Annotated in this window: 56 protein-coding genes (2 of these 56 cut by a window edge); 36 read left to right on the forward strand and 20 right to left on the reverse strand. The window is 73.3% G+C overall.

Annotated features, from left to right (window positions below):
• A protein-coding gene (locus tag IEY98_RS05640; protein WP_189209173.1) for a molybdopterin-dependent oxidoreductase crosses the window boundary here: on the reverse strand, positions 1–1700 show its 5' portion. The gene continues 403 nt to the left of window position 1, outside the view; only the first 1700 of its 2103 coding nucleotides appear in the window; it begins with the start codon at positions 1698–1700; the stop codon falls past the left edge of the window.
• A 68-nt stretch (positions 1701–1768) separates the two neighbouring features.
• On the opposite strand from IEY98_RS05640, the gene IEY98_RS05645 reads away from it, so the two are divergent.
• Positions 1769–2881 carry a glycoside hydrolase family 76 protein gene (locus IEY98_RS05645; protein WP_189209174.1) on the forward strand — a complete coding sequence of 371 codons (1113 nt, stop codon included), beginning with the start codon at positions 1769–1771 and terminating at the stop codon, positions 2879–2881.
• Entirely contained in the window at positions 2878–3612 is a 735-nt protein-coding gene (locus IEY98_RS05650; protein WP_189209175.1) for an SDR family oxidoreductase, read from the forward strand. Before IEY98_RS05645 ends, IEY98_RS05650 begins: the two co-directional genes overlap by 4 nt.
• Here the strand turns inward: IEY98_RS05650 and IEY98_RS05655 are convergent.
• From IEY98_RS05655 to IEY98_RS05665, 3 genes are all read right to left on the reverse strand, one after another.
• Complete coding sequence (locus tag IEY98_RS05655) at positions 3598–3981, reverse strand: ATP-binding protein (RefSeq protein WP_189209176.1); 384 nt, start codon at positions 3979–3981, stop codon at positions 3598–3600. The genes IEY98_RS05650 and IEY98_RS05655 overlap by 15 nt on opposite strands.
• Positions 3982–4066: 85 nt before the next feature.
• On the reverse strand, positions 4067–4513 hold the full coding sequence (locus tag IEY98_RS05660) for an RICIN domain-containing protein (protein WP_189209177.1): 447 nt from the start codon (positions 4511–4513) through the stop codon (positions 4067–4069).
• A gap of 52 nt (positions 4514–4565) precedes the next feature.
• Positions 4566–5564 carry a LacI family DNA-binding transcriptional regulator gene (locus IEY98_RS05665; RefSeq protein WP_189210075.1) on the reverse strand — a complete coding sequence of 333 codons (999 nt, stop codon included), beginning with the start codon at positions 5562–5564 and terminating at the stop codon, positions 4566–4568.
• 75 nt (positions 5565–5639) lie between these two features.
• On the opposite strand from IEY98_RS05665, the gene IEY98_RS05670 reads away from it, so the two are divergent.
• Entirely contained in the window at positions 5640–6239 is a 600-nt protein-coding gene (locus tag IEY98_RS05670; RefSeq protein ID WP_189209178.1) for a nucleoside/nucleotide kinase family protein, read from the forward strand.
• Here the strand turns inward: IEY98_RS05670 and IEY98_RS05675 are convergent.
• Entirely contained in the window at positions 6229–6870 is a 642-nt protein-coding gene (locus tag IEY98_RS05675; protein WP_189209179.1) for a DedA family protein, read from the reverse strand. The two genes, IEY98_RS05670 and IEY98_RS05675, sit on opposite strands and share 11 nt — an antisense overlap.
• Before the next feature lie 20 nt (positions 6871–6890).
• The gene (locus IEY98_RS05680; protein ID WP_189209180.1) at positions 6891–7220 is read right to left on the reverse strand and encodes a DUF6191 domain-containing protein; all 330 of its coding nucleotides are present in this window, start codon (positions 7218–7220) and stop codon (positions 6891–6893) included.
• 74 nt (positions 7221–7294) lie between these two features.
• On the opposite strand from IEY98_RS05680, the gene IEY98_RS05685 reads away from it, so the two are divergent.
• Both IEY98_RS05685 and IEY98_RS05690 read left to right on the forward strand, forming a co-directional pair.
• The gene (locus IEY98_RS05685) at positions 7295–7855 is read left to right on the forward strand and encodes an ABC transporter ATP-binding protein (protein WP_229786611.1); all 561 of its coding nucleotides are present in this window, start codon (positions 7295–7297) and stop codon (positions 7853–7855) included.
• A complete protein-coding gene (locus IEY98_RS05690) occupies positions 7852–8985 on the forward strand; it encodes a hypothetical protein (RefSeq protein ID WP_189209181.1) in 1134 nt (377 codons plus the stop codon). The genes IEY98_RS05685 and IEY98_RS05690 overlap by 4 nt, the downstream gene beginning before the upstream one ends.
• On the opposite strand, the gene IEY98_RS05695 is transcribed toward IEY98_RS05690, so the two are convergent.
• The 3 genes from IEY98_RS05695 to IEY98_RS05705 all read right to left on the reverse strand — a co-directional run bounded on the left by IEY98_RS05695 (position 8978) and on the right by IEY98_RS05705 (position 12277).
• Positions 8978–9469, reverse strand: a complete 492-nt coding sequence (locus tag IEY98_RS05695; protein ID WP_189209182.1) for an FBP domain-containing protein — start codon at positions 9467–9469, stop codon at positions 8978–8980. The two genes, IEY98_RS05690 and IEY98_RS05695, sit on opposite strands and share 8 nt — an antisense overlap.
• 42 nt (positions 9470–9511) lie before the next feature.
• The gene (locus IEY98_RS05700; protein ID WP_189209183.1) at positions 9512–11242 is read right to left on the reverse strand and encodes an MDR family MFS transporter; all 1731 of its coding nucleotides are present in this window, start codon (positions 11240–11242) and stop codon (positions 9512–9514) included.
• Positions 11243–11320: 78 nt separating this feature from the next.
• Positions 11321–12277 carry an alpha/beta hydrolase gene (locus IEY98_RS05705; RefSeq protein ID WP_189209184.1) on the reverse strand — a complete coding sequence of 319 codons (957 nt, stop codon included), beginning with the start codon at positions 12275–12277 and terminating at the stop codon, positions 11321–11323.
• 114 nt (positions 12278–12391) lie between these two features.
• Here IEY98_RS05705 and IEY98_RS05710 point away from each other — a divergent pair, with 114 nt between their 5' ends.
• Entirely contained in the window at positions 12392–13801 is a 1410-nt protein-coding gene (locus tag IEY98_RS05710; protein ID WP_189209185.1) for an FAD-binding oxidoreductase, read from the forward strand.
• On the opposite strand, the gene IEY98_RS05715 is transcribed toward IEY98_RS05710, so the two are convergent.
• Genes IEY98_RS05715 through IEY98_RS05725 form a run of 3 tightly spaced genes read right to left on the reverse strand, consistent with a single transcriptional unit; the run spans position 13761 to position 15066 of the window.
• Positions 13761–14405 (reverse strand): DedA family protein, encoded by a 645-nt coding sequence (locus IEY98_RS05715; protein ID WP_189209186.1) that lies wholly within the window; start codon positions 14403–14405, stop codon positions 13761–13763. The genes IEY98_RS05710 and IEY98_RS05715 overlap by 41 nt on opposite strands.
• A 28-nt stretch (positions 14406–14433) precedes the next feature.
• Positions 14434–14784, reverse strand: coding sequence for a VOC family protein (locus IEY98_RS05720; RefSeq protein WP_189209187.1), 351 nt, complete (start codon positions 14782–14784; stop codon positions 14434–14436).
• 45 nt (positions 14785–14829) lie between these two features.
• On the reverse strand, positions 14830–15066 hold the full coding sequence (locus IEY98_RS05725) for a hypothetical protein (protein ID WP_189209188.1): 237 nt from the start codon (positions 15064–15066) through the stop codon (positions 14830–14832).
• Between the two features lie 164 nt (positions 15067–15230).
• On the opposite strand from IEY98_RS05725, the gene dnaK reads away from it, so the two are divergent.
• From dnaK to IEY98_RS05745, 4 genes are read left to right on the forward strand one after another with little or no spacing between them, the layout of a single operon-like run.
• Positions 15231–17063: a molecular chaperone DnaK gene (gene dnaK / locus IEY98_RS05730; protein ID WP_189209189.1), complete on the forward strand. Its 1833-nt coding sequence runs from the start codon at positions 15231–15233 to the stop codon at positions 17061–17063.
• Positions 17060–17737: a nucleotide exchange factor GrpE gene (gene grpE, locus IEY98_RS05735; RefSeq protein ID WP_189209190.1), complete on the forward strand. Its 678-nt coding sequence runs from the start codon at positions 17060–17062 to the stop codon at positions 17735–17737. Before dnaK ends, grpE begins: the two co-directional genes overlap by 4 nt.
• A gap of 20 nt (positions 17738–17757) precedes the next feature.
• Positions 17758–18915 carry a molecular chaperone DnaJ gene (gene dnaJ / locus IEY98_RS05740; protein WP_189209191.1) on the forward strand — a complete coding sequence of 386 codons (1158 nt, stop codon included), beginning with the start codon at positions 17758–17760 and terminating at the stop codon, positions 18913–18915.
• Positions 18916–18918: 3 nt separating this feature from the next.
• Positions 18919–19344, forward strand: a complete 426-nt coding sequence (locus IEY98_RS05745; protein WP_189209192.1) for a heat shock protein transcriptional repressor HspR — start codon at positions 18919–18921, stop codon at positions 19342–19344.
• 275 nt (positions 19345–19619) lie between these two features.
• Here IEY98_RS05745 and IEY98_RS05750 read toward each other — a convergent pair whose 3' ends face one another.
• The gene (locus tag IEY98_RS05750) at positions 19620–20792 is read right to left on the reverse strand and encodes a globin domain-containing protein (RefSeq protein ID WP_373292328.1); all 1173 of its coding nucleotides are present in this window, start codon (positions 20790–20792) and stop codon (positions 19620–19622) included.
• A 212-nt stretch (positions 20793–21004) separates the two neighbouring features.
• Here IEY98_RS05750 and IEY98_RS05755 point away from each other — a divergent pair, with 212 nt between their 5' ends.
• The 5 genes from IEY98_RS05755 to IEY98_RS05775 all read left to right on the forward strand — a co-directional run bounded on the left by IEY98_RS05755 (position 21005) and on the right by IEY98_RS05775 (position 27794).
• Positions 21005–21517, forward strand: a complete 513-nt coding sequence (locus IEY98_RS05755; RefSeq protein WP_229786612.1) for a MarR family winged helix-turn-helix transcriptional regulator — start codon at positions 21005–21007, stop codon at positions 21515–21517.
• Positions 21518–21767: 250 nt separating this feature from the next.
• Positions 21768–24362, forward strand: a complete 2595-nt coding sequence (gene clpB, locus IEY98_RS05760) for an ATP-dependent chaperone ClpB (protein WP_189209193.1) — start codon at positions 21768–21770, stop codon at positions 24360–24362.
• Between the two features lie 151 nt (positions 24363–24513).
• The gene (locus IEY98_RS05765; protein WP_189209194.1) at positions 24514–24723 is read left to right on the forward strand and encodes a hypothetical protein; all 210 of its coding nucleotides are present in this window, start codon (positions 24514–24516) and stop codon (positions 24721–24723) included.
• A gap of 33 nt (positions 24724–24756) precedes the next feature.
• The gene (locus IEY98_RS05770) at positions 24757–27345 is read left to right on the forward strand and encodes a CHAT domain-containing protein (RefSeq protein ID WP_189209195.1); all 2589 of its coding nucleotides are present in this window, start codon (positions 24757–24759) and stop codon (positions 27343–27345) included.
• 95 nt (positions 27346–27440) lie between these two features.
• Positions 27441–27794 (forward strand): hypothetical protein, encoded by a 354-nt coding sequence (locus IEY98_RS05775; RefSeq protein WP_189209196.1) that lies wholly within the window; start codon positions 27441–27443, stop codon positions 27792–27794.
• Between the two features lie 64 nt (positions 27795–27858).
• On the opposite strand, the gene IEY98_RS05780 is transcribed toward IEY98_RS05775, so the two are convergent.
• From IEY98_RS05780 to IEY98_RS05790, 3 genes are all read right to left on the reverse strand, one after another.
• The gene (locus IEY98_RS05780) at positions 27859–28446 is read right to left on the reverse strand and encodes a TetR/AcrR family transcriptional regulator (RefSeq protein WP_189209197.1); all 588 of its coding nucleotides are present in this window, start codon (positions 28444–28446) and stop codon (positions 27859–27861) included.
• Positions 28443–29255, reverse strand: a complete 813-nt coding sequence (locus IEY98_RS05785) for a DUF4097 family beta strand repeat-containing protein (protein ID WP_189209198.1) — start codon at positions 29253–29255, stop codon at positions 28443–28445. The genes IEY98_RS05780 and IEY98_RS05785 overlap by 4 nt, the downstream gene beginning before the upstream one ends.
• A 247-nt stretch (positions 29256–29502) precedes the next feature.
• Entirely contained in the window at positions 29503–30069 is a 567-nt protein-coding gene (locus IEY98_RS05790; RefSeq protein WP_189209199.1) for a TetR/AcrR family transcriptional regulator, read from the reverse strand.
• A 170-nt stretch (positions 30070–30239) separates the two neighbouring features.
• Between IEY98_RS05790 and IEY98_RS05795 the strand changes: the two genes are divergently transcribed.
• The 11 genes from IEY98_RS05795 (at position 30240) to IEY98_RS05845 (ending at position 45205) form a co-directional block, all read left to right on the forward strand.
• Complete coding sequence (locus IEY98_RS05795; RefSeq protein WP_189209200.1) at positions 30240–32501, forward strand: (Fe-S)-binding protein; 2262 nt, start codon at positions 30240–30242, stop codon at positions 32499–32501.
• A 199-nt stretch (positions 32502–32700) separates the two neighbouring features.
• On the forward strand, positions 32701–33282 hold the full coding sequence (locus tag IEY98_RS05800; protein ID WP_229786614.1) for a DUF4232 domain-containing protein: 582 nt from the start codon (positions 32701–32703) through the stop codon (positions 33280–33282).
• A gap of 58 nt (positions 33283–33340) precedes the next feature.
• Entirely contained in the window at positions 33341–34519 is a 1179-nt protein-coding gene (locus IEY98_RS05805; protein ID WP_189209202.1) for an MFS transporter, read from the forward strand.
• 310 nt (positions 34520–34829) lie between these two features.
• Positions 34830–36215: a GH1 family beta-glucosidase gene (locus tag IEY98_RS05810; protein ID WP_189209203.1), complete on the forward strand. Its 1386-nt coding sequence runs from the start codon at positions 34830–34832 to the stop codon at positions 36213–36215.
• Between the two features lie 27 nt (positions 36216–36242).
• Positions 36243–37376, forward strand: coding sequence for a radical SAM protein (locus IEY98_RS05815; protein WP_229786616.1), 1134 nt, complete (start codon positions 36243–36245; stop codon positions 37374–37376).
• Positions 37377–37394: 18 nt separating this feature from the next.
• Positions 37395–38897, forward strand: coding sequence for a flavin-containing monooxygenase (locus IEY98_RS05820; RefSeq protein WP_189209204.1), 1503 nt, complete (start codon positions 37395–37397; stop codon positions 38895–38897).
• A complete protein-coding gene (locus IEY98_RS05825) occupies positions 38894–40927 on the forward strand; it encodes an MFS transporter (protein WP_189209205.1) in 2034 nt (677 codons plus the stop codon). Before IEY98_RS05820 ends, IEY98_RS05825 begins: the two co-directional genes overlap by 4 nt.
• Positions 40908–41618 (forward strand): PIG-L deacetylase family protein, encoded by a 711-nt coding sequence (locus IEY98_RS05830; RefSeq protein ID WP_189209206.1) that lies wholly within the window; start codon positions 40908–40910, stop codon positions 41616–41618. The genes IEY98_RS05825 and IEY98_RS05830 overlap by 20 nt, the downstream gene beginning before the upstream one ends.
• Entirely contained in the window at positions 41615–44119 is a 2505-nt protein-coding gene (locus tag IEY98_RS05835; protein WP_189209207.1) for a glycoside hydrolase family 3 protein, read from the forward strand. Before IEY98_RS05830 ends, IEY98_RS05835 begins: the two co-directional genes overlap by 4 nt.
• Positions 44120–44139: 20 nt before the next feature.
• Positions 44140–45000, forward strand: a complete 861-nt coding sequence (locus IEY98_RS05840; protein WP_189209208.1) for a helix-turn-helix domain-containing protein — start codon at positions 44140–44142, stop codon at positions 44998–45000.
• On the forward strand, positions 44987–45205 hold the full coding sequence (locus tag IEY98_RS05845) for a DUF397 domain-containing protein (protein ID WP_189209209.1): 219 nt from the start codon (positions 44987–44989) through the stop codon (positions 45203–45205). Before IEY98_RS05840 ends, IEY98_RS05845 begins: the two co-directional genes overlap by 14 nt.
• Here IEY98_RS05845 and IEY98_RS05850 read toward each other — a convergent pair.
• Complete coding sequence (locus IEY98_RS05850; RefSeq protein ID WP_189209210.1) at positions 45177–45719, reverse strand: type VII secretion system-associated protein; 543 nt, start codon at positions 45717–45719, stop codon at positions 45177–45179. The genes IEY98_RS05845 and IEY98_RS05850 overlap by 29 nt on opposite strands.
• Positions 45720–45885: 166 nt before the next feature.
• Between IEY98_RS05850 and IEY98_RS05855 the strand changes: the two genes are divergently transcribed.
• The 4 genes from IEY98_RS05855 to IEY98_RS05870 are packed head-to-tail and all read left to right on the forward strand — an operon-like array spanning position 45886 to position 48668.
• On the forward strand, positions 45886–46257 hold the full coding sequence (locus tag IEY98_RS05855) for a hypothetical protein (protein WP_189209211.1): 372 nt from the start codon (positions 45886–45888) through the stop codon (positions 46255–46257).
• Positions 46258–46276: 19 nt separating this feature from the next.
• Complete coding sequence (locus tag IEY98_RS05860) at positions 46277–47533, forward strand: PPE domain-containing protein (RefSeq protein WP_189209212.1); 1257 nt, start codon at positions 46277–46279, stop codon at positions 47531–47533.
• Entirely contained in the window at positions 47530–48309 is a 780-nt protein-coding gene (locus IEY98_RS05865) for an ESX secretion-associated protein EspG (RefSeq protein WP_229786617.1), read from the forward strand. Before IEY98_RS05860 ends, IEY98_RS05865 begins: the two co-directional genes overlap by 4 nt.
• A complete protein-coding gene (locus tag IEY98_RS05870; protein ID WP_229786621.1) occupies positions 48306–48668 on the forward strand; it encodes a sterol carrier family protein in 363 nt (120 codons plus the stop codon). The genes IEY98_RS05865 and IEY98_RS05870 overlap by 4 nt, the downstream gene beginning before the upstream one ends.
• Here IEY98_RS05870 and IEY98_RS05875 read toward each other — a convergent pair.
• Positions 48665–49315: a TVP38/TMEM64 family protein gene (locus tag IEY98_RS05875; RefSeq protein WP_189209213.1), complete on the reverse strand. Its 651-nt coding sequence runs from the start codon at positions 49313–49315 to the stop codon at positions 48665–48667. The genes IEY98_RS05870 and IEY98_RS05875 overlap by 4 nt on opposite strands.
• Positions 49316–49435: 120 nt before the next feature.
• Between IEY98_RS05875 and purF the strand changes: the two genes are divergently transcribed.
• The 5 genes from purF to arfB all read left to right on the forward strand — a co-directional run bounded on the left by purF (position 49436) and on the right by arfB (position 53956).
• Complete coding sequence (purF, locus tag IEY98_RS05880) at positions 49436–50971, forward strand: amidophosphoribosyltransferase (RefSeq protein ID WP_189209214.1); 1536 nt, start codon at positions 49436–49438, stop codon at positions 50969–50971.
• Between the two features lie 17 nt (positions 50972–50988).
• A complete protein-coding gene (gene purM / locus IEY98_RS05885; protein ID WP_189209215.1) occupies positions 50989–52065 on the forward strand; it encodes a phosphoribosylformylglycinamidine cyclo-ligase in 1077 nt (358 codons plus the stop codon).
• A 51-nt stretch (positions 52066–52116) separates the two neighbouring features.
• On the forward strand, positions 52117–52611 hold the full coding sequence (locus IEY98_RS05890; protein WP_189209216.1) for a SigE family RNA polymerase sigma factor: 495 nt from the start codon (positions 52117–52119) through the stop codon (positions 52609–52611).
• A complete protein-coding gene (locus IEY98_RS05895) occupies positions 52608–53453 on the forward strand; it encodes a hypothetical protein (protein ID WP_189209217.1) in 846 nt (281 codons plus the stop codon). Before IEY98_RS05890 ends, IEY98_RS05895 begins: the two co-directional genes overlap by 4 nt.
• 71 nt (positions 53454–53524) lie before the next feature.
• Positions 53525–53956, forward strand: coding sequence for an alternative ribosome rescue aminoacyl-tRNA hydrolase ArfB (gene arfB, locus IEY98_RS05900; protein ID WP_373292330.1), 432 nt, complete (start codon positions 53525–53527; stop codon positions 53954–53956).
• Here arfB and IEY98_RS05905 read toward each other — a convergent pair.
• The gene (locus IEY98_RS05905) at positions 53949–54608 is read right to left on the reverse strand and encodes a response regulator (protein WP_189209219.1); all 660 of its coding nucleotides are present in this window, start codon (positions 54606–54608) and stop codon (positions 53949–53951) included. The genes arfB and IEY98_RS05905 overlap by 8 nt on opposite strands.
• Positions 54605–56146 carry a sensor histidine kinase gene (locus tag IEY98_RS05910; protein WP_189209220.1) on the reverse strand — a complete coding sequence of 514 codons (1542 nt, stop codon included), beginning with the start codon at positions 56144–56146 and terminating at the stop codon, positions 54605–54607. The genes IEY98_RS05905 and IEY98_RS05910 overlap by 4 nt, the downstream gene beginning before the upstream one ends.
• A 142-nt stretch (positions 56147–56288) precedes the next feature.
• On the opposite strand from IEY98_RS05910, the gene IEY98_RS05915 reads away from it, so the two are divergent.
• A protein-coding gene (locus IEY98_RS05915) for a Bug family tripartite tricarboxylate transporter substrate binding protein (RefSeq protein ID WP_229786622.1) crosses the window boundary here: on the forward strand, positions 56289–56448 show its beginning. The gene runs 824 nt beyond the window's last position; 160 of the gene's 984 nt are visible here — the first part of the coding sequence; its start codon is at positions 56289–56291; its stop codon lies off the right edge, out of view.

Here is a 56448-nt window from a genome sequence, read left to right on the forward strand (position 1 = left end):
AGTTCGGCCAGCAGGCGGGGGACGTCTGCGGTCAGGGCGGGCGGGGCCAGTTCGATCCGGCCGCTCTCGGTCGCCAGCACCTCGGGGACGCGCGGCTTCAGCGGGCCGAAGTCGATGCCGTGCGGGTGGGCCCGCAGGTCCGCCAGCCGCACGTCATAAGGACCCGCCCTCAGCATCATGTCCACCAGGCGGGCCGGGCCCCGGCCCTCGGCCACCGGGACGCCGAAGCGGGACGCGACCTGGGCCGCCACGACGTCGTCCAGCGCGTCCACATCGGACATCCCCACCACCGCCCCGGTCATGCGCAGCAACGTCTCCCACTCCTGGGGCAGCGGCGTCTCCAGCACGGCGTCGCTCCAGTTCGCCACGTTGCGGACCGCGAACTGGTACAGGGCGATGTCGTAGTGCGGGCGCTCCAGCGGCGACGTCCCCGGCAGGATCACATCCGCGTGCCGGGTCGTCTCGTTCACGTAGATGTCCAGCGACACCATGAAGTCCAGCCCGCGCAGCGCCTCCGCCAGCCGGTCGGCGTTCGGGGTGCTCACGCACGGATTGCCGGACAGCGTGACCAGCGCGCGCACGCCGCCCGCCTCGATCTCGTCGGCGAGGGTGGCCGCCGGGAGTTCGCCCATCACCTCGGGCAGCCCGCGCACCCGGCTGTGCCAGCGGCCGTGCCGGAACGGCCTGCGGCCGCGCCCCGCGTTCGCCTGGCCCGCCGCGGCGAGCGGGAACATCGCGCCGCCGGGACGGTCCAGGTTGCCGGTCAGCACGTTGAGGACGTCGACCAGCCAGCTCGCCAGCGAGCCGAACCGCTGGGCCGTGGTGCCGATCCGGCCGTACACCGCCGCGGTCGGGGCCGCCGCCAGGTCGGCCGCCAGCCCGCGGATCGCCTCGGCCGACAACCCCGTCGCGGGCGCGACGGCCTCCGGGCTGAACGGGACCGCCAGCGCCCGCACCGCGTCAACCCCGGCCACGTGCGGCGCCAACGCGCCCAGCTTCACCAGATCTTCGGCGAACAGCACATGCACCAGAGCGAACAGCAGCAGCGCGTCCGTCCCCGGCCGGATCGCCAGGTGCTGGTCCGCCGACTCCGCCGTCCGCGACCGCATGGGGTCCACGACCACGACCCGCCCGCCCCGCGCCCGGATCGCCCGGAGCCGCCCCCGGGTGTCGGGGGAGGTCATCAGGCTCCCGTTGGACACCAGCGGGTTGGCGCCGAGCAGCAGCAGGAAGTCCGTCCGGTCGAGGTCGGGCACCGGCACGCTCATCGGGTCGCCGAACAGGTAGCCAGCGGCGAACTGCTTGGGCGCCTGGTCCACCGAGCTCGCCGAGTACACGTTCTTCGTGTCCAACGCCTTGATCAACGCTCGCGCGTACAGCGACGTCGACAGGTTGTGCACGCCCGGGTTGCCGAGGTACACCGCCGCCGCGTCACCCCTCGGCAGCCGGGCCGCGATCTCGGCGAACGCCTCGTCCCACGCCACCTCGACGAACCGCCCGCCCCGCTTCACCAGCGGCGCGCGCACCCGGTCGGGATCGCCGTGCAGCGACCCGATCGACGCGCCCTTCGGGCACAGGTAGCCCCGGGAGAAGACGTCCAGCGCGTCGCCGCGCACCGACGTCACCGCGCCGTCGTCGACGGTGACCGACAGGCCGCAGGTCGCCTCGCACAGCGGGCACGTGACGTGGTGGGTCGGCATTGATCCAGCCTGGCACGATCGGGCCCCCGCGCGGCATCCGGAACGATCCAGTGGCCACCATGGGAGGCATGACCCGGGGCGCGCGACGCACGGAGGGCGCGGCCGAGCGCTCGCCGGGGCTGTGGGCCGCCCGCGCCGGGGTCGCCGAGCGGGCGATCCGCGGCCGCCACCTCCGCCGCCTGTGGGGCCTGCCCGGCACCCGGCTCGGCGTGGTCCGCAGGCCCGCCCGCCTCGCCGACCGGCTCTTCGCGCGCTGGCACTACTGGTGGCAGGCGCACCTGCTCGACTGCCTGATCGACGCCCACGAGCGCGCCCCGGCCGCCGAGCGCGTCGAGGTGATCGGCAGGCTCATCCGCGGGGTGCACCTGCGCAACCTCCGGCAGTGGACCAACGACTACTACGACGACATCGCCTGGCTCGGCCTCGCCCTGCACCGCGCCCGCGACCTCGTCGACACCCGGCCCGCGCTCGCCGAGATCACCGCGCGGCTGCGCGATGGCTGGACCGAGCACGGCGGCGGCGGGATCTGGTGGCGGCGCGGGGACACCTTCAAGAACGTCCCCGCCAACGGCCCCGCCGCGATCCTGCTCGCCCGCGCCCGGGTCGAGCGGGCCGACCGGCAGCGCGCCCGCGCCATGGCCGAGTGGATGGAGCGGTCCCTGCGCGACCCCGGCACCGGGCTGATGTGGGACGGCCTGCACGTCGCCGAGGACGGCGGCGTCCGCGACGTCGTCACCACGACCTACACCTACTGCCAGGGCGTGTACCTGGGCGCCTGCGTCGAGTTGGCCGGGCACGAGCCCGCCGGGCCGTGGGTCGGGCGGGCCGCGCGGACCGTGCGCGCCGTCGAGGCAGGCCTAGCGCCCGACGGCGTGCTGCGCGGGCACGACGGCGGCGACGGCGGCCTGTTCACCGGCATCCTCACCCGCTACCTCGCCGACGCCGCGATCCGGCTGCCCGCCGCCGAGGGCGAGACCGCCGCCCGGCTGGTGACGGCCAGCGCGGAGGCGCTGTGGGACAACCGGGGCGCGCTGCCCGGCGGCCCGCTGTTCGGACCGGAGTTCGCCCGCCCCGCCGACCTCGCGGGCGGCCCCGAGCACGACCTGTCCGTGCAGCTGTCGGGCTGGATGGCGCTGGAGGCCGCCGCCCGGCTGGAGGGCCGTGCCAGCATGGCGGGGTGAGCGTTCTGGTGGTGACCGGCGGGAGCCGGGGAATCGGGGCCGCGGTCTGCCGCCGCGCGCCCCACGACGTGGTCGTCAACTACACCGAGGACCGGGCCGCGGCCGAGGCCGTGGTCGCCGAGGTCGAGGCCTCCGGCAGGCGCGCGCTGGCCGTGCGGGCCGACGTGTCCGCCGAGGACGACGTCGCCGCGCTGTTCGACGCGGCGGCCGAACTCGGCCCGCTGACCGGGCTGGTCGCCAACGCGGGCGTGACCGGCGGCCGGGGCCGGGTGGACGAGGTGCCCGCCGCCGCGATGCGCGCGGTGCTCGACGTCAACGTGCTGGGCACCTTCCTGTGCCTGCAGGCCGCCGTGCGGCGGATGTCCACACGGCACGGTGGCGCGGGCGGATCGATCGTCGCCGTCTCCAGCACCGCGGCCAAGCGCGGGTCACCCGGCGAGTGGGCGCACTACGCCGCGTCGAAGGCGGCGATCGAGACGCTGGCCTACGGGCTGGCCCTGGAGGTCGCCACCGAGGGCGTCCGGGTCAACACCGTCGCGCCCGGCACCGTCCACACCGGCCTGCACGCGGCCGCCGGCGACCCGGACCGGCCCGCGCGCCTGGCCGCGACCCGCATCCCGATGGGCCGGGCGGGCGAGCCGGACGAGATCGCCGCGGCCGTGCTCTGGCTGCTCGGGCCGGAAGCGTCCTTTGTGACCGGCGCCGTGCTGCCGGTGTCAGGCGGTTTCTAGCCGGAAGTACGCCGTCAGGGTGGTCAGGTCGTCGCTGTGGGCGATGTCGTAGTGCTCGGTGATGGCCTCGACCATGCCCAGGCCGTGGCCGCGCAGCGTGCCCAGGCCGGTCTCCGGGTCGCGCCAGCGCCCGTCGTCGGTGACGGTGGCGACGACGCGCGCCGGGTGGATCGTCGCGGTGACCGTGATCGACGTCGGCGCGTGCGCCACGGCCTCCGCGGTGGCCTCGGTGACGGCCAGCACGATGTCGCAGGCGGACAGTTCGGCGACGCCGTGATCGATCAGCCACCGGGTGAGCGCGCGACGGGCCGTGTCGGCGGCGTCGGCGGTGATCGTCAAGGCCAGGGTCGGCAGGTCCTGTCCGGTCATGGCGGACACCGGCGCTCCCATCCGGGCCCGCTCCCGCGGCGGGCCCGAAGGGAGCGTCGTGGGAGCGGCGCGGGGTGTTACCGGATCACTCCAGGGGCTCCAGCTGCCACAGGTCCGCCTGCTCGGTGGTGCTCTGGACGGTCTGCACGGTGTGCACCGCCGCGTTGTCGCCGACGGGGACCACGCTGAGCGCCAGGCGCTCGGGCGCGGAGAGGATGGTGAAGTCACCGGCCTCGGTCTGCTCCACCGTCCAGAACTGGCTCGGGTCGCCGCACTCGCCGAGGGTGCCGTCGTGCGCGACGCAGTCCAGGACATGGCGGATGAGCAGCGCGGGCTCGTCCGCGCCCGCCGGGACGACGTCCCAGGTGGTCGCGTTGCCGCCGCAGTCGGCCAGTTCCACCTTGTCCGCGCCGATGGCGAGGCACTGGCCGGTGAGCACGGAGATGATGGTGTAGCGGTCGGCGGGCACGTCCGCGGCCGCCACCGCGGGGAACGCGACGAGCGCCGCGACCGCGCCGGTGATGGTTTTCATGGACCCTGCCTACTGGGCGGCGGCGGTCGGTGCCCGGGCGAGATCGGGCGAATCACCCGTCCGCGTGACAGCCGCAGGAGCCGCGGTGGACCAGCGTCGGGGGCAGCAGCACCGTCTCCGGCTCGCGCTCCGGGTCGGCGATGCGGGCGAGCAGCAGCCGCACCGCGGTGCGGCCGATCTCGTCGACCGGGTGGGCCATGGTCGTGATGCCGGGCTCGACGAGCTCGGCCCACTCGACCTCGTCGTGGCCCGCGATGGCGAAGTCGTGGCCGATGCGCATGCCGTGGGCGCGGGCCTCCCGGTACGCGCCGCCGGTCATCGCGCCGTTGCCGGTGATCACCGCCGTCGGGCGCTCGGGCACGGTCAGCAGGCGTCGCAGCGCGAGCACGCCGTCCTCGTGCGTCGCCCCGCCGCCCGCGACGAGGTTGGAGTCCCACCGCAGCCCGGCGCGGCCCAGGCCCAGGCGGTAGCCGAGCGTGCGCTCCTCGCTCGCGCCCACCCAGTCCACGCCGCTGATGAAGCCGATGCGGCGGTGCCCCGCGCCCGCAAGGTGCGACACCAGCGCCGAGGTCGACTGGATGTTCTCCGGTCCGACCTGGTCGAGCTTGACCCGGTGGGAGACCCGGTCGACCAGCACGGCGGGGATGTTGCTGCGGGCGAGGGCGTCGAGGGTCGCGGTGTCGCCGGGGACGGGGGTCAGCAGCACGCCGTCCACCCGCCGCGCCTGCAGCCTGCGCACGGCGTCGCGCTCGCCGTCGGAGGTGTCGAGGGTGTCGCCGATCAGCACGGTGTAGCCAGCGGCCGTCGCCTCGGCCTCGATGGCGTGGATCAGCTGGGCCAGGTGCGGGTTGGCCAGCAGCGACATCGCCACGCCGATGGACTTGGTGCCGCCGGTGACCAGCGACCGGGCGATGGCGTTGCCGGTGTAGCCGGTGGACTCGATGGCGGCCAGGACCCGGACCCTGGTCGACTCGGCGACCGCTCTCGTCTCGTTGACCACGTGCGAGACGGTGCTGATCGACACCCCGGCGATCCGGGCGACATCCTGCATGGTGGCCACGGCGTGTAATCCTGCTTCCGTTCGCTGCAAACGCTTGCGGACCATACCCCGCCGAGAGTGAGGACCATGGGACCGACCTTCCCCGACCTGGTCGCCCGCGCGTCCGCCCTGACCGACCGGCGCCGCCTGCTCGGCGTCTGCGGCCCGCCGGGCGCGGGCAAGTCGACCCTGGCCGCCCGGCTGGCCGAGGCGCTGGGCGAGCGGGCCGCGCTGGTCGGGATGGACGGCTTCCACCTCGCCCAGCGGGTGCTCGACCGGCTCGGCGCCGCCGAGGTCAAGGGCGCCCCCCACACCTTCGACGCCGACGGCTACGCCGATCTGCTGGCCAGGCTAAAGGCGCGCACCGACAAGATCGTCTACGCCCCGGAGTTCCGCAGGGAGATCGAGGAACCGGTCGCCTGCGCGGTGCCGGTGCCCAGGGACGTGCCGCTGGTGATCACCGAGGGCAACTACCTGCTGCACTGGCCGCGCGTGCGGGCGCTGCTCGACGAGGTCTGGTACGTCGACGTGCCCGACGACGTGCGCCGGGAGCGGCTGTGGCGGCGGCACATGGCCTACGGCCGCACGTCGCTGGAGGCGTGGGAGCGCACGATGGGCTCCGACGAGCGGAACGCGGTCCTGATCGCCGCGGGCCGCGAGCACGCCGACCTCGTGGTCACTCCGTGATGGAGATGGTGTCGACGGGCTTGCGCATCTCCTGGCGGTACTTCCAGATCCCCCACACCGTGCCGCCGACGAAGAACGCGACGCTGCCGATCACCGCGGCCGTCTGCAGCCACGGGACGCGGTCGAGCAGGCCCGCTGCGTAGTAGCCGAGCAGGACAAGCGTCGGCACCCACGCCACCGCGCCGACGGTCGTGGCCAAGGCGAACTTGCGCGCGTCCATCTTCGCCGCGCCCGCGATCAGCGGGGCGAGCGTGCGCACCCAGGGCAGCCAGCGGGCGAGCACGATCGCCAGGAAGCCGCGCCGGTCGAGGAAGTCCCGCGCCTTGGCCAGGTTGGCCGCGTTGAGCACGCGCCCGCCCTTGCGCGTGATGATCGCGTGGCCCGTCTTGGCCCCGATGAGGTAGCCGAGCTGGTTGGCCCCCACCGCGGTCACCGTCGCCGCGATGGACAGCGCCCACGCCTGCCCCTCGGCAGCGTGCTGGGCGAGCACGACCCCGGCCGCGAACAGCAGCGAGTCGCCGGGGAGGAACAGCCCGAAGATGAAGGCGCACTCGACGAACACGAAACCCAGCACGATGGCCCACACCAACAGGGGCCCCGCCGAGTCGAGCACGCCGGTCGCGAGGGTCACGGCCGTAGGGTACGTGTCGCTCACCCGGTCGGGTCTCCCGTCGAGCGCAATTCACCAGCCTTTGTCCCCGGGTTACCGGGCAACACCACCGTCCCCGCGTCGAGATCGACCCCCAGCGGCGGCGGCCCGCCCTGCGCGTCCTCCTCGCGCATCATCGACATGGAGTCGCGGTGGTCGAGCTCCATGCGCTTGGTGCCGTAGAACATGGCCGTGAACTCGTTGACGTAGGTGGCCGTGATCGGGGTGCCCGCCCGCCCGCGCCGTTTCTGCCTGCGCAGCTCGAAGACGCCGAAGGCGACCATGAGCAGCGTGCCGCCGGGCACGGCCCAGGTGAGGACGGTCTCCACCATGACCACTCAACGGTCCCGTCCCGGGCGCGGTTCCGGCGCGGGAACCTGAGAGCGCGCTGAGACGTTGAGCGGCCGTGGCGATTCACGCGAGCGGCCTCGGAGTCCGCTTCGGCGACCGGTGGCTGTTCCGGGGCCTCGACCTCGCCGTCGAGGCAGGCGAGTGCCTGGCGGTGACCGGGGACAACGGGTCGGGGAAGTCGACCCTCCTGCACTGCCTCTACGGCGTCCAGGACCTCACCGAGGGCGTCGTCACCGTCGCCGGGCGCAGGCCCGATGAGCGGGACCGGGAGTTCCGCCGGGCCGTCTCCGTCGTGCTCGACGACTCCGCCCTCTTCGAGGAGTACACGCCCGAGCAGCACCTCCAGCTGCTCGGCCTCGCCGACACCACCGCGCTCCCGGACATCCCCGCCGTCGAGATGTCGGCGGGACAGCGCAGGCGGCTGCTGCTGACCGGGGCGCTGCGCCGCGAGCACAGCGTGCTCCTGCTCGACGAGCCCGAGCGCGCGCTCGACGCGACCGCGCGGGCATGGCTCGCCGACGTCATCGCCGAGGCCAAGGCGTCCGCCGCCGTGGTGATCGCCAGCCACAACGGGCCGCTGGTCGAGCGGGTGGCCGACCGGGTGGTCGAGCTGTGAGCGGGCTGGCCGTCTTCATCGGCGCCGGACTGCTCACCCTGCCCTTCTACCGGGCCGAGCTGCTGCACGAGCGGTTCGTCGGGGCGCACGCCGTGCCCGCGAACGCGCTGACCGCCGTGGTCCTCCTCGCCGTCGCCGTCGCCGTCGTGTCGTTGCTGCGGCGGGACTTCGTCCGCCTGCACCCGGCGCGCCTCACCTGGGACGACACCGGCGACCGCGACCGGATCGTGCACCGGGCGATGGTCCGCGCCTGGGCGCTGCGGTTCGGGATCGTCGCCTACCTCTTCGTCGCGGCGGGGTTCGTGCTCGGGTGGTCGGGCTGGCCAGCGCTGCTGGCCACGACCGTCGCCGCCGCCCTGTACGCCTACGCCGCCGCCCGCCGGGCCCGCAGGGGCGAGCACGCCGTGCCGTTCGGGCTCGCGGCGGCGGGCGCGGCGTTCGTGCCGTCGACCTGGCTGTGGATCATCGCCGGGGTGCTGCTGGCCGCCACGGCCGCGGTGTGGGGTCCGCCCCCGCGGCCGGGGCGCCGGGAGTTGGTGCGCGGCCATCTGGCGCATGTCGCCCGCGCCGTCGCCGCCTCCTTCGGGGACGTCCTCTCGGTGCTGCCGCGGCCCAGGCCGACCCGGGGCAGGCTCGGCACCACGCTCCGGTTCGTCGTCACCGGCATCGCCGCGCGCCGCGGGATGGTCGCCGCCGCCGTGCTGCTCGCCCTGGCGGCCCCGGTCCTGCACGCGGTGTTCCCCGTCGTCGCCCCGGTCTGGTGGGCGGGGCTGGGCGCGTACTTCGCCGTGCTGCCGTTCGCGGGCGGGCTGGCCGAGGTCAGCACCGTCGCCGGGCTCCGGCGCTGGCTGCCCCAGTCCGACACCGAGCTGTGGCTGACCGCGGTCGTCGTGCTCATGGTGGTGGCCGGGCTCTGGCTGGCCGCCGCCGCGCTCGCCGGACTGCCCGCCGCCCCCGCCGCCATCCCCGTCGCGGCGGTGGCCGTCGCCCGCACGGTCAGCAGGCCCGATCTTGACTACTCGCCCGGCCCCACCGCCGACCTCGGCGGCGTCGCCATGCCGGTCAACCTGGTCCGCCAACTCGTCCGCGGCCCGTTCCTGCTGGTCATGGGCCTGGCGGCACTCAGCTGACCCGGTTGAGGAACGCGGTCAGGTTGGCCGTGGTCCGCTCGATCTTCTCCGCCAGCGTCAGCGACTCCCGCAGCCGCGCGCCCGGCCCGGCGTCCTTCTTCCCGCGCAGGTAGAGCGAGCACGCGAGATCGGCGCAGATGTAGATGCCCACGGAGTTGCCCAGCTGCCCCTCGCGCCCGGACTTGCGGGCGGTCATCAGCGAGACGCCGTCCCCGGGATGGGTGGTCAGGCACAGCGAGCACATATTGCGCCGCGGCTGACCGGCCTCCGAGGACGCCAGCCGCAGCGCCACGCCCGTGGGGCCGTCGTCGGACTCGGCGACCAGGTAGGCCCGCTGCGGTGACGCGGGGTCACGCCAGCCGAGGAAGTCCAGGTCGTCCCACGGCCGGGCGGCGAGGTCCGCGGGCAGGGACAGGCGCTTGGCCTCGCCCTTGGTGCAGTTGACGAAGGACGCGCGGATCTCACGCTCTGTCAGGGGGCCCATGCGCCCGAAGCTACGCCCGGCCCCGCGCGCGGAACAATCGGTTTATCCGGGCTGGCTGCGTTGCCGGACCTCGTCGCGGGCATCCTCGACGCGCGGCTCGGCGGGCTTCTCAGTGTGCTTCTCACTGGGCTTCTCGTCAGCCGCCGCCATGGCCGCCGCCTGCGCGGGGCTGTGCATCCGCAGCGGGATCTCCTTGATGAACAGCGACACCACGAACGCCAGCGCCATCACGGCCGCGCCGACCAGGAAGACCAGCTGGATCGACTCGGTGAAGCCCTCCTGGAACGGGCGCGCCAGCCGAGGGTCCACCGCCAGCAGGAACGACGAGTCGTCCAGCACGCCGCCGTGGCCGCCGGTGCTGAGGGCGTCGAACACGGGTGCGTTCGCCGGGTCCGCCCGCACGGCCGGGTCGGCGAGGGCCGCCTGGAACGCCGGGTCCGCCGCGGCCGAGCGGAACGCCCGGCCGATGTTGTCCGCGACCGTGCTGAACAGCAGCGACAGGAACACCGCCACGCCCAGGGTCCCGCCCAGCTGCCGGAAGAACGTCACCGAGGCCGTTGCCACGCCCATGTCGCCGAACGGCACGGAGTTCTGCGCCGCGACGGTCAGCGTCTGCATGCAGTTGCCCAGGCCCAGGCCGAAGACCGCCATGTAGACCAGCGGCTGCCAGATCGGGGTGTCCACGCCGACGGTCCAGAACAGCAGCAGCGCGACGACCGTCAGCGCGGTGCCGATGATCGGGAACAGCTTGTAGTGCCCGGTCTTCGCGGTCAGCCTGCCCGAGGTGATCGACGCCGTCATGATGCCGAGCATCATCGGCAGCATCATCAGACCGGCGTCGGTCGGGCTGTAGCCGCGCACGATCTGCAGGTACTGCGGGATCATCGAGATCCCGCCGAACATGCCCACGCCCAGGATCGCGCCCGCGACGATCGTCATGGCGAAGGTCGAGGTGCCGAACAGCCGCAGCGGGATCAGCGCCTCGTCGCCCATCCGGCGTTCCACCAGCAGGAACGCGATCAGGCCGACGACGCCCAGCACGTAGCAGACGATCGCCACCGGGGAGCCCCAGCCCCACGCGCGGCCCTGCTCGGCGACCAGCAGCAGCGGCACCACGGACAGCGCCAGGAACGCCGCTCCCCAGTAGTCGATGCGGTGCTTGCGCCGCGAGTGCGGCACGTTGAGCACCTTCGCCACCACGATCAGCGCGGCCGCGCCGATCGGCACGTTCACCAGGAACACCCAGCGCCATCCGGTGATGCCCAGGATCTCGTCCTGACCGGCGAAGAACCCGCCGATCACCGGGCCGAGGACGCTGGAGGTGCCGAACACGGCCAGGAAGTAGCCCTGGTACTTGGGCCGCTGCCGGGGCGGGACGAGGTCGGCGATGATCGTCAGGGCCAGCGACATGAGCCCGCCTGCGCCGAGGCCCTGCAGCGCCCGCGCGGCGGCGAGCTGGGCCATCGAGTCCACGACCGTGCAGGCCAGCGAGCCGATGACGAACACGCTGATCGCGGTGGTGAACCACGGCTTGCGCCCGTAGATGTCCGACAGCTTGCCGTACAGCGGCGTGGAGATCGTGGCGGTGATCAGGTACGCCGTCGTGGCCCAGGCCTGCATGCTCAGGCCCTGCAGGTCGTCGGCGATGGTGCGGATCGCCGTGCCGACGATGGTCTGGTCGAGCGCGGCCAGGAACATGCCCAGCATCAGCCCGGACATGACGACCAGGATCTGCCGGTGCGTGGGCCCGGCCACGGACCCGGGCTGGGTCATGCGTCCCTCAGATTCGGTTGGTTGGGCTCAGCAACTACTTGCCGTCCAGCCTTCCGGGATCGGTCCCTGATCGCAAGTTCATGCGGCGGCCGCCACGGTCAACGCGGCACGCACGAACTCGCCGACGTGGCCGATGGCCAGCCTGCCCTCCGGGATCAGCGCGTGGAAGGCCGGGAACACGTGCACCTGGCCCGGCCAGACCTGCAACTCGCAGTGCCCGCCCGCGGCGCGCAGCAGCGCGGCCATCCGCTCGGAGTCGCCCAGCAGGCACTCGGTGTCCCCGACCTGGATCAACATCGGCGGCCAGCGCCGCTTGCTGCCCCGGAAGACCGACAGCCTCGGGTGCGTCAGCGGATGCGGCCCCGCGTACTGCGCGGCGACCTCGCGGGCGCGCGCGGGCGGGATGTAGGGGTCGCGGCACAGCGCGTCGCGCTCATCGAGGCCCGCGCAGGTCAGGTCGAGGAACGGGGAGAACAGCACGGCAGCGCCGGGCATCGGGGCCCGCGCGCGGGTCAGGTCGCCGAGCAGCCCGGCGGCGAGGTGCCCGCCTGCCGAGTCGCCCATGACCACGATCCGGTCCGCGCGGTGGCCCTGGTCGCGCAGCCAGTGGTACGCGGCGAGGACGTCGTCCGCCGCTGCGGGGAACGGGTGCTCGGGCGCCTTGCGGTAGGACAGCAGCAGCACCGGCAGGCCGGTGGCGACGGAGATCATTGCCGCCAGGCGCCGGTGGGTGCGCAGCGAGCCGAGCACGAACCCGCCGCCGTGCAGGTACAGCACGGCGCCGTCCGCGGCGTCGGCGTTCGGCGCGGTGACCCACAGCCCGGTGACCTCGCCGTACCCGTGCGACTCGGAGACCGCGCGCACCCGGGTCCCGCGCGGCAGCGGCGTGACCCCGGTGGCGTCGAAGGCCTCCCTGACCAGCGCCAGGCCCGCGCCGCGCAGGCGGATGCGATCGCCCAGCGGGCGGATCCCGGTCAGCAGGAGCCGCGCCAGTGCCCTGGCCTGCGCGCTGGGCGTCGACGGCACGTCGACCACGGGCCACCTCCCCGACGGCCGAGTCGACGGTGACGACGGCCACATAACCACTGTAGGACAATCAGCCGTCACGGGCCGAGTCACGAATTGCGCAGCGGGCGTTACCGTGGCCCGGTGGACCTGCTGTCGACCCTGCGCGCGGCCGTCGGCGCCGACGCCGTGCTGACCGATCCCGACGTCACCGCTGCGTACCGGCGGGACATGATGCCGCTCGCCCCGTACGGCGAGCCGCTGGCCGTCGTGCTGCCGACGAGCACAGAACAGGTCCAGGCGGTCGTGCGCGCGTGCGCCGAGCACCGGACGCCGATCGTGCCCAGGGGCGCGGGCAGCGGCCTCTCCGGGGCGGCCAACGCCATCGACGGCTGCGTCGTCCTCGCGCTCACCAGGATGAACCGCATCCTGGAGATCGACCCGGACAACCGGCTCGCCGTCGTCGAGCCCGGCGTGGTCAACCTCGACCTGCGCGACGCCGTGGAGAAGCACGGGCTGTTCTATCCGCCCGACCCGTCCTCCTACGACTGGTGCACGATCGGCGGCAACGTCTCCACCAACGCGGGCGGGCTGTGCTGCGTCAAGTACGGCGTCACCACCGACGCGATCCTCGGCCTCGAGGTCGTCCTGGCCGACGGCGAGCTGCTCAGGACCGGCAGGCGCACGGTCAAGGGCGTCGCGGGCTACGACCTGACCAAGCTGTTCATCGGCAGCGAGGGCACGCTCGGCGTGGTCACCCAGGCCACCCTGGCGCTGCGCCCGCTCCCGCAGGCGCCGGGCACCACGGTCGCGGCGTTCCCGTCGATCGTCGCCGCGGGCGCCGCGGTGTCCCGGATCGTGCGCGAGGGCATCGTGCCGTCGCTGATGGAGATCATGGACGCGGCCTCGATCGAGGCCGTCGAGGCGCACCTGAACACCGAGGTGGGCGCTGGCCGGGGCAGCGCGGCGCTGCTGATCTGCCAGTCCGACTCCGGCCGCGAGGCCGCCCGCCGCGAACTGGCCGCCATCGAGCAGGTGTGCGCCGACAGCGGCGCGGACCTCGTGCACACCACCTTCGACCTCGCCGAGGGCCGGATGCTGCTCACCGCGCGCCGGGCGGTCCTGATGGCGCTGGAGGTCTACGGCGCCTGGATGACCGACGACGTCTGCGTGCCGCGCACCCGCATTGCCGAGCTCATCGCCGGGTGCGAGCTGATCAGCGCCGAGGTGGGCCTGCGCATCGCCGTCGTCGGGCACGCGGGCGACGGCAACATGCACCCCACGATCGTCTACGACCCCACGTCCGCCGACGAGTTCGCCCGCGCGCAGCGGGCCTTCGACGACATCCTCGCGCTGGGCCTGAGCCTCGGCGGCACGGTGACCGGCGAGCACGGCATCGGCAAGGTCAAGCGGGAGTGGCTGGCCAACGAGATCGGCCCGGTGGGGCTGCGCACCCACCGGGCCATCAAAGCCGCTCTCGACCCGGGGAACCTCTTCAACCCGGGATCGATGTTCAGTCCTGCACCAGCTGCTTCTTCTCCCGACGCGCCTTGAGCACCTCGATGATGATCGGCAGCACGGACAGGAAGACGATCAGCAGGATCATCAGTTCCAGGTTCTCGTTGACGAACGGGATCTTGCCGAGCGCCGCGCCCAGCAGCGTCACGCCCGTCGCCCACAGCACCGCGCCGATGGCGGAGTAGACGAAGAAGGTCCGCTTGTTCATCCGGCCCACGCCCGCGATGGCGGTGATGAACGTCCGCACGATCGGCACGAACCGGGCCAGCACGATCGCCCGCGCGCCGTACTTCTCGAAGAACGCGTGCGTCTTGTCGACGTGTTCCTGCTTGAAGAAGCGCGAGTCCGGCTTGTTGAACAACGCCGGTCCGGCCTTCTCCCCGATCCAGTAGCCGACGACGTTGCCCGCGAACGCGCAGACCGTCAGCAGCACGCAGATCACCCACAGCGGCGCCGGGATCACGCCGGTCACCGCGAACATGCCCGCGGTGAACAGCAGCGAGTCGCCGGGGAGGAAGAAGCCGATCAGCAGGCCGCACTCGGCGAAGATGATCAGGCAGAGCCCGGGCAGGAGGAAGGGGCCCAAGCCGGTCAGGATGTTCACCGGGTCCAGCCACTCGGGCAGCAAGGCGAGGTTCACCCCCGACAAGGTACAGGTGGGGCCTGTGTCACCAGTGCACTAGGCAGAACGGGTGACCGGCGGGGTCGGCGTAGACGCGGAACCGGTCGCCGCCGCCGTCGAGCCGGGTCGCGCCCAGCGCCAGCGCCAGCTCGCCCGCCCGCGCCAGGTCGTCGACCCGGACGTCGATGTGCATCTGGGCGGACTCCGACGGCCACCCGGGCGGACGCCAGTCCGCCACGCGCTGGAAGGCGACACCGGGACGGTCGGGGGCGTCGCCGATGACCACGAAGTCGGGGCCGTCCTGGACCCGGATCATGCCCAGCAGCTCCTCGTAGAACTCCGCGAGGGCGCGCGGGTCGGGGCAGTCGACGACCAGGCCGTGCCACTTTCCGATCATGGGAGGCATCCTGACAGCGGGGGCGGACAGTTTCCGGCCGTAGGCTCAGACCAGCGTCAACAGGCCCACGACCGCGCCTGCGGCCAGGCCGAGCAGCAGGGCGACGGCCAGCACCCACAGCGCGGGCGTGGACTCCGGGGGCAGCCGCTCGGTGACCTCGACCGGGCGCGGGAACAGGTCGGTGCCCGAGAGCAGCGCGGGCTCGGGCTGGTGCGCCACGGGGGCCTGCGCGGCCTGCGCCCGCAGCGCCTCGGCGAGCAGCCGCTCGGGGTCGTCGGTCACGTCGGCGACGGTAGCACCGGTGACGCCGCTCACCCCGGGAACGATCCGGCGGGCCCGCGCGTTGAGTCGGCAGGAAGCTTGAGTGGAGGCGACTCAACTACCCAGGCTGATGCCGGTAGACTCAACTTCGCTACAGCAACCCAGTGAATGCATGGAGGAAACCAATGGCGCGAGCGGTCGGCATCGACCTGGGGACGACCAACTCCGTCGTCGCCGTCCTCGAGGGCGGTGAACCGACGGTTATCGCCAACTCGGAGGGCTCCCGGACCACCCCGTCGATCGTGGCCTTCGCCAAGAACGGGGAGGTGCTGGTCGGCCAGCCCGCCAAGAACCAGGCGGTCACGAACGTCGACCGGACCATCCGTTCGGTGAAGCGGCACATCGGCACCGACTGGAAGACCGAGATCGACGGCAAGCCCTACACCGCGCAGGAGATCAGCGCCCGCGTGCTGATGAAGCTCAAGCGCGACGCCGAGGCCTACCTCGGTGAGACGATCACCGACGCGGTCATCACCGTGCCCGCCTACTTCGAGGACGCCCAGCGGCAGGCCACCAAGGAGGCCGGGCAGATCGCGGGCCTCAACGTGCTGCGGATCGTGAACGAGCCGACCGCGGCGGCGCTGGCCTACGGCCTGGACAAGGGCGCCAAGGAGCAGACCATCCTGGTCTTCGACCTCGGCGGCGGCACCTTCGACGTCTCGCTGCTGGAGATCGGCGACGGCGTCGTCGAGGTCCGCGCGACCTCCGGCGACAACCACCTCGGCGGCGACGACTGGGACCAGCGCATCGTCGACTGGCTGGTCGAGAAGTTCCGCCAGAGCAGCGGCATCGACCTGACCAAGGACAAGATGGCCCTGCAGCGCATCCGCGAGGCCGCCGAGAAGGCCAAGATCGAGCTGTCCAGCTCGAACAGCGCGGGCATCAACCTGCCCTACATCACCGTCGACGCGGACAAGAACCCGCTGTTCCTCGACGAGACGCTCTCCCGCGCCGAGTTCCAGCGGATCACCTCCGACCTGCTGGACCGCACCCGGGCGCCGTTCAACAACGTCATCAAGGACGCGGGCATCTCCGTCGGCGACATCGACCACGTGGTGCTGGTCGGCGGCTCGACCCGCATGCCCGCCGTCGCCGAGCTCGTCAAGGAGCTGACCGGCGGCCGCGAGCCGAACAAGGGCGTGAACCCCGACGAGGTCGTCGCGGTCGGCGCCGCGCTGCAGGCCGGCGTGCTCAAGGGCGAGGTCAAGGACGTCCTGCTGCTCGACGTGACCCCGCTGTCGCTGGGCATCGAGACCAAGGGCGGGGTGTTCACCAAGCTCATCGAGCGCAACACCACGATCCCGACCAAGCGCTCGGAGATCTTCTCCACCGCCGACGACAACCAGACCACGGTCGGCATCCAGGTCTACCAGGGCGAGCGCGAGTTCGCCCAGGACAACAAGAAGCTCGGCACCTTCGACCTGACCGGGCTGCCCCCGGCCCCGCGCGGCGTGCCGCAGATCGAGGTCACCTTCGACATCGACGCCAACGGCATCGTGCACGTCTCCGCAAAGGACATGGGCACCGGCAAGGTCCAGTCGATGACCATCACCGGCGGCTCCGCGCTGCCGAAGGAGGACATCGACCGGATGGTCCGCGACGCCGAGGCGCACGCGGAGGAGGACAAGAAGCGCCGCGAGGAGGCCGAGGTCCGCAACCAGGCCGAGTCGCTGGTCTACCAGACCGAGAAGTTCGTCAAGGACAACGACGACAAGATCCCGGCCGACGCCAAGGAGAAGGTCCAGGCCGCGATCAAGGAGGCCAACGACGCCCTGGCGGGCACGGACATCGCCGCCATCAAGGCCGCGATGGAGAAGCTGGCCACCGAGTCGCAGACGATGGGTTCGGCGCTGTACGCCAACACCCAGGCCCAGGGCGGCGAGAGCGCCGACGCGGGCCAGGCCAAGGCCGACGACGACGTCGTCGACGCCGAGATCGTGGACGAGGACAAGAAGTGAGCGATAACCACGACGAGCACGGCGGCGAGGAGCCCCGGGTCGTGGTGCGCGATCGCCGCCGGATCGACCCGGAGACCGGGCAGGTCCGTCCGGCAGCGGCCGACGCGGACGCCGCGTCGGCCGCGGACCCCGGCGAGGGCGCGATCGAGGGCACCATCGAGTTCCCGCCCGAGGCTGAGACCCCCGACGCGGACAGCGCGGGCTTCGACCCGGCCGCCGAGCTGAAGACGCAGCTGGACGAGCGCACGGCCGATCTGCAGCGGTTGCAGGCCGAGTACGCCAACTACCGCAAGCGGGTCGACCGCGACCGCGAGGTGGTGGTCGCGGGCGCGAAGGCGCAGGTGGTCATCGAGCTGCTCGGCGTGCTCGACGACATCGAGCGCGCCGACGCGCACGGCGACCTGACCGGCGCGTTCAAGGCGGTGGCCGACAAGCTGTCGGCGACGCTGCAGCGCGCGGGCCTGGAGCCGTTCGGGCACGAGGGCGAGCCGTTCGACCCGGCGGTGCACGAGGCCGTCCAGCACGCGACCTCGCCGGACGTCGACGGGCCGACGGTCACCGGCGTGCTGCGCCGGGGCTACCGCTTCGGCGACCGGGTGGTGCGCGCGGCCATGGTCGCCGTCACCGACGCCGAGGCGGGCTCCGCGCCCGCTGGCGAATTCACCGAAGGCTGAACGGAAGGAGGGGGCGTCCGGTGAGCGCCAGGGACTGGATCGACAAGGACTTCTACCGCGAACTGGGCGTCTCCTCCGACGCCAGTGACGCCGACATCAAGAAGGCGTACCGCAAGCTCGCCCGCGAGCTGCACCCGGACGCCAACCCGGGCAACACCGACGCCGAGGCCCGCTTCAAGGCGGTGTCCGAGGCGTACGGGGTGGTCGGCGACCCGGAGAAGCGCAAGCAGTACGACGAGGCCCGCAGCCTCTTCGGCGGCGGGTTCCGCCCGGGCGGCTTCGGCGGCGCGGGCGGCAACTTCGACTTCTCCGACATCTTCAGCCAGCAGCAGGGGTCGGCGGGCGGCGGCTTCGGCGGCCTCGGCGACCTCTTCGGCAACCTGTTCAGCAGGCGCGGCGGCGGGCCCAGCAGGCCCAGGCGCGGCGCGGACGTGGAGACCGAGGTGCGCATCGACTTCGTCGAGGCGGTCCGCGGCGCCACCGTCCCGCTGCGGCTGACCAGCCCCGCCACCTGCGAGACCTGCCACGGCTCCGGCGCGCGGCCGGGTAGCACGCCCCAGGTGTGCGCCACCTGCGGCGGCGCGGGCCTGGTGAACCGCAGCCAGGGCGCGTTCGCCTTCAGCGAGCCGTGCCGGGACTGCCGGGGCAAGGGCACCGTGGTCACCGACCCGTGCCCGGACTGCGGCGGCGAGGGCGTGGCCACCCGGACCCGCCCGCTGACCGTCCGCATCCCGGCCGGGGTGGAGGACGAGCAGCGCATCCGGCTGGCGGGCCAGGGCGAGCCCGGCCAGCACGGCGCCCAGGCGGGCGACCTGTACGTGCGCGTGCACGTCACCCCGCACCCGGTCTTCGGCCGCAACGGCGACGACCTGACGCTGAAGGTCCCGGTGACCTTCCCGGAACTGGCGCTGGGCACCACGCTGACCGTGCCGACCCTGGACTCCACCGTGAGCCTGCGGGTCGCGCCCGGCACCACGTCCGGCCGCGTGCTCCGCGTGCGCGGCAAGGGCGTCGCCCGGCGCGACGGCCGTGTCGGTGATCTCCTCGTCACCCTCCAGGTCGCCGTCCCGGCCACACTGGACGACGACGCCCGCGCCGCCCTCGAGGCCTACGCGGCGGCGACGGCCGACCACGACCCCCGACCGGACCTCACCGCACTGGTGGAGAAGGCGAGGTAGCCCGTGAACCCCCTGCCCCCCGGAACCGACGAGGACACCCCGTTCTTCGTCATCTCGGTGGCCGCCCAGCTCTCCGGCCTGCACGCCCAGACGCTGCGCAGCTACGACCGCCAGGGCCTGGTGTCCCCCGGCCGCACCCCCGGCGGCGGCCGCCGCTACTCCCTGCGCGACATCGCCCTGCTGCGCGAGGTCCAGCGCCTCTCCCAGGAGGAGGGCGTCAACCTGGCGGGCATCAAGCGCATCATCGACCTGGAGAACGAGGTCGACCGCCTCCAGGGCGTCGTGCAGGCCCTGACGGAGGAACTGGCCGCGGTGCGCGCGGCGGCCGAACAGGCCGCGGCCGCCATCCACCGCTCCTACCGCCACGACCTGGTCCCCGTCCGCCAACAGACCGCCCTCGTCGTCTGGCGCCCGGAGCGGAAGCGCTAGCCGCACCCCCGGAAGCGGCGACGCGCTTAACAAGAACCCAACATCATCTGCAACCGCGAGGGGCTGAGGGCTGTCGGCGCAGCGGCGCCCCGGCGATGAGCGGCCGGGGCGTCGCGTCCGTCCGCGATCTGCCGCGCGCTTGCGCGCCGATGACGGTCCGCGCGGGTTGTCGAGCGGGAGTCGGGCCCGCTGATCCCGTCGACTTAGGACAGACGAACCGGTCGCGCCTCGTCGGGTGAACGCCTTGCTCGTCCTCGCGGGCGGCGCCAGCCGGGTCAGTCGAGGGTGAACGGGTCGTAGACGATGCGGTCGAGGGGGGTGCCTGCGATGAGCATGCGGGAGACCGTCGCGCGGATCATCGGGGGGGAGCCCGCGATCAGCACCTCGCGGTCGTCCCACGCGCCGTAGCCGGTCACCACGTCGGCGAGGGTGCCGTGTTCCAGGCCGGGGACCCACTCCTCGCACACGCCGACGACGCTCAGCCACGGGTTGGCGGCGGCGATGTCCTGCAGCAGCGGCAGGTCGTAGAGGTCTTCGGGGGTGCGCCCGCCGACGAACAGGTGCACGGCCGGGTTCTCGCCCCACCGCGCCAGGTCCTCGACGATGGCGCGCATCGGCGCGACGCCGGTGCCGCCCGCCACCATCAGCACGTCCGAGTCGGCCGTGCGGTCGACGGCGATGCGGCCCATCGGCGGGCCGATGCGCCACTGGTCGCCCTCGGCGGCGTGGGCGACGAGCGCGCGGCTCACCCAGCCGCCCTCGACCCCGCGCACGTGGAACTCGATGACGCCGTCCTCGCGCGGGGCGTTGGCCGGGGTCAGGTACCGCCACAGCCGGGGGCGCTGCGGGACCTCGACGCTGACGTACTGCCCCGGCAGGTAGGGGATCGGCCGCTCCGGGCGCACCCACACCCTGGCCAGGTCCCACGCCAGGCGCTGGTGGTCGACGACCTCGGCGCGCCAGACCGCGGGGCCGGTGTCCGCGGCCGCCGCGTCGATCATCACCCGGGCGATGATCGTGTACGCCTCGGCCCACGCCCGCTCGATGTCGTCGGTCCAGTGCGGGCCCGCGTACTTCTTCACCGCGGCGATCAGCGCCATGCCGACGGCCTCGAAGTGGTCGGTGGCGACCCCGAACTTGCGGTGGTCGCGGCCGAGCTGGCGCAGGTACGGCACCAGGTCGTCCGGCCGGTCGACCAGCTGCACGACGTGCACCAGCGCGCGCAGCAGGCGGGAGCGCTGCACCTGCATGTTCGCCGGGAACATCTCCCGGGTCGCCGGCGCGATCGAGAACAGCATGGCGTAGAAGAACTGGCCGACCTGGTCGATGTGCGGCTCGACCACCGCGAAGCTCTCCCGCACGTGGCGCACCATCGTGACCACCGCGGTGGGGGACTCCGGGTGGCGCCGCAGGGACGGGATCGGGCTGAGCACGGGGTTGGCTGTCATGGTCGGGGTGCTGACTCCACCTCTCGGGCGCCTACCAGCGTGACACCACGCTACTCGAGCAATGATCCCCCGACGGTGTGGACAGTAGACCCATTCCGGGCCGCGCGCCCGTGGCCGCGCGGCGCCGATCCCGATCTCCCTCACCGATCGTCACGCGGTCAGCCGGGGCGCGGCGGCGTCCGGGTGAGCGGGCTCGCGGACGAGGGACGGGCATGACACCGTTTGCGCGTGTTCTCCGATCCTTCCCCAGCCGGAACCGCGCGCCCGAGCGGGGCGTCGCGGTGATGGTCGACGACGACCGGCTGCGGGCCGCGCAGGACCTGGAGCGGGAGCTGTCGAAACTCTTCGGCCGCGCCCGGAGCCTGTCGCTGACCCTGGCCGCCCGGGTGCACCCCGACCTGGACAGCGCCTCCTACGCCCTGCTGCTGCACCTCGGCGACACCGGACCGGTGCGCGCCGCCGAGGTCGTGGAGCGGACGGGGCTGGACAAGTCGACGGTCAGCAGGCAGATCGCCCGGCTGGTGGACCTGGAGCTGGCCGAGCGGGTGGCCGACCCGTCGGACGGGCGGGCGCGGCTGGTGCGGCTCACCGCGTCCGGGGCGGAGCGGCTGGCCAAGGTCCGCGCGGACCGCAGACGGCGGCTGCGCGAGCGGGTCGCGCAGTGGCCGACGGCCGACCTCCGCGAGTTCGCCCGGCTGCTGGCCAGGCTCAACAGCGATTTGTGAACGCCCGTGCCGGGTATGGCACCTGCCTGGCGGATACCTGGACCGCGGTTGTCCCCAGAGCTGTGGACAACTTCCTGGGATTTGTGGACAACCCGGATGAGCGTGTGGACAACCGGGTTGCGACATGTGGGTGAGGCGGTGGACAAACGCTCGCGGCGCACGTCACACCGGGCAGAATCAGGTTGAGCGGAACTGACTCAACTTTCCTGACGTTGAGTCAGGTGAGACGACCGCAGCATTGAGGTGGGAGATGGACGAGTTCAACCCGACGACCAAGACCCAGGCCGCCATCAGCGCGGCGGCGCAGGCCGCGGCGGCCGAGGGCAACCCCGACATCGCGCCCGCGCACCTGCTCGGCGCGCTGCTCGCCCAGCCCGACGGCCTGGCGGGCCCGCTGCTGACCGCGGTCGGCGCCGACCCGGAGGTCGTCCGCAAGGAGTTGGAGCCGCTGCTGCGCGCGCTGCCGTCGGCGACCGGGGCGACGGTCTCGTCGCCCTCGCTGTCCCAGCCCGCCCTGCGCGCGATCACCCACGCCCAGAAGCTGGCCACCGAGCTGGGCGACGAGTACGTCTCCACCGAGCACCTGATGGTCGGCCTCGCGGCCGCGGGCGGCGACGTCGCCGAGGTGCTGCGCCGCCGCGGCGCGACCCCGGAGGCGCTGCGCGAGGCGTTCACCAAGGTCCGCGGCTCGGCCAGGGTGACAAGCCCCGACCCCGAAGGCACCTACCAGGCGCTGGAGAAGTACGGCATCGACCTGACCAAGCGCGCCCGCGAGGGCAAGCTCGACCCGGTCATCGGCCGCGACTCCGAGATCCGCCGCGTGGTGCAGGTGCTGTCCCGCCGCACGAAGAACAACCCGGTGCTGATCGGCGAGCCCGGCGTCGGCAAGACCGCGATCGTGGAGGGCCTCGCCCAGCGGATCATCGCCGGTGACGTCCCGGAGTCCCTGCGCGGCAAGCGCGTCGTCGGACTCGACCTCGGCGCGATGGTCGCGGGCGCGAAGTTCCGCGGCGAGTTCGAGGAGCGGCTCAAGGCCGTGCTCAAGGAGATCACCGAGTCCGCTGGCCAGGTCATCACCTTCATCGACGAGCTGCACACCATCGTCGGCGCGGGCGCGACCGGCGAGGGCGCCATGGACGCGGGCAACATGATCAAGCCGATGCTCGCCCGCGGCGAGCTGCGCATGGTCGGCGCGACGACGCTGGACGAGTACCGCCAGCACATCGAGAAGGACCCCGCGCTGGAGCGGCGGTTCCAGCAGGTGCTGGTCGGCGAGCCCTCGGTGGAGGACACCATCGGCATCCTGCGCGGGCTCAAGGAGCGCTACGAGGTCCACCACGGCGTGCGGATCATGGACAGCGCCCTCGTCGCCGCCGCCGACCTGTCCGACCGCTACATCACCGCGCGCTTCCTGCCCGACAAGGCCATCGACCTCGTCGACGAGGCCGCCTCGCGGCTGCGCATGGAGATCGACTCCCGCCCGGTCGAGATCGACGAGGTCGAGCGCGCCGTGCGCCGCCTGGAGATCGAGGAGATGGCGCTGGCCAAGGAGGACGACCCGGCCTCCCGCGAGCGGCTGGGCGCCCTGCGCGCCGAGCTGGCCGAGAAGCGCGAGGCCCTCTCGGCGCTGACCGCGCGCTGGCAGAACGAGAAGGGCTCCATCGACCGCGTCCGCCAGCTCAAGGAGCAGCTGGAGGCCCTGCGCGGGGAGTCGGAGCGCGCCGAGCGCGACGGCGACCTCGGCCGGGCAGCCGAGCTGCGCTACGGGCGCATCCCGGCGCTGGAGAAGGAGCTCGACGCCGCGACGGCGTCCACCCCGCAGCCCGGCGCGGAGCTGATGCTCAAGGAGGAGGTCGGCGCGGACGACATCGCCGAGGTGGTCTCGGCGTGGACGGGCATCCCGGCTGGCCGGATGCTGGAGGGCGAGACCCAGAAGCTGCTGCGCATGGAGGACGCGCTCGGCGGCCGGGTCGTCGGCCAGGCCGAGGCCGTGCGCGCGGTGTCCGACGCGGTCCGCCGCGCGCGGGCGGGCGTGGCCGACCCCGACCGCCCGACCGGCTCGTTCCTGTTCCTCGGCCCGACCGGCGTCGGCAAGACCGAGCTGGCCAAGGCGCTCGCGGAGTTCCTGTTCGACGACGAGCGCGCCATGGTGCGCATCGACATGAGCGAGTACAGCGAGAAGCACTCGGTGGCCCGCCTCGTCGGCGCGCCGCCCGGCTACGTCGGCTACGACCAGGGCGGGCAGCTCACCGAGGCGGTCCGGCGCAGGCCGTACACCGTGGTGCTGCTGGACGAGGTCGAGAAGGCCCACCCCGACGTGTTCGACGTCCTGCTCCAGGTCCTCGACGACGGCAGGCTGACCGACGGCCAGGGCCGCACGGTCGACTTCCGCAACACGATCCTGGTGCTGACCTCCAACCTCGGCTCCCAGGCCATCGCCGACGCCAACCTCGACGAGGCCCAGCGCCGCGACGCGGTGATGGCGGTCGTGCAGCGGCACTTCAAGCCGGAGTTCCTCAACCGGCTCGACGACGTGGTCGTGTTCCACGCGCTGGCCACCGAGGAGCTGACGTCGATCGTGGACATCCAGGTCGCCCGCCTCGGCAAGCGGCTGGCCCAGCGCAGGCTCACGCTCCAGGTCACCCCGTCGGCGCGCGACTGGCTGGCGCTCAACGGCTTCGACCCGGTCTACGGCGCCCGGCCGCTGCGGCGGCTGGTGTCCTCGGCCATCGGCGACCAGCTGGCCAAGAGCCTGCTCGCGGGCGACATCCGCGACGGCGACACCGTGTCGGTGGACGTCACCGACGACAACAGCGGGCTCACGGTGACCCGGGCGAGTGGCTGACACCGACGGTAGTGGCTTCGGCACGTAGTGTCGAAGCCACGAAATATGCACCGATCGAGTGAAGCTTAGGCCGTTCGAGTCGAGCTGCTCGGCGCGATAACTCCACTGAGACAGCACCGCCAACCCAGGCGCTGTCACAGGGGAGGAAACCATGTCAGCTGGAACCGAGCGCACCACGGGCACCGACCCGGACCTGGTCAAGGAGATCGACGACATCGAGGACAAGATCCTCGAGGGCGACGATCCCTCGACCAACGGCGGGCCCTACCAACCGCATTCGCCGGAACGCGTGCCCACCGGGGGTCCTTACCAGCCGCACTCGCCCGACCCGGAGCCGACCGGCGGCGCCGAGCAGAAGTAGGACGCCCGGTCCGCGCTGTGCTCTGATGGTCGCGTGCCACAGCCACCCGACGACCCGGTCGGCGTCGCGCGCGATCTGCACCGCAGGGGCAAGGCCGCGGCCTCGGCCAACCGCTATCCGGAGGCGGTCAGGCTGTTGCGCGCGGGCCTGGACGCCCTCGCGGGCGCGGGGCCGGACCGGGTCGACGCCCGGGAAGTGCGGATCCGCCTGCTGATCACGCTGTCCTTCTGCGTGGCCGAGACCCGCGGTCTCGACGAAGGGCTGCGCCAACTGAACACCGCTCGCGACGGGCTCGGCGGACTTCCGCCGGGCCCGTTGCGCGAGGAGCTGGAGAGCCTGGTCAACGGCGTCCAGGGGGTGCTGCTGTTCCGGGTGGGCCGCATCGAGGAGGGCATCGCCTTCGTCGACCTCGACGTGGCCTACCACGAGCGCCGCTTCGCCGCGTCCCCCGGCGATCCGGCGGTGGTCAACTCGCTCGTCGTCACGCTGTCCAACCGGGGCAACGCCTACGGCGAGATCCACCGCTTCGACGAGGCGGCGCGCGACCTCGACCGCGCCGCCGCGCTGGCGAGCCGCTTCGGGATGCCTATGCGCACCGCCATCGCCACGCACGCGCTCGGTAACGCGCTGCAGCGCGCGGGGGACATCACCGGGGCGCTGCGCAGGTACGCGGTGGCGGCCAGGATCTTCGCCGACGTCGAGCCGAGCCTGCTCGGGCGGCTGCGCATCGATCAGGCCGAGGCGCTGATCAGCGCGGGCCTGGCCGAGGAGGCGGGCAGGCAGCTCGACTCGGTGCTGCCGGGGCTGCGCGCCCAGCGCGCGGGCCAGGACATCGCCGAGGCCGAGCTGTACCGGGCCATCGCCGCGCTGCACGAAGGCGACCTCGCCCTCGCGCAGCGGCTCGCCGGGGCCGCGCGGCGCAGGCTGGTCCGCCGGGGCAGCCCGGGCTGGGCGGCGATCGCGGCGCTGGTGACCCTGCGCGCGCGGGCGCAGCGCCCCGGCCGCCCACCGGCGGGCCTGGTGCGGCAGGTGGCGGCGCTGGCGGCCGAGCTGGGCGCGCTCCGCCTCGACGGCCACGCCGCGTTCGCGCAGACGCTGGCCGCGCTGCTGCACGTGCGCCGCGGCGAGACCGGCGACGCCGTCGCGGCGCTGCGCGCGGTGCCGTCGCGGCGGCGGCTCGGCCCGATCGACCACCAGATGCTGCTGCGGCTGACCCGCGCCGAACTCGCCCTGGCGCAGGGCGACCAGCGGGCCGCGCTCGCCCAGGCCAGGACCGGCCTGGCCGAGCTGGGGCGCATCCGGGACCGCTTCGGCGGGCTCGACCTGCTCTCCGGCACCTCCGCGCACGGCCGCGAACTCGGCGAGCTGGCGATCCGGCAGGTGCTCAGCGGCGCGGACTCGCCCGCGAACGCCCGGCGGCTGTTCACCTGGCTGGAGCGCACCAGGGCCCAGCTCTACCGGTACGACCCGGTCGAATCCACAATGGACGGCGAGTTCGCCGAGCGGATCGCCGAGCTGCGCGTGCTGAACCGGGCGCTGCTGCGCGCCCGCCTCGACGGCCTGCCGACCGCCGACCTGGCCGCCCGCTGCGCCGCGGGCAGGCAGGCGGCGATGCAGCTGGAGTGGTCGGCGGGGCCGTGGGGCACGCCGCGCCCGGTCGCCACCGCCGACGAGGTGCTGGCCCGCCTCGGCGACCGCGCCCTGGTCGACTTCGCCGCGTCCGACGGGGCGCTGGTGGCCGTGGTCCTGGCGGGCGGGCGGGTGCGGATGGTCCGCATCGGCGGGCTGGCCGAGGCCACCGAGTCCGCGCGCAGGCTGCACGCCGACCTCAACGCGCTGGCCCCCGACCAGCTGCCCGCCCCGCTCGCCGCGGTCGTCACCGCGTCCGCGCGCCGCGAGGCGGTCAGGCTGGACGACGCGCTGCTGCGCCCGCTGCGCGGGCTGATCGGCGACCGCGACCTGGTGGTGGTGCCCACGGGCGTGCTGCACGTGGTGCCGTGGGGCGTGCTGCCGACCTGCGCGGGCCGTCCGACCACCGTCGCGCCGTCGGCCACCGCGTGGCTCTCGGCCTGCAGGCCGGACAAGGGCAGCGGCGTGCTGCTGGTGCGCGGTCCCGAGCTGACCGCGGCGCCGGGCGAGATCGACCGGCTCGCGGTGCTGCACCGGAACGCGAAGGTGCTCGACGAGGACGAGGCGACCGTCGACCGCGTCCTGTCGATGCTCGACGGCGCCGCGCTCGCCCACATCGCCGCCCACGGCGAGCACGAGCCGGAGAACGCCCTGTTCTCCCGGCTGGAACTGGTCGACGGCGCGCTGTTCGCCCACGAGCTGGGCAGGCTCCAGCGCACGCCCGACCACGTCGTCCTCGCGGCCTGCGAGCTGGCGCTCAACCGCGTCCGCCCCGGCGACGAGCCGCTCGGCTTCGCGGGCGCCCTGCTGGCGGGCGGCGCGCGCACGGTCATCGCCGCGTCGAGCCGGGTGGGCGACCGCTCGGCCGCCGCCGCGATGGCCGACTACCACCGGGCGCTGACCGGGGGCGCGGCCCCCGCCCTCGCCCTCGCCGAGTCCGTCGCCGTCGACCCGCTGCGCAGGCCGTTCGTCTGCGTGGGCTCCGGCGACTGACCGGGCGCGGGTTCGGTGTCACAGGCGCGTTGACCCCGGTTCGTCGGGGGTACCTGCCACGATGGGGTGACGGACGTCCGGCGAGGGAAGGCGGCGTGGTGACTGTTCCGCTGTTCGGCGAGACCGCCCCGGAGGCCGACTCCCCACCGCCCGCGGGCGTGCCCGGCGAGCAGTGGGCGGCGGGCCAGTTCCGCGGCCGCGCGCTGCGCATCGGCCGCAACCGCACCGTCCACCGGGTGTCCTTCCTGCCCGACGAGCGCGGCGTGGAGATCCCCGCGCCGGACTGCCACACGGGCTACTTCGCCGTCGGCAGGCCGTGGTGGCGCGTCTACACACCGACCACCGACCGCGTCGACTGCGGCCTCTGCCTCAACGGCCACCGCGGCCGGTCCGGCCCGGAGTCGCCCGAGGCGCAACTGGCCCTGCCCCTCGACACCATCCCCGGCTGACCCGCACCGGGCAACCGGCCGGGCCCACCGCCCAGTCAGGACGCCCCGAGTGACCGGGCTGGACCTACCTCGGCGCCGGGATCGCGGCGGAGCCGGTGCTCTTGCCGACCAGGTGGAGCACCGCGTTGCGCATGGCGCCGGGGGCGGACTCGCGGCTGACCGAGCGGTGGAGGTCGGCGGCGACGGCGGCCATCAGGGTGTGGGCCAGTGCCCTCGGGTCGGCGGGCGCCCGGGCCTCGACCAGGAGGCGGGCGACGTGGTGGTGCCAGTAGCGGTACGGCTCGGCACGGTAGCGGGCGCCCGGCTTCGCCGTCTCGGCGATCCGCATCAGGTCCAGGTTCGCCGTCAGGAACGCCAGGTACGCGTCGAAGAACGCGACCAGGCGCTCGGTGGCGGGGGCGCCCGGGCCCAGCGGGGCCTCGCCCGTCGTGACCCGCAGGTAGAGGTTGCGCTCCGCCTCGGCCAGCAGGGATCTCGCCAGGCCCGCCTTGTCGCCGAAGCGGCGGAAGAGGGTGCCCTTGCCGACGCCCGCCGCGGTGGCGACGTCGTCCATGGTCACCGCGTCCGCGCCGTGGCGCTCCACCAGGAGGCGGGCCGCGGTCAGGATGCGTCGGCGGTTCCGCGCGGCGTCCGCGCGCTCTTTGGTGGTCATGCGTACCTCACCGTGACGTCGCCACTGCTGGTGGACAGATCGATGGCGGTCGTCGCCGCCGCGTCGTGCTGGACGTCGCAGTCGATGTCCCCGCTGCCGACCTCCACGCTCACCCGGTACCGCCCCCTCGGCACCGTCACGTCCACCCGGCCGCTGGTGGCGTGGGCGCGGACGTCGACGGGCTCGGCGACGCCGATGGCCACGTCCCCCGACGTGGCCTCGACGTCCACCGCTCCCCCCACCCCGGTCACCGTCACCGTCCCCGACGACGATCGGACGCTGGCGTCCCCCGCGACGCCGCGCAGGTCCACGTCCCCCGACTGGACCAGGACCGAGGCGTTCTCCCCCACGTCGGACAGGTCGACCCGACCGGAGTTGGCCTCGACCGAGGCCGCTCCGGACACCCCCCGCACGGTCACGTCCCCCGACGACGACCGCAGGTCGACCGACTCCGCCTCCTCGACCGTCACGTCCCCCGACGCGACGTCCCCCGCGAGCCGGTACCCCTGCGGAACGACCACCTCGTAGTCGATCCAGCAGTTGTTCTGCCCGCAGCCCTCCAGGATCAGCGCGTCGCCCTCGACCCGGTGCGTCGCACCGGGCTTCTCGTCGAGGTAGTGCACCGTGCGGCGCACCGACGACGTCGCGCCGACCCGGATGGTCACGTCCCCCGCGTCCTGGGCCAGGCGCACCGTGGTGACGCCCGGCCCGAGGTCGGCGCTCTCGCTGAACTCCCGGGTGGCCAGCCCGCACCCGGTGGCCAGCGTCGCCGCCAGCCCCGCCGCGGTGATCCCCGCCAGCACCCTCATCGCTCCCCCTCTGCCCCGCCGGAGGCGCCGACGGCGCCCCCGGAGTCCATCGCCCCACCCGAGCGGGTGGCGCAACCGGACCGAACACGCAGAACGCTATGGCCGCCGACGGCCCCCGGACATCAGGGACGCCCCCGACCTGACCCGGAGGTTCCCCCTACCGCCATCCGGAGGCTACGGACCGCGGTCCCGATCGCACGTCAGCCCGAAGTCGCACATCGCACCCGACTTTCGCCGTATGCCGGTGTCAGCGCAGGGGCGCGAGCAGGGCCTCCACGACGGGCAGCAGCTCGGCCGCGGTCGGCGGCTCGTCGTCGATCAGGCCCTGCAGGAGCAGGCCGTCGACGCCGGAGAGGAACGCGCGGAAGCCGACCTCGTCGGGATTGCGGGCGAGGCTGGTGAGCACGTCGAGCCACCGCCGCGCGGCCGGGCGCAGCGCGGGGCGGCGGGCGGCCAGCAGGTACAGCTCGTACTCGGCCATCGTGCGGCCCCGGCGCGGGCCGACGGCCTCGGCGAGCATGTGCGCGACCGCGGCCGCCGGGCTCGCGCCCTTGATCCGGCTCGACTCGATCGAGTCGCGGATGTCGGCGGCCATGTTCTCCGCCGACGAGGTGAGGGTGGCCACGAGCAGGTCGTCGAGGCTGGCGAAGTGGTAGGTCGTCGAGGTCGTGGGCACGCCCGCCTCGGCGGCGACGCTGCGGTGGGTGACCCCGGAGACGCCGTCGCGCTCGATCACCCGCAGGGCGGCGTCGATCAGCTCGGCCCTGCGGCGCTCGCCGCGGACCCGGCGGCCGTCGGCGCGGGGCCTGGTCACCGGGCGAAGTGTGGCCGGGGCGAGCAAGATTGGTTCGCCATACGCGCAATTTAGCTGAACAATCGTCCCAATACCCTGGAGGTGTGCGCCACACTTGGCCGTCTTAGGCTTCTCTAACCCGGTTACTGACGAGTAAGAAGGACCCACCCGAACGGAAGGTCGTCACCACCATGGGCGCGGTGCAGTTGACCCTCGGGCTGATCGCGGTCGCGGTCAGCCTCGTGGCCTGGAGCATGTTCGTGCGCACCGTCGCGCGGATGGTCGCCGTGGTGCGGCTCGGCCAGCCCGACGCGACCCGCAACGGCCCCTTCGTGCCGCGGATGCGGACGCTGATCAAGGAGTTCGCCGCGCACACGCGGATGAACAAGTTCCGGCACGTCGGCTGGGCGCACTGGCTGGTCATGTGGGGCTTCCTCGTCGGGTCCGCGGCCCTGTTCGAGGCCTACGGCGAGGTCTTCGTCCCCACCTGGGGCTGGCCGATCCTCGACCACTGGAACCTGTGGCACCTGCTGATGGAGCTGCTCGGCGTGGGCACGATCATCGGCGGTCTCGCGCTGGTGGTCATCCGCCAGCGCAACCACCCGCGCCGGGCGGACCGGCAGTCGCGGTTCCAGGGCTCGAACTTCTGGCAGGCGTACTTCGTCGAGTTCGTGGTGATCTTCGAGGGCATCGGCATCCTCGGCGTGCGCGCGGCCAAGGCCGCGATGGGCGCGCACGAGCTGCCGACCTGGGCGGCGTTCGTGTCCAACCCGCTCGGCCAGATCCTGCCCGCCAGCCCCGACCTGGTGTCGGTGCTGGCCTTCATCAAGCTCATGGGCGCGATGGTGTGGGTCTACGTCGTCGCCAAGTACATGACGATGGGCGTGGCCTGGCACCGGTTCAGCGCCTTCTTCAACATCTACTTCAAGCGCGAGGCCGACGGCGGCGTCGCGCTCGGCGCGCTCAAGCCGATGACCTCCGGCGGCAAGCCGCTGGACTTCGAGGAGGCCGACCCGGAGAAGGACGTCTTCGGCGCAGGCAAGGTCGAGGACTTCTCCTGGAAGGGCTGGCTGGACTTCACCACGTGCACCGAGTGCGGCCGCTGCCAGTCGCAGTGCCCGGCGTGGAACACCGGCAAGCCGCTGTCGCCGAAGCTGGTCATCACCCAGCTGCGCGACCACGCCTACGCCAAGGCGCCGTACCTGCTGGCGGGCGGCAAGAAGGACATGGCCGGTGACGAGGTCGGCCTGACCGGCGACAACCCGTACGCGGGCATCGACGTGCTGGCCATCGCCGAGGCGGAGCGGCCGCTGATCGGCGGGGTGGACGAGAACGGCGTCATCGACCCCGAGGTCCTGTGGTCCTGCACCACCTGCGGCGCGTGCGTCGAGCAGTGCCCGGTGGACATCGAGCACGTCGACCACATCGTCGACATGCGCCGCTACCAGGTGCTGATCGAGTCGAACTTCCCGTCCGAGCTGGGCGGCATGTTCAAGAACCTGGAGAACAAGGGCAACCCCTGGGGCCAGAACGCCAAGGACCGCCTGGCGTGGACCGACGACCTCGACTTCGAGGTCCCGGTGTTCGACGGCGAGCTGGCCGAGGACGTCGAGTACCTGTTCTGGGTCGGCTGCGCAGGCGCGTTCGAGGACCGCGCCAAGAAGACCACCCGCGCCGTCGCCGAGCTGCTGCACGTGGCCGGGGTGTCCTATGTGGTCCTCGGACCCGAGGAGACCTGCACCGGCGACCCGGCCCGCCGCGCGGGCAACGAGTTCCTGTTCCAGATGCTGGCGCAGCAGAACGTCGAGGTCATCAACACGGTGTTCGAGGGCCGCGCGCCCGGCAAGCGCAAGATCGTGGCCACCTGCGCCCACTGCTTCAACACGCTGGCCAACGAGTACCCGTCGCTGGGCGGGCAGTACGAGGTCGTGCACCACACGCAGCTGCTGAACCGCCTGGTCCGCGAGCGCCGCCTGGTCCCGGTGGCCCCCGTCGCCGAGGACATCACCTACCACGACCCGTGCTACCTCGGACGCCACAACAAGGTGTACGAGGCCCCGCGCGAGCTGGTCGGGGCGGCGGGCGCGAACCTGCGCGAGATGCCCAGGCACGCCGACCGCTCCATGTGCTGCGGCGCCGGTGGCGCCCGCATGTGGATGGAGGAGCGCATCGGCAAGCGCATCAACGTCGAGCGCGTCGACGAGGCGCTGGGCACCGCGCCGTCGAAGATCGCCACCGGCTGCCCGTTCTGCCGCGTCATGCTGACCGACGGCGTGACCGCCCGGCAGGCCGACGGCCTCGCGGGCGAGCACGTCGAGGTCGTGGACGTCGCCCAGCTCCTGCTGAGCGCGGTGAAGCGCGGCCTCCCGGAACCCGCCGACACCCCGACCGACGAGAAGCCCACCGGCACCCCGCTGCCGGACGAGGACAAGTCGCCCAGCACGAGCGCCTAGCCCGACCCAGTCCCCAGCCCAGGTCCGCCGCAACCCGGCGGGCCTGGGCTGTTTCATCCAGTGGGCGAGGAGCGCTTAAGCGCCGGGGTCAACTGTGGGGCCTCGCGCGTCAGGACCTCGCGGTCGGCCGTGGAGTCGGTCTTGCGGTCACACCTCGCGGGTTCGCCCTCAGGGCGGGGCGCGTGGAATGCTCGGTCCGGTGAACCCAGCGGCCACCCTGCCTCCCCGACGGACGGTCCGGCGGCTCGCCGCCCTGCTCGGCGGGAGCGCGGCGCTCGCCGCCTGCGCGAGTCCCGCGCCGGTCCCGCCCCCTCCGCCGCCGCCACCCGCGCCGACCAGCGCGGTCGCCGCGTGTCCCGAGTCGGGGGTCGAGATCACCGCGGGCGAGGTCGAGAGCGCCATGGGGCTGCGGGCGCTCGGCATCCTGCTGACCAACTGCGGGACCGACGACTTCACCGTCAACGGCTATCCGGTGGTCCGGGTGCTGGACGCGGACCACCGGCCGCTCGACGTCACCGTCGGCACCGGCTCGGCCCCGGTGAGCGCGCCGGACGCCTACGACGTCCCGCCGGAGCCGGTGACCCTGCGGCCCGGCGACCACGTGACGGCGCGGGTGCTCTGGCGCAACACGGTCGACTCGACCGCTCCCGCCACCCAGGGCCACTTCCTGGAGGTCGCCCCGGCCGAGGGGGAGCCCGCCCAGCTCCTCGCCCCGGACGGCGGGATCGACCTCGGCACCACGGGCAGGCTCGCGGTGAACGCCTGGGCCGACCGCTCCTGATCTCAACTAACGGGAATCACATTCCGTAATCCGGGATCGCTTAGCTAGCGTAAGTTTCATGACGCAGCGGTGGGTGATCCTCGGTGTCGCGGTCGCCGCGCAGGCAGCCATGAGCGCGCTCGTCTACGGGCCGCCGTTCCTGCTGCCGATGATCCAGGCCGAGGAGCGGATCTCCCTGCCCGGCGCCAGCCTGCTCGTCGCCGCGCCGATGCTGGGGATGCTGCTGACCATGATCCTGTGGGGCGCGCTCGCCGACCGGTTCGGGGAGCGCGTGGTGATGACCGTCGGGATGCTCGGCAGCGCGGCGGCCGGGTTCGCGGCCGCGGTCGTCCCCGGGCTCGTCGGGCTGGGTGTGGCGCTGGCCGTCGCCGGGCTGTTCAGCGCGTCGATCAGCGCGGCCAGCGGGCGGGCTGTGCTCGGGTGGTTCGACGTCCGCGAGCGCGGGCTGGCGATGGGGATCCGGCAGACGTGCACGCCCATCGGCGTCGGCATCGCGGCGGTGTCGCTGCCGCTGGCGGCGGGCGCGGGCGGATACCGGGTCGCGCTCGTCGTCCCCTCGGCGCTGTGCCTGCTCGCGGGCATCGCGGTCGCCGCGCTGCTGCGGAACCCGCCCAGGAGCGGGACGCGCGAGGTCGGCGCGACCGGCTCGCCCTACCGGCAGGCGCGGCTGTGGCGGGTGCACGCCGCCAGCGCGCTGCTCGTGGGGCCGCAGTTCATCGCGAGCACGTTCGCCTTGCAGTACCTGGAATCCGAGCAGGGGTGGGACCCGGTCGCCGCGGGGGCGGTGATCGCGGTGGTCAACATCATCGGGGCCGGGGCGCGGATCGTGGCGGGGATCTGGTCGGACCGGGCGGGCAGCCGGATGCGCCCGATGCGCGCGATCGCGGCGCTCGCCGCGCTGTCGCTGCTCGTCTGGGCGCTCGGCGACGCCGTCGCGGGCTGGCTGGCGCTGGTCGGGCTCACGGCGACGCTCGTCGTGTCCGTGATGGACAACGGGCTCGGCTTCACCGCGTCCGCCGAGCTGGCCGGGCCCTCCTGGGCGGGCCGGGCGATCGGCGTGCAGAACACCGGGCAGGGCGTGGTCGGGCTGGCGGTCGTGCCGGTGTTCGCCGTCGTCGTCACCGCCCTGCCCTGGCCGTGGGCGTTGGCCCTCGCCGCCGCCATGCCGATCGCGGCCGCCGCGGCGACGCCCGTGCGCGGCGAGGTCCTCGGCCGTCCGGTTCCCGCCCGGGCGTGACGGCGGGTCCGATCGGCCGAGCGGACAGCGGCGATCGGACGGGGGTGTTCCTCGCCACACCGGCGTCCGGCGCGGCGCCAATGGTCGGACGAAACCCAGCGAAACCGGAACAGCATGTCACAACGTACTGGGAGCGCTCCCAAGTTGGATGGCAGCTCAGCACTGCGTTCGGGTGAACGCGAGCGGGTCACCAGGCAACTTCGCGTCCTTATGGTGGTTGAGCCATTGACGGTCGCTGACATTCCCTGTCAAGATCTGTGAGAGCGCTCCCAGAAGCGCCTCCCGTCCGGGCGAAAGGTGCGAACTTCCCATGACCGACCACGATGGCGCCGACCTGCTCGGCTTCCCGGCCGACTTCCGCTGGGGCGCGGCCACCTCGGCCTACCAGATCGAAGGCGCCGTCGCCGAGGGCGGACGCAAGCCCTCCATCTGGGACACCTTCGCCCGCACCCCGGGCAAGGTCGCGGGCGGGGAGACCGGCGACATCGCCGTCGAGCACTACAAGCGCTTCCCGGAGGACGTCGCGCTGATGGCCGACCTCGGCCTGCGCGCCTACCGCTTCTCGTTGTCCTGGGCCAGGTTCCAGCCCGACGGCCGGGGCCCGGCCAACCCCGAGGCGGTCTCCTTCTACCGCAGGCTCCTGGAATGCCTGCACGAGAACGGGATCGAGCCCGTCGCCACGCTCTACCACTGGGACCTGCCGCAGGCCCTCGAGGAAGAGGGCGGCTGGCTCAACCGCAACACCGCCTACCGCTTCGCCGAATACGCCGAGCTCGCCAAGCAGGCCCTCGGCGACCTCGTGCAGACCTGGGTGACGGTCAACGAGCCCTGGTGCGCGGCGTTCCTGGGCTACAGCAGCGGGATCCACGCCCCCGGCGTGCAGGACCCGCCCGCGTCGCTGCGCGCCGCGCACCACCTGCTGCTCGCGCACGGCCTGGCCAACCAGCGGCTCAAGACCGGCCCGCACCCCGCCCAGGTCGGCCTGGCGCCCAACTTCTACCCCGTCGACCCGCTGACGGACTCGCCCGCCGACGCCGACGCCGCTGCCCGCATCGACCTGCTGCAGAACCGGCTGTTCCTGGAGCCGGTGATGAAGGGCGGCTACCCCGACGACGTCCGCGCGCACTTCGCGGCGGTGTGCGGCACCGAGCACATCCGGCCCGGCGACGAGGAGATCATCGGCGAGCCGATCGACTTCGTCGGCGTCAACTACTACAGCGTCTACCAGGTCAGCGCGGGCACGGCCGACGGCGAGCCCACGTCGTGGCCGGGCGCGGAGGACGTGCGGTTCCACCGCTACAACGAGCGCACCACGCACATCGGGTGGGACGTCGCGCCGGACGGGCTGCTGCGCACCCTGGAGCGGATCGGCAAGGAGTACCCCGGGCTGCCGATCTACATCACCGAGAACGGCGCGGCCTACGACGACAAGGCCGACGAGAACGGCTTCGTCCAGGACGACGACCGGGTCGCCTTCCTCCGCGACCACTTCGCCGCCGTGCACACCGCGCTGCAGCGCGGGGTCGACGTGCGCGGCTACTTCCTCTGGTCGCTGATGGACAACTTCGAGTGGGCCGAGGGCTACGGCATGCGCTTCGGGATCGTCCACGTCGACTACGAGACCCAGCGCCGGACCCGCAAGGCCAGCGCCGACTTCTACGCCGAGGTGATCCGCGCGAACGGCGTGCGGGCCTGACCCGGCGGAACCGGAAGGACCAGGCAGTTGGCACCCGTCCCGTTACCCGCCCCGCGCCGCATCGGCACGGCGCACGTCGACAAGAGCCTCGACTTGGTGGGCAAGCTCTACCAGCGGTCCATCCACCCGTCCGTGCGCGTGGTCGCGGACGGCGGGCGGCTGGCCGCGCCGCTGGTGGTCGACCTCGACCCCACGACCCTGTGCGACCTGGCCTGCCCGGAGTGCATCAGCTCCGGCGTGCTGCACACCGGGCAGTTCCGGGGCGACCGGATCACCGCGCTGGCTGGCGAGCTCGTCGCGGCCGGGGTCAGGGCGGTGATCCTCATCGGCGGCGGCGAGCCGCTGATGCACCGCGCGATCGGCGCCGTGATCCGGACCCTGCACGACGGCGGCGTCCAGCTCGGGCTCGTCACCAACGGCACGCTGATCGGCCGCTACCTCGACGAGATCGCCGGGATGGTGTCCTGGGTGCGGGTCTCCCTCGACGCCGCGACCGCGCCGACGTACGACCGGTTCCGCCCGAGCAGGCGAAGGACCAGCGTGTTCCCGCTGGTGATCGACAACATGCGCAGGCTCGCCGAGCGCAAGGCGGGCAGGCTGGGGTACTCGTTCCTGCTGATGCAGCGCTTCGCTGAGGACGGCAGCGTCACCGACACCAACTACGACGAGGTGTACGAGGCGGGCGCGCTGGCCAAGGACATCGGCTGCGACTACTTCGAGATGAAGGCGATGCTGGACGCCGACCACTTCACGGTCAACCAGCGCGCCGAGGACATCGAGCTGGTCGAGCGGCAGCTGGAGAAGCTGCGCGACCTGGAGGACGACACCTTCCGCCTGCTCGGCTCCTCCAACTGGGCCGCCGTCCGCGCTGGCGACGACCCGGTGCAGCCCAAGGGATACCGGACCTGCGCGACCGCCGAGCTGCGCACGACGATCACCCCGAACGGCGTGTACGTCTGCCCGTACCACCGGGGCAACGAGCGCGGCCGGATCGGCGACCTCGCCGACCAGCCGTTCGACCGGATGTGGGCGGCGGCCGACACCACGGTGATCGACCCCAGCGCGGACTGCCGGTTCGTCTGCGCCCGGCACCCCACGAACCTCGCCGTCGCCGACCTCGGCGACGCCGGGGTCGTGGACGACTTCGACCCCTTCATCTAGGCCACTCAGGCGGGAGCCATGCGGATAGCGGTGATCGGCGCGGGCCCGGCGGGACTGACCAGCGCGAAGCAGGCGCTGGCCGCGGGGCACGACGTCGTCGTGCACGAGAAGCACGCCGACGTCGGCGGCATCTGGAACCCGGCGGCGGGCGGGGCGTACGACTCGGTGCGCATGCAGACCTCGCGGCTGGCGTTCCCGTACTCCGACTTCCCGCCCGCGACCCCGACCGACTTCCCCTCGCTGGCCGAGGTGCACGGCTACCTGCGCGAGTACGCCGAGCACTTCGGCGTGCTCCCGGTGACCCGGTTCGGCAGCGAGGTCACCCGCGTGGCGAAAGTGGACGGCCGCTGGCGGGTCGGGGACGAGGACTTCGACGCCGTCATGGTCGCCACGGGCGAACTGTGGCGGCCCCGGCTGCCCCCGGGGACGCCCCCGGGCACGCTGACCGCCAAGGACTACCGGCGCCCCGAGCCGTTCCGCGGCCAGCGGGTCCTGGTCGTGGGCGGCGGGGTCAGCGGGGCCGACATCGCCGGGGAGTTGACCGGCGTCGCGGCGTCGGTCGACTGGTCGGTTCGGCGCAAGCAGCTGTTCCTCCCGCGCTACTGCGGCGAGTTCTACAACGACGCGCTGTTCTCCTACGCGGGCCGCGTCGCGGTGGAGGACATGCCCTACGGGGAGTACCTGGCGTGGCTGGAAGAGCTGATGCCCGCCTACATGCGCACCTACCGGGCCACCGGACTGCTGCCCGACGACGGCTTCCACGGCGCGGTCCACGTCAACGAGAAGATCATCCCGCTGGTCGACCAGGGCGCCGTCCGCGCGCGACCGGCGTTCGCCGCGTTCACCGACGACGGCGCGGTCGAGTTCGCCGACGGGCGCGTCGAGCGCTACGACACCGTGATCCTGTGCCTGGGCTACCAGATGCCCGACTACGGCTTCATCGACGGCCTGCGCCGCGAGGACCTCTACGAACACCACCTCCACCGGATCGACCCCACCCTCGCGGTGATCAACACCCCGGTGGACACCGAGGCGTTCGGCACCGCGTGCCCGTACTTCGAGGCCATCGCGGGCTGGGTGCTCGCCGTCTGGGCGGGCACGGCGCCCCTGCCGGACGTCCGCGAGCGCTCCCGCTGGTGCGCGGAGCACATGGGCGCGCTGCACCGGAGGCGATACCTGGACTGCTGGCTGGAGACCGTCCGGTTCCGCCTGCTCAGCGGCGCCCTGCCCGACCCGGCCACCGACTTCGCCGACTACTGGACCGCCATGGCCAGCGCGGTCTCCCCGCACAACCTCGTCTGGCCGAGCCCCCGGCCTGCCGCGCACGACTCCGCCGTCGACGTCGCCGACGTGCGCCGCCGGGTCCTGGCCGGGCTGCCCGAGGGCGTCCGGGACGCGCTGCTCGCCGACGCCCAGATCACCCCGGCCGACCACGCGGCCGCCGCGCTGGTCCCCCGGGAGCGGGTGCTCGACGCCTGGCTGCCCTACCGCCAGCACCCGCGCGTCGAGGCCCGGCGGTGATCACCGACGGTCCGCTGGTCCGGCTGGTCGGGGCCACCGCGGCGATCGGCGTCGGCGGCGCGTTCGTCGTCACCACCTCCAGCCTGTTCCTCGCCGAGGCCGTGCTGGCCACGCCGCTGATGATCGGCCTGTTCTTCGCCGGGCGCGCGGCCGCCGAGATCGGCACGGACCTCTACGTCGGCGGCCTGTCCGACCGCCTGCGCAGCAGGCGCGCGCTCATCGCGGTCTGCGCGCTGCTGTCCGCCGTGGGCGCGTTCTCCTACATGCTGCTGCGCGACTACACCGTGCTGCTGATCGCGGGCGCGGTCTTCTTCGGCATCGGCGGGGCCACCTTCGCCCAACTGTTTGCCTACACCCGCGAGTTCGCCGAGCACCGCGGCGTCGGCCCGACGATGTTCACCTCCGCGCTGCGCTCGGTGACGACGCTGGCCTGGATCGTCGGGCCGCCGCTGGCGTTCCTCGTCATCGCCGAGTTCGACTTCGCCACGCTGTACGCGGCGGCGGGCGGGCTGTACCTCGTCGGGGCCGCGCTGTCCCGCTGGGGCATGCCCGACCTGCCCAAGGTCCGCGAGCCTGCCCAGCGCGCCACCTACGCGGGCCTGGGCGCGCGGACGTACCTGCTGCTGGGCGCGCTCGTGCTCATGCTGACGGTCAACACCGCCTACCAGATCACCATCGCCCTGTTCGTCACCAAGGACCTGGGCATGGGCACCGGGGTGCCCGGCCTGCTCGTCGGGCTGGCGGCCGTCATCGAGATCCCGGCGACGCTGCTGATCGGCGCGCACGCCGACCGGCTCGGCAAGGCCAGGATCGTCCTGGCCAGCACGGTGACCGCGGTGGTGTTCTTCGCCGTGCTGCCGCTGGCCACCAGCCTGCCCGCGCTGCTGCTGCTCCAGATCCCCAACGCGCTGTGGACCGCGGGCGTGCTCAGCCTGCCGGTGGTCATGCTGCAGGACGAGATGCCCGACCGGATCGGCGCGGCCTCGGCGCTGTACGCCTCGGGGTTCAAGGCGGGCGGCCTGCTCGGCGGCAGCGTGACCGGCGTCGCTGGCCAGTTCCTCGGTTACCCCAATGTGTTCTGGGTGTGCGCGGGGCTGTCCGCGCTCGCCGCCCTGCTGATCGGAGTGCGCGGTATGTCAGATGTCCGGCCGGTCGCCGCGACCGTCGTCGTCCCCACCTACAACCGGTCGGGGCTGCTTCGGCACACGCTGGACTCGCTGGCCAGACAACGTCTCGCCGAACGGTTCGAGGTGATCGTCGTCGACGACGGCTCCACCGACGACACCGCCGACGTGGTGCGCGGCTACCGCGATCGACTCGACCTGACGTACGTGTTCCAGGAGGACGAGGGGTACCGCGTCGCCAAGGCGCGCAACGCCGGGGTCGAGCGGGCGCGCGGGGAGATCACCGTGTTCGTCGACTCCGGGGTCGTGCTGCACTCCGGGGCGCTGGCCGCCCATTTGGCCGCCCACGCCGGGGGCGCGGTCGCGGTCAGCGGCTACGTGCTGTGCTTCAACGAGGACAACGAGGACGGCGCGGAGATCACCGCCGCCATCGACTTCGCCGATCCTGACTCCACAATGGACGAGCTGCGCGCGCAGCGGCGCTGGCTGGACATCCGCGAGGAGTTCTACGCCAAGTACGGCGACGACTTCGGCGACCTGCCCGCGCCCTGGCTGATGTTCTGGACCTGCAACGCCTCGGCCCCCACCGCGGCGATCCGCGCCGTGGGCGGGTTCGATGAGGCGTACCGGTCGTGGGGCGTGGAGGACGTCGACCTGTCCTACCGCCTGCACCGGGCGGGCACGCGGTTCGTCCTGGCCCGCGAGGCGTGCGCCATCCACGTTCCGCACCCCAAGAGCTACGCGGACAACATGGCCAGCGCCGCCGGGAACTACCGCTACTTCGCGGCGAAGTACGACTCGCCAATCACGGATCTGGTGGTGGGCAACCACTTCCACGACATCAACGACATCATCCGCGAGCGCGGGCTGGTGGAGGAGGGCACCGATGCCGCGCCCTCCCGCTGACGTGGTGGTGCTCTCGCCGCACCCCGACGACGACGTCATCGCCTGCGGCGGCACCATCGCCGCGCGCACCGCGGCGGGGGCCGATGTCGTCGTCGTGGTCGTGACCGACGGCGCGCAGTCCCACGCGGCCGTGCTCGGCATCCACGACGACCCGACCCCGGCGGAGCTGACCGGGATCCGCCGAGGCGAGGCCCGCGCGGCTGCCGCCGTGCTCGGCGTGGCCGACGTGCGGTTCCTCGGCCACGGCGACACCCGCCTGTCGGAGACGCTGCCCGCGTTGCGCGCGCAACTGCTCGCCCTCTTCGCCGAACTGCGGCCAGCCGAGGTGTTCCTGCCGCACGAGGTGCACGAACTGCACGGCGACCACCGCTTGACCGGCGAGATCGCGGTGGGCTGCCTCAAGGAGCTGGGCCAGACGCCGAAGCTCCGGAAGTACGTCGTGTGGGACGAGCGCACCGAGGCCGAGTTCGCCTTCACCAGCAGGCAGCCGACCGACTGCCCCGCGCCCGCAGGCGAGCGGCTGATCGAGTTCGACATCACCGAGCACCGAGCGGCCAAGCGGGCGGCGCTGGCCGAGCACCGCACCCAGGTGTCGCTGTTCGCCCCCGGCCAGACCCGGCCGGTCGTCCCGGCGGCGTTCCAGCGGCGGGTGCTGGAGCGCACCACCGAGGCATTCTGGACGGAGCCATGACACCCCTCGTGCCCACCACCGGACGCGGTCGCCTGACCTACCACCCGACCTGGCCCCGGCTGCGCTCGGCGATCGCGCCGGACCCGGCCGTCGAGGCGCGGGTCGCCCGGCTCGTCACCCGGATGACCCTGGAGGAGAAGCTCGGGCAGATGATCCAGCCCGAGCTGGCCCAGCTCACCCCGCAGGACGTCACCGACTACAAGATCGGCTCGGCGCTCAACGGCGCGGGCATCTGGCCCGGCGGCGACCGGCACGCGGGCGTCGCGGCCTGGGTCGAGACGGTGGACACCTTCTGGGCCGCCGCCGAGGAGGCCTACCGGGACCGGCCCTTCCGCATCCCGTTCATGTGGGCCACCGACGCCGTCCACGGGCACAACAACGTCTACGGCGCCACGGTCTTCCCGCACAACATCGGCCTCGGCGCGGCGGGCGACCCGGACCTGGTGCGCCGCATCGGCCGGGCCAGCGCCCGGGAGATCCTGGCCACCGGCATGGACTGGACGTTCGCCCCGACCGTGACGACCCCGCGCGACCGGCGCTGGGGCCGCTACTACGAGGGCTACTCCGAGGACCCCGAACTCGTGCACGCCTACGCCGCGGCGATGGTCGAGGGCCTGCAGGGCGGCGCGGAGGCGCTGCGCACCGGGCGCGGCGTGATCGCCACCGTCAAGCACTGGGTCGCCGACGGCGGCACCGCCGACGGGGCCGACCGCGGCACCGCCCGCTGCCCGGAGGACCACGTCCGCAACATCCACGCGGCGGGCTTCTACTCCGCGATCGAGGCGGGCGCGCAGTGCGTCATGGCGTCGTTCTCCAGCTGGGAGAACCCCGCCAACTACGACCACTCGCCCGGTCGAGGGGAGCCGTACAACCACAAGGTGCACGGGTCGAGGTACCTGATCACCGACGTGCTCAAGGACGCGATCGGCTTCGACGGCATCGTGATCAGCGACTGGGACGCGCACTCCGAGGTCGCCAACTGCGCGCCCGGCGACGCAGGCTACGCGATCAACGCGGGCCTCGACGTGCTCATGATCGCGGGCCGCGCGGCGTGGCAGTCGGTCTACCACACCGCGATCGAGCAGGTCCGGTCCGGGATCATCCCGATGTCGCGTATCGATGACGCCGTCGCGCGGGTGCTGAGGGTCAAGCTGCGCGCCGGGCTCTGGACCCGGCCGCGGCCCACCGAGCGGCCCGTCGGCACGGTCGGCGGGCACCACGAGCTGTCCCGCGAGGCCGCGCGGCGCTCGGTGGTGCTGCTCAAGAACACCGCGGGCGTGCTGCCGATCCGCCGCTCCGCGCGGGTGCTGGCCACCGGCAGCGGCGTCAACGACATCAGCAAGCAGACCGGCGGCTGGACGCTGACCTGGCAGGGCGACGACATCGTGCCCGCCGACCTGCCCGGCGGCGCGACCGTCGCCGAGGCGCTGGCCGAGGCCGCCGCGGACGTCGTCGTCGACCCCGAGCTGATCCGCGTCGACCCGACCGTCTACGACGTCGCCGTCGTCGTGCTCGGCGAGGACTCCTACGCCGAGATGCGCGGCACGCTCAAACCGTGGCGCAGCCTCGGCTACGCCGACCTCAAGCTCTCCTACGCCCGCGACCTGGAGATCCTGCGCAAGCTGCGGCACGCGGGCGTGCCGATCGTGACGGTGTTCCTCACCGGGCGGCCGCTGTACGTCACCGAGGAGATCAACCTCTCCGACGCCTTCGCCGTCGCCTGGCTGCCCGGCCCGCACGGCGGCGGGATCGCCGACGTCCTCTTCGGCGCCCACGACTTCACCGGGCGGCTGCCCAGCTCCTGGCCGCGCGGGCGGTTCACCTCCGCGGTGAACCGGATCCCGCCGCACATCCCGGATTACGCGGTCCCGCCGGAGGAGACCGAGCCCGAGGGCGACGACGCGCCGCTGTTCGAGGTCGGCTACGGGCTCACCCTCGCCGACCTCGGCCCCGGCCCGCTGCCGCTGGACCCGCCCCGCGTCGCGCCGCCCGCGGCCGCCGAGGCCGTCCCGCTGCCGATCCTCACCGGCGGCAGGCCCGCCACCGGGCTGCGCTTCCGCATCGGCGGGCACAACACCTGGTCCCGGGTCGACATCGACTTCGCCGCGCCCACCGACGAGCTGATCGTGCGCGCCGACCCGCTCGGCGGCGAGCTGCGCCTGCGGTTCAAGGGGTTCCCGGCGTTCGTCTACGCCGAGAACACCTCCGGCCTGCCGCGCGACCTGCGCGGCTATGCCGCGGCGGGCGGGGCGATCTCGCTGGGCATCCGCGTCGTCGAGCGGCCGGAACGCCCGCTGTACCTGGCCGTCCACGACGACTACCCGGCCCAGCCGGGCCTGGACATCACCGACCGGCTCGGCGAGGAGTGGACCACCCTGCGGGTGCCGCTGGCCGAGCTGCGCCGGATAGGGTCGGACCTCGAGCACGTCGATGTGCCCTTCATGATCTACACTGAGGGTTCGGGTTGCGTCGAACTCCGCAATATCCGCTGGACCCCGTAAACGCCGATCCGAACGACACCATGGACCGCGTGCCAACGATCCGCAGCCGTGAACTCGGCGACGCACTGCGACAAGCCCTCAAAGCCGCGGGCCTCACCGGACAGGAAGCCTCACGCAGGCTGGGCTGGTCGCCTTCCAAGGTGTCCCGCCTGCTGCTGGGCGCCCGTGGGGCGTCCGAGCGCGACGTGTCCTCCATCCTGCTGCTCTGCGGCGTGAACGGGGCCGAGCGCGCGCGGCTGCTGTCGCTGTGCCGCGAGCCCGGCGGCTGGATCCAGCGGCTGGGCAAGCTGCCCACGCAGCTCAAGACGCTCGTCGACCACGAGAACCAGGCCAGCGCCATCGACGAGTTCGAGCCGACGCTGGTCCCCGGGCTGCTGCAGACGGTGGACTACGCGCAGGCGATCGTGCGGGCCAACACCAACGTCCCCCCGCACGAGGTGGAGGAGCGCGTGGTGGCCCGCACGGCCCGCCAGCAGCTGTTCCGCCGCGCCCGGCCGCCGCGCTTCGCCTTCTACATCCACGAGTTCGCGCTGCGGCTGCCGGTCGGCGGACCGGAGGTCATGGCCGACCAGCTCAACCACCTGGTGCGGATGTCGGCGAGGGACAACATCCTCGTGCGCGTCGTGCCCGCGTCGGTCGGCGCGCACGCCGCGCTCGCGGGGGCCTTCCGGCTGATGGAGTTCCCGCACTACAAGCCGATCGTGTACCTGGAGAGCGAGAACTCCAGCCTGTTCCTGGAGCGCCCCGAGGAGATCGCGGCGTACCGGGGCATCCTCTCCGCCCTCGCCGAGACGGCGCTGGGTGCGGGAGAATCGCGGCAGGTCGTCGCCGAACTGGCGAGCGAGCTGTACGCGGACGGAGAGGACAATGGTGTCCTATGAGCGGGCGTCCTATTCCCTGTCGTATGTACTGGCCCTCCGTTGGCGGCGGAGCAGCGCCAGCGCGGCCAACGGGAACTGCGTCGAGGTAGCCCCGGTTCCCTCCGGCTGGCTCATCCGGGACAGCAAGCACACCGGGCCGAGCCTCGCGGTGGGGGCGGCGGCCTGGGCGGCCCTGCTCAGCCGAGCAGGTCGGCCGCCGGGATGATCGCGGTGATCGGCCCGGTCGGGTTCACCACCAGCGGATAGCCGTTCAGCTGCGCGGCCAGCGCCGCGCCCTTGACCTCCCGCCAGCCCGGCCACTGCCGGGGCACGCGGCCCACCGAGGTGCACGCGGGCACCATCACCTGGCCGTCGTGGTTGGGGAACGCGGTGATCCCGGTGTCGCGGGCGTCGCGCGCGTAGACCAGCAGCTTCGCCGTGCGCAGGGCGGGCAGCAGCGCGCCCTGGTCGAGGTGGCGGGTGCGCACCAGCTGCAGCACCTTCTCCACGTCGTTGGAGGGCAGGGGCATCCGCAGCGCGCGCGGCGACGGGCGGTACTCGGCGTTGGGGCTGAACGTCTCCCGGATCTCGCCGGACGCGTCGACCGGGTAGGCCCCGACCACGCCCCACGGCGGCACGTCGTCGTCGGCCTCGAAGACCGGATCGATGACGTACAGCCAGCTTCCGGGGTTGGCGCGGGCGGCGATCCGCATGTCGAGGGTGATCTCCGGCTGGTCCATGGGCTGCTCCGAATGGCGTCGGTGCTGTTCGGCCGATTATCGTATGCGCTCGGTCACGGCGGACCGAGCCCGCCACGGTCTCGTGAACTCCCGGCGGGAACCGTTCCACCCCGGAGGTCATCGAAGTTAGAGTCGTGGCAATCGCTCAGGACGAGGGAGCCAGCTGGTGTTTCTAGCCGATGGCGGAGGGGGCGCGGCGCCGCCCGCCTACTCCGGGACCCAGACCCTCAGCATCGAACCGTCCGCCATCCCCGGCGCGCTGGCCGCGTTCCGCGACGCCTACGACCGGGTGGCGGCCAAGGTCGCCGCGCTCGACGGCCTCGCCGTGCCGGAGTGGGCGGGCGACCCGGTGAGCGGCGAGACCGCCGCCCAGTTCGCCCAGCGCACCAACGGCGGCGCGGCCGACTCGGCCATCGCCTGCCTGCGCGGCTACGAGCACCAGCTGCTCGCCGCGGTCACCGCGCTGGAAGCCGCCTACGCGGCGTACTCCATGACCGAGGGCACGAACACCGCTATGTGGGGCAAGCAGCACTCCTGAGGCACGAGGTGATCGGAAGATGGGCACGCACCGCTGGCGCGGGTATGACCACGCCGAGCTGCACAGCATGATCAACTCGGGTCCCGGCCCCTCGGCGTCGACCCCGCAGACGGAGTACTGGGAGTCGCTGCTGCGCGAGCTCGGCGACATCGACCACGACCTCAACGCCAAGCTGAGCACCCTCGCCGCGACCTGGCAGGGCGCGGCGGGCGACGGCGCGCAGGGCGCGCTGAACCCGTTGCAGGTGTGGGCATCGGACTCGCAGACCGGCGCGAGCGGGATGCGCGCGTCCACCGAGTACCAGGCCGAGATGATCGCCCGCGCCCGCGCCGAGATGCCCGAGCCGGTCTCGGTGACCACACCCGCGCCGTCCGGTTGGGCCAAGCTCGCCGCAGGCGCCGCCCTGTTCACCGGCGACGCCGGCCCGGCGATGGCCGTCGCGCAGCAGGCCGCCGACCACGAGGCCCAGGAGGCCGCGCGGGACGCGGCGGCGCAGAAGGCCGTCGACACCATGGAGTCCTACGCCGCGAGCAGCGAGTTCAACCGCAACACCCTCGGCGAGTTCGTGCCGCCGCCGGACGTGGTGGTGTCCACGCCCGCGCCGTCGGGCGGGACGGGGACGTCGGCGGCGTACTTCAGCAGCGCGACCGCAAGCGTGTCCGGCGGCTCCGGCGGGAGCGCGCCGTCCTACGCCGCGCCGGTCCCGCCCTCGGGCGGCGGTGGCGGGTACACGCCGCCGAGCGGTGGCGGCGGTTCCGCGACGCCGTTCGCGCCCGGCGGGACAGCGACGCCACCTGCCGCGTACACGCAGCCGTTCGGCACCACGCCGTCCGGCTACACGCTGCCCAGCCAGCTCCAGACGGGCCCGGCCCCGGCGCAGCCCGCGCTGCCGCCCACCGCGCCCCCGTCGGCGCCGCCGCCCGCCGGTCCGCTCGCGCTGCCGGGCCCGTCCGGGTCGGGGGGCCACCGGCAGGCGACGCCGTTCGCCCCCGGCGGGACGGACACCGAGAACACGCGCGGCAACCACGCGTTCCGGCACGGCATGGGCGTCGCGGGCGAGGGCCACGTGGGCGCGCGCGGCGGGGTCGTCGGCGCCGTGCCCACGCCCGGTCCGCGCGGCGGGGCGGGCATGGGCGTCGCGGGCGCGCCGGGAGCGCGGGGCGACGGCGACGACGACCGCGAGCACGGCCTCGCCGACTACCTGATCGAGACCGTCGACGTCTTCGGCGACGAGCGCACCGTGTCCCAGCCGGTCATCGGCGACGAGCCGCGATGATGCCGTTCGGGGCCGTGGAGGCCGAACCGGTCACGCTCACCGCGCTGGAGTTCGACGTGCTCTGGGAGCACCTGGCGCCGGGCGCCATGCCGCTGATCGTCAAGGTGCCGTCGCCGGGCAAGACCCACGAGGAGCGCGCCGCCATCGAGGACGGCGTGTGGCGCGGGCTCGCCGCGCGCGGCGTCGACCGCGACGACCCGGAGATCGCCGAGGTGTTCGGCCTGCTGGCCCGCCCGGAGCGCGAGGTCGACGGGCGGCTGTGGGCCGGGCGCGGCGTGCGGCTGCTGGCCTGTTCGCGCGAGGACGCGGCCGCGCTGGCCGTGCTGGCCGGGGACACCCTGCGGCTGAGCCGGATCTCCGCGCTCGGCCTGGCCGCGGCCGCGGTCGGCGAGCTGCCGTCCGCCCCGGCCGGGCCCGGCCGCTCGGTCACCCTGCGCACCGCCGACTTCGAGGCGGCCGCCCAGGGCGACGGGACCGTCCGGGGGTTCGAGGGATCGCTGCTGGGCAGGGGCGTGCGCGCCGACGACGCGGCCGCGCTGGCCGAGATGATCGGGGACGTGCTGCACACCGGGAACTTCGGCGCCGCCGTCCGCGACCGCCTCGGCCGCCGGGTCCGCGGCGAGCGCGTCGTGTCGTTCTTCGACACCGCCGCGGGCCGCTACGTCCAGATCCGGCGCGCCTCCCCGGACGGGGAGCTGTGGACGACGATCTCGCCCGCGGACTCGCGCAAACTGACCCACCACGTGGACGAGCTCTTGCGGGAAACAGCCGAGTGACCGACCCGAACGACCTGCGCGCGGCCGTGGCCGCCGTGCTGCCCTGGCTCGACGGCGGCGAGCGCCCGGCCCGTCCGGCGCTGGCCGCCGCCGTCCGGCTGAGCCTGCGCACCCTGGCCGAGACCGCGCCCGGCCGGACCGTCGAGGTGCGGGTCCCGCCGTTCGCGGCGATCCAGTGCGTCGCCGGTCCCCGGCACACCCGGGGCACCCCGCCCAACGTCGTGGAGACCGACCCGCGGACCTGGCTGCGGCTGGCCACCGGCCGCCTGTCCTGGCCGGACGCGCTGGCCAGCGGCGCGCTGCACGCCTCGGGCAGCCGCGCCGACCTCGCCGCACACCTGCCGATCGTGCGGTTCTAGGCGGTCTCGACCAACTCCGGGTCGACGCGCTTGAGCGCCCGGTACAGGCCGATGCCGCCCGCCACCGCGAGCACGCCGTACACCGCCAGCAGGGCGGGCGGGGTCGTGCCGGTGAGGGCGTCGCCGAGGACCACCGCGGCGGCGGTGCCCGGCAGGCTGCCGATCAGCGTGCCCCACAGGTACGGCCGGTACCCGATCGTCGACAGGCCGCAGCAGTAGTTGACCGGGGCGAAGGGCACCACCGGGATCAGCCGCAGCGACACCACGCCCGCGAACCCGCCCGCGCGCAGGCGCGCGTCCACCGCCTTGATCGCGCCGTGCTCCAGCAGCGGCGACGTCCAGCGGCGGCCGAACCGCCGGGCGGCGGCGAACGCCAGCGACCCGGCCACGCCGGTGGCGACCATGCCGACCGCGACGCCCAGCGCCTCGCCCAGCAGCAGACCCGCGGACAGGTTGAACACCGTGCGCGGGATCGGAAACGCGGCGAGCACGGAATACGCCAGCAGGAACAGCGCCGGGGTGGCCCAGCCAGCCGCCGCCGCCCAGTCGCGCACCGCCGCGGGGCTGGGGATCGGGACGAGGAAACCGATCGCGACCACGGCGGCCAACACACCGAAGAGCGAGACCAGCGTGGCGCGAGGAGACACGCCGTCCAACGGTACCGGCGTGACGCTCCCCACCCTCCGTCGGTCGGAACTGAGCTCGCGAGCACTTACACTTTGGGGGACATGCTGATGTCAGACTGTTGTCACTGACAGGGAGCTTCGGTGGTCTCCGACCAGTTCTCGACTGGCCCCTCTCCGCTCGACCCGCCCGAGACCGACCCCGAACCGCGCGAGGAATGCGGCGTGTTCGGCGTGTGGGCGCCGGGCGAGGAAGTCGCGAAGCTCACGTATTACGGGCTGTACGCGCTCCAGCACCGAGGGCAGGAAGCGGCGGGCATCTCCGTCTCCGACGGCAACCAGATCGTGGTCTTCAAGGACCTCGGCCTGGTGAGCCAGGTCTTCGACGAGCAGGTGCTGGTCTCGCTGCGCGGCCACGTCGCCGTCGGCCACTGCCGCTACTCCACCACCGGGTCCACGACCTGGGAGAACGCGCAGCCCACGTTCAAGACCACGGCCACCGGCAGCGGCCTGGCCCTGGGCCACAACGGCAACCTGGTCAACACCGCCGAGCTGCGCGACAAGGCAGCCGAGCTGGGCCTGCCGACCAACGGAGCCACCACCGACTCCGACCTGCTCACCGGCCTGCTGGCCGCCGCCGCGGCGGACAAGGGCATCGAGCAGGCCGCGATGGAACTGCTGCCCGGCGTGCGCGGCGCGTACTGCCTGGTCTTCTCCGACGAGAGCACCCTCTACGCCGCCCGCGACCCGCACGGCGTACGCCCGCTGGTGCTGGGCAGGCTGGAGCGCGGCTGGGTCGTGGCCAGCGAGACCGCGGCGCTGGACATCGTGGGCGCCTCGTTCGTCCGCGAGGTCGAGCCCGGCGAGCTGATCGCCATCGACGCCGACGGCCTGCGGTCGAGCCGCTTCGCCAACCCCGAGCCCAAGGGCTGCGTCTTCGAGTACGTCTACCTGGCCCGGCCCGACACCACGATCGCGGGCCGCTCCGTGCACGCGACCCGGGTGGAGATCGGCCGCAAGCTGGCCGCGGAGGCCCCGGTCGAGGCCGACCTGGTCATCCCGGTGCCCGAGTCCGGCACGCCCGCCGCGATCGGGTACGCCCAGGCCAGCGGCATCCCGTACGGCTCGGGCCTGGTGAAGAACGCCTATGTCGGGCGGACCTTCATCCAGCCGTCGCAGACCATCCGCCAGCTCGGCATCCGGCTCAAGCTCAACCCGCTGCGCGACGTGATCCGGGGCAAGCGGCTGGTCGTGGTCGACGACTCCATCGTGCGCGGCAACACCCAGCGCGCGCTGGTGCGCATGCTGCGCGAGGCGGGCGCGGTCGAGGTGCACGTGCGGATCGCGTCGCCGCCGGTGCGCTGGCCGTGCTTCTACGGCATCGACTTCGCCTCCCGCGCCGAGCTGATCGCCAACGGGCTGGACCTCGACGGCATCCGCCGCTCCATCGGCTCGGACTCGCTGGGCTACGTGAGCCTGGAGGCGCTGGTGCAGGCCAGCGAGCAGCCGCGCACGCGGCTGTGCTCCGCCTGCTTCGACGGCGACTACCCCATTCCGCTGCCGGACGACGCGCGCATCGGAAAGCACCTGCTCGAAGGCCTGGAGAAGGGAGTCGCGGGGGACGCGGCGCCCGTGGTGGCCGCCGGGTACGGTGCTTCGGACGCGCTGTCCCGCCCCTAGATATCCGGAGATCCGAAGTGTCTGACCCGACGTCGACCGGCCCCGCCACCTACGCCGCGGCTGGGGTGAGCATCGAGGCGGGCGACGAGGCCGTCGAGAAGCTCAAGCCGTGGGCGGCCAAGGCCAACCGGCCGGAGGTGCTCGGCGGGATCGGCGGGTTCGCCGGGCTGTTCAAGCTCCGGCTGGACCGGTGGCGCGAGCCGGTGCTGGCCTCGTCCACCGACGGCGTCGGCACCAAGATCGCGGTCGCGCAGGCGCTGGACGTCCACGACACCGTCGGCGTCGACCTCGTCGCCATGGTCGTCGACGACCTGGTCGTGTGCGGCGCGGAGCCGCTGTTCCTGCAGGACTACATCGCCGTCGGCAAGGTGCTCCCGGACCGGGTCGCCGCGCTGGTCAAGGGCATCGCCGAAGGCTGCGTGCAGGCGGGCTGCGCGCTGCTGGGCGGCGAGACCGCCGAGCACCCCGGGCTGATGTCCGACGGCGCGTACGACCTCTCGGCCACCGGCGTCGGCGTGGTCGAGGCCGACGCCGTGCTGGGCCCCGACCGGGTGCGCCCCGGCGACGCGCTGATCGCGATGGGCTCCTCCGGCCTGCACTCCAACGGCTACTCGCTGGCCCGGCACGTGCTGCTGGACATCGCCAGGATGCCGCTGGACGGGCACGTCGAGGAGTTCGGCCGGACGCTGGGCGAGGAGCTGCTGGAGCCCACCCGCATCTACGCCAAGGACTGCCTGGCGCTGATCCAGGAGGCGGGCGTGCGCACCTTCGCGCACATCACCGGCGGCGGCCTGGCCGCCAACCTCGCGCGGGTCATCCCGCCCGGGCTCAAGGCCACGCTCGACCGGGGCACGTGGACCCCGCAGCCGGTGTTCTCGCTGATCGGCCAGCGCGGCCGGGTCGAGCGCGCGGAGCTGGAGCGCACCTTCAACATGGGCGTCGGCATGGTCGCCGTGGTCGCCCCCGAGGACGTGGACCGCTCGCTGGCCATGCTCACCGCGCGCCACGTGCCCGCCTGGGTGGTCGGCGAGGTGCGCCCGTCGGCCGACGCCGAGCCGCGCGCCGAGGTCGTCGGGGACCACCCGAGGTTCTGAGGCAACCTCCCGGGGGCCCGCCCGCGTAGTACGGGCGAGTAGGGAGGTTCCGTGGGGGATCGTGACACGGAGTTCGGCGAGTTCGTCGACAGCCGCGCCGCGGTGATGCGGCGAACCGCGTACCTGCTGTGCGGCGGCGACTGGCACCGCGCCGAGGACCTGGTGCAGACGACGCTGGCCAAGATCTACGTCGTCTGGCCCCGGCTGCGCCGCGACGACGCGATCGACGCCTACGCCCGCAAGGTCATGGTGCGCGCGGCGATCGACGAGTCGCGGCGGGCGTTCCGGCGGCGGGAGTCGGTGACGGACGCGGTGCCCGAGACGTCGGTGCCCCCGCCGGGCGTCGACGCCGCCATCGATGTGCGGCGCGCGCTGCGGCGCCTGCCGCCGGGCCAGCGGGCCGTGGTCGTGCTCCGGTACTGGGAGGACCTCTCCGTCGCCGAGGCGGCGCAGGTGCTGGGCAAGAGCGAGGGCACGATCAAGAGCCAAGCGGCGAAGGGACTCGCGGCGCTGCGCGACATGTTGTCTGTGGAGGTCGCACTGTGAACGACGAGCAGGATGTGCGGCGGCTGTTCGAGGCCGCGGTCCGGCACGAGCCCCCGCTGACGCTGGACCGCGAGGCGGTCATCGGCGCGGGCAGGCGCAGGCTGCGCGTGCGGCGCACGGCCGCGGTCGGCGGCGCGGCGACGGCCGTGGCGGCGGCGGTGATCGGCATGACGGCGCTGTCGGGATCGCAGTTCGGGATGCCGGAGCCGGTCGGCCCGGCCGGGCCGGGGGTGTCGTCGGAGCCGAGGTCGGCCGTGACGACGACCCCCGCGCCCCCGTCGGCGCGCGTCCGCACCACCGTCGAGGCGCCGCGGTCGACCGTGTGGCCGACCACGACCACCTGGGCCGAGGTCCCGTCCACCACCATGACGCACCGGCCCGAGGTGTCCGAGCAGCTCGGCGTCGCGCTGGGCTCCGCGCCGCTGTCCTGGCCAGCGGACGTCGAGGTGGAGGGCAGCGACGTCCCCTGGCACACCTTCGACGCCAAGGGGCACGCGCAGTTCGCCCTGGTCACCCGCGACCACGCCCGGCGGACGATCGAGATCCGGGTCGCGGCGGGACAGCGGTCCGGGGACAAGCCGGAGGGGTGCTTCCAGGCGGACATGACCTGCAGGTCGCACCGCACGGCCAACGGGGCCCTGGTGCACTACTGGCAGCCGGAGCGCGTGCAGGAGCACGGCCCCAACGCCCTGACCCTGCACGCTCTGCGGCCGGACGGGGTCGTCGTGGTGGTCGCGGACATCGGCGGGGCCGGGCCGCCGTGGCGGACCGAGCCGCTGATGAGCGTCGACGGCCTGGAACAGATCGCGCTGATCCCCGGGTTCGCCGCGGTCAACCAGTAGGGCGGTCAACCAGTAGGGCGGTCAACCAGCAGGCCCCGTTAACCGGTGGACGCATGGGGCATTCTCTAGGCGTGCCCGGAGGAGAGCTGGAAGTGTCCCGGTCGCTGGTGATCCCGGCGGCCGAGTTGAGCGAGCGCTTCTCCCGCTCGTCCGGTCCCGGCGGCCAGGGCGTGAACACCGCCGACAGCCGCGTCGAGCTGTCCTTCGACGTCGCGCGCTCGCCGTCGATCCCCGAGCACCTGCGCGCCCGCATCCTCGACCGGCTGGCGAACCGCCTGGTCGACGGCGTGCTGACCATCGCGGCGAGCGAGTTCCGGGCGCAGCTGGCCAACCGCGAGGCGGCCAGGGAGCGCCTGGCCGCGCTGCTGCGGCAGGCCGCCGCGCCGCCTCCGCCGCAGCGCAGGCCGACCAAGCCGAGCCGCGGCGCGCGGGAACGGCGGCTGGAGTCGAAGAAGCGCCGCTCGGCGACCAAGCAGACGCGCAGGCGGCCCGACCTCAGCTGAGCCGGTAGCGGCGCTCCGGGCGTCCGGTCGCGCCGTAGCGCAGGCGGACGTGGGCGCGGCCGGTCGCCACGAAGTGCTCCAGGTAGCGCCGAGCACTGACCCGCGACAGGTGCGCCGCCGCCGCGCACTCCGCCGCCGACATCTCGCCCTCGCGCAGCGTGCTGGCCACGAGCTCCGCGGTCTGCTCGGTCAGCCCCTTGGGCAGCCCGGCCCCGGCCCTCGGCCGCGCGCCGAACACCTCGTCCACATCGGACTGTCCTGCGCTGCCGAGCGCGGTGAGTCTGGTGTGGAGGGTGGCGAAGTGTTGGAGCTGGTCGTGCAGCGCGGAATAGGTGAACGGCTTGATGAGGTAGTGCAGCGCCCCGCCGCGCATGGCGCCGCGGACGGTGTCGACGTCGGTGGCCGCGGTGATCACGATGACGTCCGGGTCGACCGCGCCGTTGCGCAGGGCGCGCAGCACGTCGAGGCCGGGCATGTCGGGCAGGTAGATGTCGAGGAGCACCAGGTCGGGCGCGAGCTCGTCGACCAGGCGCACGGCGTCCGCCCCGGTGTGCGCGGTGCCGACGACGGCGAACCCGGGCGTGCGGGCGACGTAGCCGCTGTGCACCCGGGCGACCATGAAGTCGTCGTCGACGACGAGGACCGTGATCACGGCTTCATCCGGGCGGTGAACACCGCGCCGTTGTCGTTGTGCACCTCGACCGAGCCCTGCCTGCGCACGCACGTCTGCCGGGTGATGGCCAGGCCGAGCCCGCGCCCGCCGCCGTCCTCCGCGGCCTTGGTGGTGAACCCGTGCCGGAACACCTCCTCGGCGATCTCCGGGGCCACCCCGGGGCCGGAGTCGCGCACGACCACCCGCACCTCGTCGTCGCGGTGGGTCAGGCACACCTCGATCCAGCCCTGCTTGCCGCGCAGGGCGTCCAGCGCGTTGTCGACGAGGTTGCCGAGCACGGTGACGAGGTCGGCGGACAGGTGCTCGTCGATCAGGCCGAGGTCGCTGTCGGGGTCGAGCCGCAGCCCGACGCCCTGCTCGGCGGCGAGGCTGGCCTTGGCCACCAGCAGCGCGGCCACCGCGGGGTCGCCGACCCGCTCGGCGACCTCGCCCTGCCAGGCACGCTGGTGGTGGCTGACCCGGTCGACGTAGCGGCGCAGCTCGTCGTGGTCGCCCAGCTCGATGAGCCCGGCGATGGTGTGCAGGCGGTTGGAGAACTCGTGCGCCTGCGCCCGGAGGGTGTCGGCAGTGGACCGGTTGGCGTCGAGCGCGTTCTGCAGCGCCACGATCTCGGTGCGGTCGCGGAGCGTGACGACCGCGCCCGCCGGAGCGATGGGCACCCGGTTCATGACGAGCACCCTGCCCTTGCGCAGGACGATCTGGTCGGCGCCCTCGGCGCGCCCGGTGAGCACGTCGGCGAGGCGGTCGTTGAAGCCCAGCTCGGTGACGGGCACGCCGTCGGTGCGCTCCGGCAGCGAGAGCAGGCGGCGGGCCTGGTCGTTGACCAGCGTGATCCGGTCCTGGCCGTCGAGGCCGACGACGCCCTCCCTGATGCCGTGCAGCATCGCCTCCCGGTGCTCGACCAGCCCGGCGATCTCGGCGGGCTCCATGCCGAGCGTCTGCCGCTTGACCCGCCGCGCGACCAGCAGCGACCCGCCGACCCCGAGCACGGTGGCCGCGGCGAGGATCAGCAGCGCCTCCGACGGCGAGTGCACGATCCCGGCGAACAGGTGGGGCAGGTCCACGCCGGCGGCGACGATCCCGATGATCTCGCCGCGGTCGCCGATCACCGGGACGTGCGCCACCAGCTCGTCGCCGACCTCGCCGACCCAGGACCGCCCGGCGGCGACCGTGCTCTCGCCGACCGGCATCGGCTCGCCCACCTGGTCGGGGTCGGGCGAGGTGAGCACCCGGGTGTCCGGCAGCGCGATGCGCACCGACCCGGCCCCCGAGAGGCTCCGCGCGCTCTCGGCGAACGGCGGCAGCTGGTGGTAGCGCAGCGGGTCGGCGAGCGCGGCCCGCACCCCGGCCGTCGCAGCGACGTCCTCGGCGACGGAGAGCATCCGCCTGCCCTGGACGTCGCCGAACGCCTCGGTGGACTGCACCGCGGAGAAGACGGCGACGGCCCCGAGCAGGGCGGCCACGACCGCGAACTGCCACCCCAGCAGCTGGCGCGCCAACGAACCCCGTCCGGACATGGCAGACAGTGTGCCCCGCCGAGACGCGCTCGGCGCCGCCCGGCGGATGAACACAACGACCACAACGATCGGAACGCGCGCAAGCGCGACAACGCCGTCACACCGGGGCAACATCTCGCCGCGCGAGTCGAAGGAGGTTCGGGTGGTCAGGAAGCTTGTCGCCGCCGCGGCGGGACTGGCGGCGGTGCTGCTGGTCCCGCCGCTGGTCGGGTCCGGCGGGGACGCCGATGTCGGGGAGCGGGTCCGCGGCCTGCGGGTGCTGGTGCCGAACTCGCCGGGCGGCGGGTACGACGTCACCGCCC

It is taken from the genome of Actinokineospora fastidiosa (assembly GCF_014648415.1).
In the GTDB taxonomy this organism is placed as follows: Bacteria; Actinomycetota; Actinomycetes; order Mycobacteriales; family Pseudonocardiaceae; genus Actinokineospora; species Actinokineospora fastidiosa.

Bases quoted from the DNA above. Each gene is read 5' to 3' on its own strand.
- IEY98_RS05750 (WP_373292328.1), bottom strand. From the start codon at position 20,792: ATGACAGCCAACCCCGTGCTCAGCCCGATCCCGTCCCTGCGGCGCCAC.
- IEY98_RS05830 (WP_189209206.1), top strand. From the start codon at position 40,908: ATGCCGCGCCCTCCCGCTGACGTGGTGGTGCTCTCGCCGCACCCCGAC.
- IEY98_RS05850 (WP_189209210.1), bottom strand. From the start codon at position 45,719: ATGGACCAGCCGGAGATCACCCTCGACATGCGGATCGCCGCCCGCGCC.
- IEY98_RS05655 (WP_189209176.1), bottom strand. From the start codon at position 3,981: ATGACCGGACAGGACCTGCCGACCCTGGCCTTGACGATCACCGCCGAC.
- IEY98_RS05645 (WP_189209174.1), top strand. From the start codon at position 1,769: ATGACCCGGGGCGCGCGACGCACGGAGGGCGCGGCCGAGCGCTCGCCG.
- IEY98_RS05670 (WP_189209178.1), top strand. From the start codon at position 5,640: ATGGGACCGACCTTCCCCGACCTGGTCGCCCGCGCGTCCGCCCTGACC.
- IEY98_RS05785 (WP_189209198.1), bottom strand. From the start codon at position 29,255: ATGAGGGTGCTGGCGGGGATCACCGCGGCGGGGCTGGCGGCGACGCTG.
- IEY98_RS05820 (WP_189209204.1), top strand. From the start codon at position 37,395: ATGCGGATAGCGGTGATCGGCGCGGGCCCGGCGGGACTGACCAGCGCG.
- IEY98_RS05665 (WP_189210075.1), bottom strand. From the start codon at position 5,564: ATGCAGGATGTCGCCCGGATCGCCGGGGTGTCGATCAGCACCGTCTCG.
- IEY98_RS05845 (WP_189209209.1), top strand. From the start codon at position 44,987: ATGGTGTCCTATGAGCGGGCGTCCTATTCCCTGTCGTATGTACTGGCC.
- IEY98_RS05780 (WP_189209197.1), bottom strand. From the start codon at position 28,446: ATGACCACCAAAGAGCGCGCGGACGCCGCGCGGAACCGCCGACGCATC.
- IEY98_RS05680 (WP_189209180.1), bottom strand. From the start codon at position 7,220: ATGGTGGAGACCGTCCTCACCTGGGCCGTGCCCGGCGGCACGCTGCTC.
- IEY98_RS05865 (WP_229786617.1), top strand. From the start codon at position 47,530: ATGATGCCGTTCGGGGCCGTGGAGGCCGAACCGGTCACGCTCACCGCG.
- IEY98_RS05810 (WP_189209203.1), top strand. From the start codon at position 34,830: ATGACCGACCACGATGGCGCCGACCTGCTCGGCTTCCCGGCCGACTTC.
- IEY98_RS05805 (WP_189209202.1), top strand. From the start codon at position 33,341: ATGACGCAGCGGTGGGTGATCCTCGGTGTCGCGGTCGCCGCGCAGGCA.
- IEY98_RS05840 (WP_189209208.1), top strand. From the start codon at position 44,140: ATGGACCGCGTGCCAACGATCCGCAGCCGTGAACTCGGCGACGCACTG.
- IEY98_RS05910 (WP_189209220.1), bottom strand. From the start codon at position 56,146: ATGTCCGGACGGGGTTCGTTGGCGCGCCAGCTGCTGGGGTGGCAGTTC.
- IEY98_RS05755 (WP_229786612.1), top strand. From the start codon at position 21,005: ATGACACCGTTTGCGCGTGTTCTCCGATCCTTCCCCAGCCGGAACCGC.
- IEY98_RS05700 (WP_189209183.1), bottom strand. From the start codon at position 11,242: ATGACCCAGCCCGGGTCCGTGGCCGGGCCCACGCACCGGCAGATCCTG.
- IEY98_RS05795 (WP_189209200.1), top strand. From the start codon at position 30,240: ATGGGCGCGGTGCAGTTGACCCTCGGGCTGATCGCGGTCGCGGTCAGC.
- dnaK (WP_189209189.1), top strand. From the start codon at position 15,231: ATGGCGCGAGCGGTCGGCATCGACCTGGGGACGACCAACTCCGTCGTC.
- IEY98_RS05720 (WP_189209187.1), bottom strand. From the start codon at position 14,784: ATGATCGGAAAGTGGCACGGCCTGGTCGTCGACTGCCCCGACCCGCGC.
- IEY98_RS05660 (WP_189209177.1), bottom strand. From the start codon at position 4,513: ATGAAAACCATCACCGGCGCGGTCGCGGCGCTCGTCGCGTTCCCCGCG.
- IEY98_RS05765 (WP_189209194.1), top strand. From the start codon at position 24,514: ATGTCAGCTGGAACCGAGCGCACCACGGGCACCGACCCGGACCTGGTC.
- IEY98_RS05695 (WP_189209182.1), bottom strand. From the start codon at position 9,469: ATGGGCCCCCTGACAGAGCGTGAGATCCGCGCGTCCTTCGTCAACTGC.
- IEY98_RS05835 (WP_189209207.1), top strand. From the start codon at position 41,615: ATGACACCCCTCGTGCCCACCACCGGACGCGGTCGCCTGACCTACCAC.
- clpB (WP_189209193.1), top strand. From the start codon at position 21,768: ATGGACGAGTTCAACCCGACGACCAAGACCCAGGCCGCCATCAGCGCG.
- IEY98_RS05860 (WP_189209212.1), top strand. From the start codon at position 46,277: ATGGGCACGCACCGCTGGCGCGGGTATGACCACGCCGAGCTGCACAGC.